Source organism: Oxalicibacterium sp. (assembly GCF_035565035.1).
GTDB lineage: Bacteria > Pseudomonadota > Gammaproteobacteria > Burkholderiales > Burkholderiaceae_D > Oxalicibacterium.
In genome coordinates this window covers 1-57671 of the sequence record NZ_DATMTD010000122.1, presented here as the reverse complement: position 1 = coordinate 57671, position 57671 = coordinate 1, and the positions used below count along the sequence as shown (strand labels likewise).

Annotated in this window: 55 protein-coding genes (1 of these 55 running past the window's edge); 35 read left to right on the top strand and 20 right to left on the bottom strand. The window is 57.7% G+C overall.

Annotation, left to right across the window (positions count from 1 at the left end; genetic code table 11):
- A protein-coding gene (locus VN114_RS13365; protein ID WP_325515661.1) for a sodium:solute symporter family protein crosses the window boundary here: on the top strand, positions 1-1497 show its 3' portion. The gene continues 537 nt to the left of window position 1, outside the view; the window shows 1497 of its 2034 coding nt (coding positions 538-2034); the start codon falls outside the window, past its left edge; its stop codon occupies positions 1495-1497.
- A 94-nt stretch (positions 1498-1591) separates the two neighbouring features.
- On the opposite strand, the gene purM is transcribed toward VN114_RS13365, so the two are convergent.
- Positions 1592-2635, bottom strand: coding sequence for a phosphoribosylformylglycinamidine cyclo-ligase (gene purM / locus VN114_RS13360; RefSeq protein WP_325515660.1), 1044 nt, complete (start codon positions 2633-2635; stop codon positions 1592-1594).
- A gap of 262 nt (positions 2636-2897) precedes the next feature.
- Between purM and hda the strand changes: the two genes are divergently transcribed.
- From hda to panB, 7 genes are read left to right on the top strand one after another with little or no spacing between them, the layout of a single operon-like run.
- Positions 2898-3602 carry a DnaA regulatory inactivator Hda gene (hda, locus tag VN114_RS13355; RefSeq protein WP_325515658.1) on the top strand — a complete coding sequence of 235 codons (705 nt, stop codon included), beginning with the start codon at positions 2898-2900 and terminating at the stop codon, positions 3600-3602.
- Positions 3603-3624: 22 nt separating this feature from the next.
- On the top strand, positions 3625-4308 hold the full coding sequence (locus tag VN114_RS13350; RefSeq protein ID WP_325515656.1) for an HAD family hydrolase: 684 nt from the start codon (positions 3625-3627) through the stop codon (positions 4306-4308).
- A 13-nt stretch (positions 4309-4321) separates the two neighbouring features.
- Positions 4322-5701: a polynucleotide adenylyltransferase PcnB gene (gene pcnB, locus VN114_RS13345; RefSeq protein WP_325515654.1), complete on the top strand. Its 1380-nt coding sequence runs from the start codon at positions 4322-4324 to the stop codon at positions 5699-5701.
- Positions 5698-6201, top strand: a complete 504-nt coding sequence (gene folK, locus VN114_RS13340; protein ID WP_325515653.1) for a 2-amino-4-hydroxy-6-hydroxymethyldihydropteridine diphosphokinase — start codon at positions 5698-5700, stop codon at positions 6199-6201. Before pcnB ends, folK begins: the two co-directional genes overlap by 4 nt.
- 36 nt (positions 6202-6237) lie before the next feature.
- Complete coding sequence (locus VN114_RS13335; RefSeq protein WP_325515651.1) at positions 6238-6585, top strand: DMT family protein; 348 nt, start codon at positions 6238-6240, stop codon at positions 6583-6585.
- Between the two features lie 26 nt (positions 6586-6611).
- Positions 6612-7253, top strand: coding sequence for a deoxynucleoside kinase (locus VN114_RS13330; RefSeq protein ID WP_325515649.1), 642 nt, complete (start codon positions 6612-6614; stop codon positions 7251-7253).
- A 3-nt stretch (positions 7254-7256) separates the two neighbouring features.
- The gene (gene panB / locus VN114_RS13325) at positions 7257-8081 is read left to right on the top strand and encodes a 3-methyl-2-oxobutanoate hydroxymethyltransferase (protein ID WP_325515647.1); all 825 of its coding nucleotides are present in this window, start codon (positions 7257-7259) and stop codon (positions 8079-8081) included.
- Positions 8082-8157: 76 nt separating this feature from the next.
- Here panB and ypfJ read toward each other — a convergent pair whose 3' ends face one another.
- From ypfJ to VN114_RS13285, 8 genes are all read right to left on the bottom strand, one after another.
- Positions 8158-9018 carry a KPN_02809 family neutral zinc metallopeptidase gene (gene ypfJ / locus VN114_RS13320; protein WP_325515645.1) on the bottom strand — a complete coding sequence of 287 codons (861 nt, stop codon included), beginning with the start codon at positions 9016-9018 and terminating at the stop codon, positions 8158-8160.
- A 137-nt stretch (positions 9019-9155) separates the two neighbouring features.
- Positions 9156-9830: a carbonate dehydratase gene (gene can, locus VN114_RS13315; protein WP_325515643.1), complete on the bottom strand. Its 675-nt coding sequence runs from the start codon at positions 9828-9830 to the stop codon at positions 9156-9158.
- 189 nt (positions 9831-10019) lie between these two features.
- A complete protein-coding gene (dnaJ, locus tag VN114_RS13310) occupies positions 10020-11144 on the bottom strand; it encodes a molecular chaperone DnaJ (RefSeq protein ID WP_325515641.1) in 1125 nt (374 codons plus the stop codon).
- A 204-nt stretch (positions 11145-11348) separates the two neighbouring features.
- The gene (gene dnaK / locus VN114_RS13305) at positions 11349-13292 is read right to left on the bottom strand and encodes a molecular chaperone DnaK (RefSeq protein ID WP_325515640.1); all 1944 of its coding nucleotides are present in this window, start codon (positions 13290-13292) and stop codon (positions 11349-11351) included.
- Between the two features lie 132 nt (positions 13293-13424).
- The gene (gene grpE / locus VN114_RS13300; protein WP_325515638.1) at positions 13425-13964 is read right to left on the bottom strand and encodes a nucleotide exchange factor GrpE; all 540 of its coding nucleotides are present in this window, start codon (positions 13962-13964) and stop codon (positions 13425-13427) included.
- A gap of 426 nt (positions 13965-14390) precedes the next feature.
- Positions 14391-15497 carry a ferrochelatase gene (gene hemH / locus VN114_RS13295; protein ID WP_325515636.1) on the bottom strand — a complete coding sequence of 369 codons (1107 nt, stop codon included), beginning with the start codon at positions 15495-15497 and terminating at the stop codon, positions 14391-14393.
- Between the two features lie 42 nt (positions 15498-15539).
- Complete coding sequence (gene recN, locus VN114_RS13290; RefSeq protein WP_325515635.1) at positions 15540-17189, bottom strand: DNA repair protein RecN; 1650 nt, start codon at positions 17187-17189, stop codon at positions 15540-15542.
- 74 nt (positions 17190-17263) lie between these two features.
- Complete coding sequence (locus VN114_RS13285) at positions 17264-18199, bottom strand: NAD kinase (protein WP_325515633.1); 936 nt, start codon at positions 18197-18199, stop codon at positions 17264-17266.
- A 60-nt stretch (positions 18200-18259) separates the two neighbouring features.
- Here VN114_RS13285 and VN114_RS13280 point away from each other — a divergent pair, with 60 nt between their 5' ends.
- Both VN114_RS13280 and hrcA read left to right on the top strand, forming a co-directional pair.
- Positions 18260-19003, top strand: coding sequence for an HAD family hydrolase (locus tag VN114_RS13280; protein WP_325515631.1), 744 nt, complete (start codon positions 18260-18262; stop codon positions 19001-19003).
- A 133-nt stretch (positions 19004-19136) separates the two neighbouring features.
- Positions 19137-20165 (top strand): heat-inducible transcriptional repressor HrcA, encoded by a 1029-nt coding sequence (hrcA, locus tag VN114_RS13275; protein WP_325515629.1) that lies wholly within the window; start codon positions 19137-19139, stop codon positions 20163-20165.
- A 69-nt stretch (positions 20166-20234) separates the two neighbouring features.
- On the opposite strand, the gene fur is transcribed toward hrcA, so the two are convergent.
- Positions 20235-20660, bottom strand: coding sequence for a ferric iron uptake transcriptional regulator (gene fur, locus VN114_RS13270; protein ID WP_325515627.1), 426 nt, complete (start codon positions 20658-20660; stop codon positions 20235-20237).
- Between the two features lie 76 nt (positions 20661-20736).
- On the opposite strand from fur, the gene bamE reads away from it, so the two are divergent.
- The 21 genes from bamE to VN114_RS13165 all read left to right on the top strand — a co-directional run bounded on the left by bamE (position 20737) and on the right by VN114_RS13165 (position 43378).
- Positions 20737-21510: an outer membrane protein assembly factor BamE gene (gene bamE / locus VN114_RS13265; RefSeq protein ID WP_325515625.1), complete on the top strand. Its 774-nt coding sequence runs from the start codon at positions 20737-20739 to the stop codon at positions 21508-21510.
- 16 nt (positions 21511-21526) lie between these two features.
- Entirely contained in the window at positions 21527-22333 is an 807-nt protein-coding gene (gene dapB / locus VN114_RS13260; RefSeq protein ID WP_325515623.1) for a 4-hydroxy-tetrahydrodipicolinate reductase, read from the top strand.
- 79 nt (positions 22334-22412) lie between these two features.
- Entirely contained in the window at positions 22413-23102 is a 690-nt protein-coding gene (locus VN114_RS13255) for a MotA/TolQ/ExbB proton channel family protein (RefSeq protein ID WP_325515622.1), read from the top strand.
- 24 nt (positions 23103-23126) lie between these two features.
- On the top strand, positions 23127-23558 hold the full coding sequence (locus tag VN114_RS13250) for a biopolymer transporter ExbD (protein WP_325515620.1): 432 nt from the start codon (positions 23127-23129) through the stop codon (positions 23556-23558).
- Positions 23558-23884: a barstar family protein gene (locus VN114_RS13245; RefSeq protein WP_325515618.1), complete on the top strand. Its 327-nt coding sequence runs from the start codon at positions 23558-23560 to the stop codon at positions 23882-23884. The genes VN114_RS13250 and VN114_RS13245 overlap by 1 nt, the downstream gene beginning before the upstream one ends.
- A 113-nt stretch (positions 23885-23997) precedes the next feature.
- Positions 23998-26655 (top strand): leucine--tRNA ligase, encoded by a 2658-nt coding sequence (gene leuS / locus VN114_RS13240; RefSeq protein WP_325515616.1) that lies wholly within the window; start codon positions 23998-24000, stop codon positions 26653-26655.
- Between the two features lie 25 nt (positions 26656-26680).
- On the top strand, positions 26681-27244 hold the full coding sequence (gene lptE / locus VN114_RS13235) for an LPS assembly lipoprotein LptE (protein ID WP_325515614.1): 564 nt from the start codon (positions 26681-26683) through the stop codon (positions 27242-27244).
- Between the two features lie 12 nt (positions 27245-27256).
- Entirely contained in the window at positions 27257-28273 is a 1017-nt protein-coding gene (gene holA / locus VN114_RS13230) for a DNA polymerase III subunit delta (protein WP_325515612.1), read from the top strand.
- Positions 28274-28389: 116 nt separating this feature from the next.
- Positions 28390-29655, top strand: coding sequence for a glutamate-5-semialdehyde dehydrogenase (locus VN114_RS13225; RefSeq protein ID WP_325515610.1), 1266 nt, complete (start codon positions 28390-28392; stop codon positions 29653-29655).
- Positions 29656-29833: 178 nt separating this feature from the next.
- Entirely contained in the window at positions 29834-30241 is a 408-nt protein-coding gene (locus tag VN114_RS13220) for a CopD family protein (RefSeq protein WP_325515608.1), read from the top strand.
- A 14-nt stretch (positions 30242-30255) separates the two neighbouring features.
- Entirely contained in the window at positions 30256-30861 is a 606-nt protein-coding gene (locus tag VN114_RS13215; RefSeq protein ID WP_325515606.1) for a 2-hydroxychromene-2-carboxylate isomerase, read from the top strand.
- Positions 30862-30965: 104 nt separating this feature from the next.
- Positions 30966-32186, top strand: coding sequence for a class I SAM-dependent RNA methyltransferase (locus VN114_RS13210; RefSeq protein ID WP_325515604.1), 1221 nt, complete (start codon positions 30966-30968; stop codon positions 32184-32186).
- Positions 32187-32415: 229 nt separating this feature from the next.
- Complete coding sequence (locus VN114_RS13205; RefSeq protein ID WP_325515602.1) at positions 32416-32688, top strand: hypothetical protein; 273 nt, start codon at positions 32416-32418, stop codon at positions 32686-32688.
- 102 nt (positions 32689-32790) lie between these two features.
- Positions 32791-33483 (top strand): YafY family protein, encoded by a 693-nt coding sequence (locus VN114_RS13200; RefSeq protein ID WP_325515600.1) that lies wholly within the window; start codon positions 32791-32793, stop codon positions 33481-33483.
- 164 nt (positions 33484-33647) lie between these two features.
- Positions 33648-34922 (top strand): multidrug effflux MFS transporter, encoded by a 1275-nt coding sequence (locus VN114_RS13195; RefSeq protein WP_325515598.1) that lies wholly within the window; start codon positions 33648-33650, stop codon positions 34920-34922.
- A 103-nt stretch (positions 34923-35025) separates the two neighbouring features.
- Positions 35026-35961 (top strand): sensor domain-containing diguanylate cyclase, encoded by a 936-nt coding sequence (locus VN114_RS13190; protein WP_325515594.1) that lies wholly within the window; start codon positions 35026-35028, stop codon positions 35959-35961.
- 152 nt (positions 35962-36113) lie between these two features.
- Positions 36114-37184, top strand: coding sequence for a flavodoxin family protein (locus tag VN114_RS13185; RefSeq protein WP_325515592.1), 1071 nt, complete (start codon positions 36114-36116; stop codon positions 37182-37184).
- Positions 37185-37371: 187 nt separating this feature from the next.
- Entirely contained in the window at positions 37372-38154 is a 783-nt protein-coding gene (gene imuA / locus VN114_RS13180) for a translesion DNA synthesis-associated protein ImuA (protein WP_325515590.1), read from the top strand.
- Complete coding sequence (locus tag VN114_RS13175; RefSeq protein ID WP_325515588.1) at positions 38090-39592, top strand: DNA polymerase Y family protein; 1503 nt, start codon at positions 38090-38092, stop codon at positions 39590-39592. Before imuA ends, VN114_RS13175 begins: the two co-directional genes overlap by 65 nt.
- A gap of 17 nt (positions 39593-39609) precedes the next feature.
- The gene (locus VN114_RS13170) at positions 39610-42741 is read left to right on the top strand and encodes an error-prone DNA polymerase (protein WP_325515586.1); all 3132 of its coding nucleotides are present in this window, start codon (positions 39610-39612) and stop codon (positions 42739-42741) included.
- 193 nt (positions 42742-42934) lie between these two features.
- Positions 42935-43378 (top strand): DMT family transporter, encoded by a 444-nt coding sequence (locus tag VN114_RS13165; RefSeq protein WP_325515584.1) that lies wholly within the window; start codon positions 42935-42937, stop codon positions 43376-43378.
- Between the two features lie 337 nt (positions 43379-43715).
- On the opposite strand, the gene VN114_RS13160 is transcribed toward VN114_RS13165, so the two are convergent.
- The 9 genes from VN114_RS13160 to VN114_RS13120 form a co-directional block, all read right to left on the bottom strand.
- Entirely contained in the window at positions 43716-44144 is a 429-nt protein-coding gene (locus VN114_RS13160; protein ID WP_325515582.1) for a universal stress protein, read from the bottom strand.
- Between the two features lie 30 nt (positions 44145-44174).
- Positions 44175-44870 (bottom strand): TerC family protein, encoded by a 696-nt coding sequence (locus VN114_RS13155; RefSeq protein WP_325515580.1) that lies wholly within the window; start codon positions 44868-44870, stop codon positions 44175-44177.
- A 181-nt stretch (positions 44871-45051) separates the two neighbouring features.
- Complete coding sequence (gene ggt / locus VN114_RS13150) at positions 45052-46743, bottom strand: gamma-glutamyltransferase (RefSeq protein ID WP_325515578.1); 1692 nt, start codon at positions 46741-46743, stop codon at positions 45052-45054.
- 102 nt (positions 46744-46845) lie between these two features.
- Positions 46846-47379: a DUF1097 domain-containing protein gene (locus VN114_RS13145; RefSeq protein WP_325515576.1), complete on the bottom strand. Its 534-nt coding sequence runs from the start codon at positions 47377-47379 to the stop codon at positions 46846-46848.
- A gap of 34 nt (positions 47380-47413) precedes the next feature.
- Complete coding sequence (locus tag VN114_RS13140) at positions 47414-48724, bottom strand: amidohydrolase family protein (protein ID WP_325515683.1); 1311 nt, start codon at positions 48722-48724, stop codon at positions 47414-47416.
- 220 nt (positions 48725-48944) lie between these two features.
- A complete protein-coding gene (locus VN114_RS13135; RefSeq protein WP_325515575.1) occupies positions 48945-49589 on the bottom strand; it encodes a response regulator transcription factor in 645 nt (214 codons plus the stop codon).
- Positions 49586-50653 carry a PAS domain-containing sensor histidine kinase gene (locus tag VN114_RS13130; RefSeq protein ID WP_325515573.1) on the bottom strand — a complete coding sequence of 356 codons (1068 nt, stop codon included), beginning with the start codon at positions 50651-50653 and terminating at the stop codon, positions 49586-49588. The genes VN114_RS13135 and VN114_RS13130 overlap by 4 nt, the downstream gene beginning before the upstream one ends.
- A 116-nt stretch (positions 50654-50769) precedes the next feature.
- Entirely contained in the window at positions 50770-52185 is a 1416-nt protein-coding gene (locus tag VN114_RS13125; RefSeq protein ID WP_325515571.1) for a sensor histidine kinase, read from the bottom strand.
- The gene (locus tag VN114_RS13120) at positions 52175-52849 is read right to left on the bottom strand and encodes a response regulator transcription factor (protein ID WP_325515569.1); all 675 of its coding nucleotides are present in this window, start codon (positions 52847-52849) and stop codon (positions 52175-52177) included. The genes VN114_RS13125 and VN114_RS13120 overlap by 11 nt, the downstream gene beginning before the upstream one ends.
- Positions 52850-53143: 294 nt before the next feature.
- Between VN114_RS13120 and VN114_RS13115 the strand changes: the two genes are divergently transcribed.
- The 4 genes from VN114_RS13115 (at position 53144) to bluB (ending at position 57260) form a co-directional block, all read left to right on the top strand.
- Entirely contained in the window at positions 53144-53344 is a 201-nt protein-coding gene (locus VN114_RS13115) for a hypothetical protein (RefSeq protein ID WP_325515567.1), read from the top strand.
- A 473-nt stretch (positions 53345-53817) separates the two neighbouring features.
- Positions 53818-55374, top strand: coding sequence for an alpha-glucosidase (locus tag VN114_RS13110; protein WP_325515565.1), 1557 nt, complete (start codon positions 53818-53820; stop codon positions 55372-55374).
- Between the two features lie 158 nt (positions 55375-55532).
- Positions 55533-56474, top strand: coding sequence for a sensor domain-containing diguanylate cyclase (locus VN114_RS13105; RefSeq protein WP_325515563.1), 942 nt, complete (start codon positions 55533-55535; stop codon positions 56472-56474).
- A 126-nt stretch (positions 56475-56600) separates the two neighbouring features.
- Positions 56601-57260: a 5,6-dimethylbenzimidazole synthase gene (gene bluB, locus VN114_RS13100; protein WP_325515561.1), complete on the top strand. Its 660-nt coding sequence runs from the start codon at positions 56601-56603 to the stop codon at positions 57258-57260.
- On the opposite strand, the gene VN114_RS13095 is transcribed toward bluB, so the two are convergent.
- A partial coding sequence (locus VN114_RS13095) for a hypothetical protein (RefSeq protein WP_325515559.1) occupies positions 57261-57671 on the bottom strand: 411 nt, incomplete at its 5' end.

The window sequence follows — 57671 nt, the reverse complement described above, 5'->3', positions numbered from 1 at the left end:
CTGATCACCTCGCGCTTTACCGGCGTCGATTTTTCGGTCGGCATCTTCCTTGGCCTCGCCAGCATTCTGGTCTGCTCCTTCCTCGGCGGCATGCGTGCCGTGACATGGACACAGGTGGCGCAATACATCATCCTGATCATTGCCTACATGATTCCGGTCGTGTGGTTATCGGTAAAGCATACAAACATTCCAGTGCCGCCGATCGCCTACGGTTCTGCCATCGAAAAACTCGGCGAACGCGAAAAAGTGCTGATCGTCGATCCCAAGGAAGAGGAAGTACGCGCCATCTACAAACAACGCGCACTCGATCTGGAAGAACGTCTGGCGACATTGCCGGAGTCATGGGAAAACGGTCGCGCCGAAATCCAGCACAACCTCGAAGCGCTGAAAGCCGGCAATGCCGAGATGCAGGAAATCCGTCAGACCACGCGCGAACTGGCGGCGTATCCGAAGGACGCCGATGAAGCAAAACGTCGCTGGATCGAAGATCGCGCAACGAATCTGGAAATGGCGAAACCGCCAACACGCCACACCGAACCCTTTCCCGGTGATGAAGAAACGTCGAACATCAAGCGCAACAATTTTCTTGCGCTGGTGTTCTGCCTGATGATGGGCACGGCGGCGCTGCCGCATGTGCTGGGACGTTACTACACGACGCCTTCAGTGCAGGAAACGCGCAACTCGGTGTTCTGGACGCTGTTCTTTGTCATGGCCCTGTACATCACGATTCCCGCACTGGCAGTGCTGGTCAAGTACGACATTTATTCGTCGCTGGTCGGCACCGATTTTTCGAGGTTGCCCGAATGGGTGTCTTACTGGGGCGGCATCGACCGGCTGCATCCGCTGGTCAGCATCCACGACGTCAACCGTGACGGCATCGTGCAACTGGCAGAAATCTCGATGGACGTCGATATCGTCGTGCTCGCCACGCCGGAAATCGCCGGCCTGCCCTATGTGATTTCCGGCCTGATCGCAGCCGGTGGCCTGGCTGCGGCGCTGTCCACCGCCGACGGTTTGCTGCTGACGATTTCCAACGCACTGTCGCACGACATCTATTACAAGACCATCGATCCGCAGGCATCGACGCAAAAACGCGTGACGGTTTCCAAACTGCTGCTGCTGATGGTTGCGCTGGTCGCCGCCTATGCCGCGTCGCTGAAACCGGGCGACATTCTGTCGTTGGTAGGTGCCGCCTTTTCGCTGGCGGCATCGGCGCTCTTTCCGGCACTGGCGCTCGGCGTTTTCTGGAAACGCGCCAACCAGCCAGGCGCCATCGCCGGCATGATTGTCGGTTTCGCGGTCTGCGTGTTCTATATGTTGCGCACGCATCCGGCACTGGGCGGCACGGTGGATGGACAATGGTTCCACATCGCGCCGATTTCCGCCGGGATCTTTGGTGTACCGGCCGGATTGTGCGCGATCGTGGTCGTCAGCCTGCTGACGCCTGCGCCGGACGAACGGACAGAGGTCTTGCTGAAGGATTTGCGTTCGCCATGACCGGCGAGCGATGAGTAGAAATAAAAAGGGCTGCAGCACAATCGTGTCTGCAGCCCTTCTTGTCTGTGTCGCTTTACGACATCGCTTTATCTTTTTATACGACGATCGTTTGCGCTTCGCCCTGCTGACGCTCACGGATTTCGCCGATACGCATCACGGTTTCGCCGGCGGCTTTCAGCTGCGCCATCGCCGCATCGGCATTTTCCTTCGCCACGATCACGGTCATGCCGATACCGCAGTTGAAGACGCGATGCATTTCTGCGTCGGCAACGTTGCCGTGCTGTTGCAGCCACTGGAACAACGGCGGCATCGTCCATGCATCCTTTTGCAACACAGCCGTCAGGTTGTCCTGCAACACGCGCGGGATGTTTTCGACCAGACCGCCGCCGGTAATGTGCACCATGCCTTTGACTTCCATCGCCTCCATCAAGGCCAGCAACGGCTTGACGTAAATGCGCGTCGGCTCCATCAGCACATCGGCCAGTTTGCGGCCGTGGAAATCGGCGTTCAAATCAGGTTTGGCGACCGAAATGATCTTGCGCACCAGCGAATAACCGTTCGAATGCGCGCCCGACGAAGCCAGGCCCAGCACGACGTCGCCCGGTTTGATCTTGGTGCCGTCGATGATTTTCGATTTCTCGACCGCGCCGACTGCAAAACCGGCCAGATCGTATTCGCCGTCCGGATACATGCTCGGCATTTCAGCGGTTTCGCCGCCGATCAATGCACAGCCGGCCAGCTCGCAGCCCTTTGCCACGCCTTTTATGACGTCGGTTGCGCTCGGCACGTCCAGCTTGCCGCAGGCGAAGTAATCGAGGAAGAACAGCGGTTCTGCACCCTGTACCAGAATATCGTTGACGCTCATCGCGACCAGATCGATGCCGACCGTGTCGTGACGTTTCAATTCAAATGCCAGCTTCAGCTTGGTGCCGACACCGTCGGTACCGGACACCAGCACCGGTTCCTTGTACTTCTTGCTGATTTCGAACATTGCGCCGAAACCACCGAGGCCGCCCATTACGCCTTCGCGCATCGTGCGTTTGGCAAACGGCTTGATCGCTTCGACCAGTGCATCGCCTGCATCGATGTCAACGCCGGCGTCGCGATAGGAAAGGGAGGTATTGGAAGGGGTGCTCATGTTTTGATAGGCGGCAGTAAAATTGCGGTTTGAAGCCGATTCAGCTTGTTATTGCCGAAAATGAGCGCGACTGGTTCTATAATCCAGTCTTTGCATTCGACCAAGCATCGGAAAGCCGATATTTTAGCAAATCGCTCTCCTCTTCCCCGTATTTCAGGTCACTTTCTTTGTCGCATACCGAAAAACGCACGTCCGCCGGTCGCATCCGCAGCCCGTACAAACAGTCGTTGCCATTTCCAACCATTCCTGTGAAATCCCGCGCATGAGGCAGTTGCTACTCGATTTACCCGCCGAAAAGCCGCAAACGCTGGAATCGTTCGTCGTTGGTGCCAACACCGAACTACTAGACCTGCTGCCGCGTCTGGCCGCCGGCCGGGCAAACGGTCTCGACGAACGTTTTGTCTATATCTGGGGGGACGCCGGTTCCGGCAAAACCCATCTGTTGCGCGCAATGGCTGCTGCACCGAAGTCGCTCTATATTCCCGGCGACATTGCAGAAGACGAAGCGACCGACGTCTTCAACCTGCAACCGGGAATCGACCTGTATCTGATCGACGATTGCGACGTTTTAAAGCCGCAGGTACAAATTGCTGCTTTCGCCCTCTTCAACCAGGTGCGCGAACAAGGCGGCTGCATGATCACCGCAGGCAAGGTGGCGCCGGCCGCGCTGGCCCTGCGCGAAGATTTGCGCACGCGCCTCGGCTGGGGCCTGATCTATCAGTTGCACGGCCTGAGCGACGACGAAAAGATCGAAGCGCTCAACCATGCCGCCAGGGCGAGAGGTCTGGCGCTGTCGTCCGGCGTGTTACCCTACCTCATTACGCATTTCACGCGCGACATGCGCTCGCTTGCGGCGCTGCTCGATGCGCTCGACCGGTATTCGCTGGAAACCAAGAGGCCGGTTACCCTGCCGCTGCTGCGTGAACTGTTGCAGCGCAACGATACGCCGGGCAACGCCCCGGATTGACGATGGACATGCAATTACCCAGATGAATCTCGCTTTATTTGATCTCGACCACACACTTCTGCCGATCGACTCCGACTACGAATGGGGTCAGTTCCTGGCACGCACCGGCGCCGTCGAGCCGGTTGAGTTCGCCAAACGCAATGCCGCTTTCTATAAACAATACGAAAACGGCACACTGGATCCGGTGGAATATCTGGAATTCGCACTCGGCACGCTGGCAAAATTCTCGCGCCAGCAACTCGATGAGTGGCAGGTCGCCTATATGCGCGACGTGATCGAACCGAAAATCCTGCCAGCCGCACGTGCGTTGGTAAAAAAACATCAGGATGCCGGCGATCTGGTCGCCATCGTCACCGCCACCAACCGTTTCGTCACCGCGCCAATCGCGCGTGCGCTCGGGGTCGAACACCTGATCGCCGCCGAACCGGAACTCGACGACGACGGTTGCCCGACCGGCAAACTGGTCGGCTTACCGACCTCCGGTGCAGGTAAAATCACGCACACCAACGCATGGCTGGCAACGCGTGGCCTGTCGCTCAGCGATTTCGAGCGCAGTTATTTCTACAGTGATTCACAGAACGACATTCCGCTGCTGTCCATCGTGTCCGATCCGGTTGCAACCAATCCCAATGCCCTGCTGACCGCACATGCGCAGGCGCATGGCTGGCCGATCATTCACCTGTTCAATGCCGGTTCAAACGTCTAATCAAGATTGATCAATGATTAAAAAGCTCATCCGCCGCATCCTCGGCACAAAACAAGAAACGGGCGATCGCACGCAACCCGTCACGCTGACCGCAAAAGAACACGGCATCGATCCGAAGCTGGTGTCGTCCAACGCGATTCGCGTCACCAGCACGCTGCAGCAGGCCGGCTTCAAGGCCTTTCTCGTCGGCGGCGCAGTGCGCGATCTGCTGCTTGGCGTCAAGCCGAAGGATTTCGACATCGCCACCAACGCCACGCCGGAACAAGTCAAGAAACTGTTCCGCCGCGCCTTCATCATCGGCCGCCGCTTCCAGATCGTGCACGTGATGTTCGGCCAGGATTTGCTGGAAGTCACCACCTTCCGCGGCGCATCGCAGGAAGACGCGCTCAAGGACGAACACGGCCGCGTGCTGCGCGACAACACCTTCGGCGAACAGCACGAAGACGCCATCCGTCGCGACTTCACCATCAATGCGATGTATTACGATCCGGCCACGCAGACCGTGCTCGATTATCACGGCGGCATGGCGGACATCCGCAACAAGACGCTGCGCATCATCGGCCTGCCGGAAGCACGCTTCCGCGAAGACCCGGTGCGTCTGCTGCGCGTCGTGCGCTTCGCCGCAAAACTGAATTTCTCGATCGCGCCGGAAACCCGCGCGCCGATCACCGTCATGGCGCCGCTCATCAATAACGTGCCGGCCGCTCGCGTGTTCGACGAAATGCTGAAGCTGCTGTTGAGCGGCCATGCACTCGCCTGCCTCCAGCAACTGCGCAAGGAAGGTTTACATCACGGCCTGCTGCCGCTGCTCGACGTCGTACTGGAACAACCGCTAGGCGAAAAATTCGTGCGTCTTGCACTGGATGCCACCGACGAACGCGTGCGTCAGGGCAAACCTGTTTCGCCCGGCTTCCTGTTCGCGTCGCTGCTGTGGCATCAGGTCGTGGAAAAATGGAAGGCCTATCAGGCCGCCGGCGAATATCCGATCCCCGCGCTGCATCTCGCCGCCGACGATGTGTTGAACACGCAAACCGACAAGCTTGCGCTGCAGCGCAAGATTGCGTCCGACATGCGTGACATCTGGGCGATGCAACCGCGCTTCGATCGCCGCGTCGGCAAAACGCCATACAAGTTGCTGGAACATCCGCGCCTGCGCGCCGGTTACGACTTCCTGCTGCTGCGTTGCGCTTCGGGTGAAATCGATAGTGAAATCGGCGAATGGTGGACCGACTTCATGGAAGCAGATGGCGGCGGCCGCGAAGAATTGCTGGCGAAAAAGCCGGCTGCGACCAGCACCGTCGCTGCTCCTGCAAAAAAACGCCGTCGTCGCGGCGGCCGCAGTCGTGGCGCAAGCGGTGCTGGAAGCAACGACGCCTCCGGCAAGAGCGAATGACAGTCTCAGGCATGACCGGAAAAACTGTCGTTGCCTATATCGGCATCGGCGCCAATCTCGGCGACGCGGAAGCAAGCGTGCGAAATGCGCTGGACGCGCTGGATACCTTGCCGGAGACCAGCGTGACTGCGCAATCCTCGCTGTTCCGCACTGCACCGATCGATGCCGACGGCGACGATTACATCAATGCCGTGGCCGGCATCAAAACCAAATTGTCCGCCGGTGAATTGCTGCAGTCGCTACTGGCGCTGGAACAGACATTCGGCCGCGAACGCTCGTACGTCAATGCACCGCGCACACTCGATCTCGACCTGCTGCTGTATGGCGATCAACAAATCGACACGCCATCCCTGACGGTGCCGCACCCGCGCATGACAATGCGCGCCTTCGTGCTGATTCCGCTTCTGCAGATCGATCCGTTCATCGACATTCCGGGTCGCGGGCCGGCACACCAGTTCGTGCCCTCGGTCGCCGATCAGGCCATCCGGAAAATCGCCTGACGACTATCGCCTCCATCCACAGCGACCCAATACATCATGCAAATTCCCGTCATCGTTCAAACCATCGGCTTGCTGACGCTGTCGAATATCTTCATGACCGTCGCGTGGTACGGCCATCTGAAAGGCCTCGCATCGAAACCATGGTGGATTGCCGCGCTGATCAGCTGGGGCATCGCGCTGTTCGAATATCTGCTGCAAGTCCCCGCCAATCGCATCGGCTACACGCAGTACAGTCTCGCCCAACTGAAAATCCTGCAGGAAGCGATTACACTCACCGTATTCGTGCCGTTCGCGCTGTTCTTCATGGGGCAGCCGTTCAAGCTCGATTACATCTGGGCCGCATTGTGCTTGATCGGCGCCGTCTATTTCATCTTCCGTTCATAAGCGACGGCAGGCAGTAAAGAAACTACATGGATTTCGATAAATACAAATACATCGTCGTCGAAGGCGTGATCGGTGCGGGGAAAACCTCGCTGACGCGCAAGCTGGCAACGCACCTGAATGCGCAAATGCTGCTGGAACTGCCGCAGGAAAATCCCTTCCTCGAAAAGTTCTATCGCGATGCCGCACGCTATGCACTGCCGACGCAGATGTTCTTCCTGTTCCAGCGCCTGAACCAGCTGCGCGATCTGGCACAGCCCGATCTGTTCGATGCGCGCATTGTGTCCGACTTCCTGCTCGACAAGGATCCGATCTTTGCGAGACTGACGCTGGGAGACGATGAACTGGCGCTGTACCAGCAGTTGTACGATCACTTGCGCCCGCAGGCGCCGTTGCCGGATCTCGTCATCTATCTGCAGGCCAAGCCGGAAACGCTGATCGAACGCATCAAGAAACGCGGCGTCCCGATGGAAGCGGGTATTTCGGAAACCTATATCGAACGCCTGTGCGAAAGCTATAGCCGGATCTTCTACGATTACGAAGCGGCGCCTTTGCTGATCGTCAACACCGAGCATCTGAATCCGATCGACAACGAAGAAGATTTTGCGCTGCTGCTCACGCGCATCGCCAACATGCGCGGCAAGCGCGAATTTTTCAGCCGTGGAGAATAAAGCATGACCAGCTATTTGCAGGAAAGCGAACAACGCACCAAGGCCGTGACCGTTCCCTCGCTGTTCGCCATGCGCGAACGCGGCGAGAAAATCACGATGCTGACCGCCTACGATGCCAGCTTTGCCTCATTGATGGACATGTGCGGCGTCGAAACACTGCTGATCGGCGATTCACTCGGCATGGTTTGCCAGGGCAACAATTCGACACTGACGGTCACCATCGACGAAGTCGCCTATCACACTGCCAGCGTCGCGCGCGGCAACAAGACGGCGCTGGTGCTGGCGGACATGCCGTTCGGCACCTATGCGACGAAAGAAGACGCCTTCCGCAATGCAGTCAAGCTGGTACAGGCCGGCGCTCAAATGGTGAAGATCGAAGGCGGCACATGGGTGGTCGACACCGTGCGCTTTCTCGTCGAGCGAGAAATTCCGGTCTGCGCGCATCTCGGATTGACGCCGCAATCAGTCAACCGTTTCGGCGGCTACAAGGTGCAGGGGAAATCGACTGCCGCCGCCGAACAGATGAAATCCGATGCCATCGCCCTGCAGGAAGCCGGCGCATCGCTGCTGGTGCTGGAAGCGATCCCGGCACAACTCGGCAAGGAAATCACCGATGCGCTGACAATGCCGACCATCGGCATCGGTGCCGGTCCGGATTGCTCGGGCCAGGTGCTCGTGATGCATGATTTCATCGGCGTCTTCCCGGGTCGCAAGGCGCGCTTCGTGAAAAATTTCATGGAAGGCCAGACCAGCATCGAAGGCGCGGTGCGTGCCTATATTAAGGAAGTAAAGGAAGGTACGTTTCCCGCAGCGGAACATTGCTTCTGATAGTTGCAACGCAGTCATTCCAATAAAAAAGCGCCGTCAGGCGCTTTTTTATCGAGAGAATCGAACGGTCAGGCAATCAGATCTGCTTTGCCGCAAACGTGTTGCAACTGTTCAGATCGCCACTGTCGATTCCACGCTTGAACCAGCGCACACGCTGCTCCGACGTCCCGTGCGTGAAGGAGTCCGGCACCACCTGTCCCTGTACCTGACGCTGCAACGTATCATCGCCGATCGCGCTCGCCGCTTTCAATGCGCTGTCGATATCGCCCGACTCCAGGATGTGACGCGCCTTGTCCGCATGATTGACCCACACGCCGGCAAAGCAATCCGCCTGCAACTCCACGCGCACCGACAAGGCATTTGCCTTGCGCTCCGACGCACCGCGCTGCATGTCCGCGACCTTCTCGCTGATGCCTGTCAGGTTCTGCACATGATGGCCGACCTCGTGGGCGATCACATAGGCTTCGGCAAACTCACTGCTGACTTGAAAACGCTCGCGCATCGTCTGGAAGAATTGCAGATCGAGATATACCTTCTGATCACCCGGACAGTAGAACGGGCCGACAGCCGTATCGCCCGTACCGCAAGCGGTCGGCGTTCTGCCGGAAAACAGAACAAGGGTGGGTTGCACGTACTGTCCGCCGTTCTCGCGGAAGATTTTTCCCCACACATCTTCGGTATCGGCCAGCACGACGGAAACGAATTTTGCGACAGGATCGTCGGCCGGCGGTTTATGTGCTTCCGGTTGCGACATCTGCACCGGCCCACCGCTGAGCAGGCTGAGGATGGTCGAGGGACTGACGCCGAAAAAGTACGACCCCAGCAATGCAATCACGATCGTGCCGATGCCGATCGAACGACCGCCGAAGCCGCCAATGCCGCCGCCACCGCGCCGGTCTTCCACATTCTCGCTTTCGCGATTGCCTTCCCATTTCATGGTTTTTTCTCCCGGTCGCCGTCGATTACAGATCGCTGCAGAAAAGGATGAATCAGAGGTGCAGAAGACAATGTACTTGAGCAGATCGAATCTGCGCAACATCCGTATGCAGTGCAGTCAGGCCGCAACAGCAGCACTTATTCCGACTGTTCGTAGCGCGCGAAGCTGTGCTTCAGTTTTTCATCCGCGCTATCGAGACAATCGATGGTGACGTTCAGATCGCTGAGCAATCCATCCTTCAAGCCGTAAATCCAGCCGTGGATCGTCACGTCCTGACCACGCTCCCATGCATCCTGCACGATCGTCGTGCGGCACACGTTGGCGACCTGCTCGATGACGTTCAGTTCACACAGACGATCGTGTTGCGCCTGCGTCGGCAACGTCTCGCGCATGTAGCGTCCGTGCTTCTGGTGCACGTCCTGCACATGCCGCAACCAGTTGTCGGCAAGACCGACCCGCCTGCCGGTCATCGCCGCGTGGACGCCGGAACAACCGTAATGGCCGCACACGATCACATGTTTGACCTTTAAGACGTCGATCGCAAACTGCAATACCGACAGACAGTTCAGATCAGAATGCGCGACCACGTTGGCGATATTGCGATGCACGAACAATTCACCCGGCAGCAAGTCGACAATTTCATTGGCGGGAACGCGACTGTCGGAACAGCCTATCCACAGATATTCAGGAGATTGTTGGGCGGCAAGTTTTGCAAAAAAATTCTTGTCTTCCGCCAGCATTGACTCAGCCCAGCGGCGGTTGTTCTGGAACAGCTGTTCCAGTTCCAGTGCTTCTTTGTTTTTGTTCGTCATGTCAGTTAACCAAGGTAGAGCTTGTGCGCATGCATGCGCACGAAAAGCTTCGCCATTCTATCCGATCGCTCTCAAGATTCCGTTAGGCCCCTTCTCACCAAGGACTCTGGAGAGATCGCAAAGAGCATCGTTTTCAGCGCAAATAAAAAAGCCGCTGATGGCGATCAGCGGCTTGTACGGAATCTTTCGTTACTCGAAGAAATCCTTGACCTTGTCTTTCCAGGTCTTGGTCTGCGGACTGTGCTTGGAACCACCTTCCGTTGTCAGTTGATCGAATTCGCGCAGCAATTCCTTCTGGCGATCGGTCAACGTGACAGGCGTTTCAATCACAACGTGGCAGAACAGGTCGCCGGCGTAACCGGAACGCACGCCCTTGATGCCCTTGCTGCGCAAACGGAAAGTCTTGCCGGTCTGCGTACCTTCCGGCAGCGTGAAGGACGCCTTGCCGTTCAATGTCGGCACTTCGATTTCACCGCCAAGCGCAGCCTTGGCAAACGAGATCGGAATCTCGCAATGCAGATCGTCGCCATCGCGCTGGAACATCGAATGCTGCTTGATGCGGATCTCGACATACAAGTCTCCCGGCGGGCCGCCATTCATGCCCGGTTCGCCGTTGCCGGACGAACGGATACGCATGCCGTCGTCGATACCGGCCGGAATCTTGACTTCCAGTGTCTTGTTGCGCTTGATCTTGCCGGCGCCGCTGCAGGTGCCGCATGGTGTCGGATTGATCTTGCCGGTGCCGTGGCACTTCGGACAAGTCTGCAACACACTGAAGAAACCCTGCTGCATGCGTACTTGGCCGTGACCGCCGCAAGTCGTACAGGTGACCGGCGACGTGCCCGGCTTGGCGCCACTGCCGTGGCAGGTTTCGCAATTGTCCCATGACGGTACGCGAATCGTCGTGTCGTAACCGTGCGCGGCCTGCTCCAGCGTGATTTCAAGGTTGTAACGCAGGTCGGCACCGCGATAAACCTGCGGGCCGCCACGGCCGCGACCGCCGCCGGTCTGACCGAAGATGTCGCCGAAGATATCGCCGAATGCATCGGCGAAACCGCCGCCGCCACCGCCGCCCATTCCCATATTGGGATCAACGCCGGCATGACCATAGCGATCATAAGCGTCACGCTTCTGCGAGTCGGACAGCATCTCGTAGGCTTCCTTCGCCTCCTTGAACTTGTCTTCCGCTCCCTTGCTGTCCGGATTGCGATCCGGATGATATTTCATTGCAAGCTTGCGATATGCCTTCTTGATTTCGTCGTCGGACGCGTCCTTGCCGACACCAAGAACTTCGTAAAAATCACGTTTTGCCATGTGCAGGCACCCTTTGCTTCCTTGCTGCTATCTACGCTAAAACGCCGAGCCGAGGTTTGCGGCCTCTGACCCGGCGAGTCTTGCGACATCATGTTGCGGGAATGGAGTGATTCGAAATCGAATGCTCAACAACGCATTCCCATCACCCTTATCGAGAACGCATCGCGCGGCCGTTCGCTGTGCGAGCGACCACGCTGCCGACAATTACTTGTCTTTGACTTCCTTGAAGTCGGCATCGACCACATCGTCTTCCTGCGGTTTGGCTTCCGCGTGCGGTGCGTCGCCGGCAGCTTCCGCGCCACCTGCTGCGGCCGCCTGCTGTGCCTGCATATCGGCATACATCTTTTCGCCGAGCTTTTGCGCTGCGGTTGTCAGGGCAGCCGATTTTTCATCGATTGCGGCCTTGTCGCCGTCTTTCAATGCATCTTCAAGGTCCTTGATGGCCGCCTCGATTTTTTCCTTCTCGCCGGCTTCCAGCTTGTCGCCGTATTCAGTCAGCGACTTGCGGGTCGAGTGCACCAACGCGTCGCCCTGGTTGCGCGCTTCAGCCACTTCCTTGGCGCGTTTGTCTTCCTCGGCATTCGCTTCGGCGTCCTGCACCATCTTCTGGATTTCTTCTTCGGTCAAACCGGAGTTGGCCTTGATGGTGATCTTGTTTTCCTTGCCGGTTGCCTTGTCTTTCGCGCCGACGTGCAGGATGCCGTTGGCGTCGATGTCGAAAGTGACTTCGATCTGCGGCGTGCCGCGTGCTGCCGGCGGAATGCCTTCCAGATTGAATTCGCCCAGTGCCTTGTTGCCAACCGCCATTTCGCGCTCACCCTGAAAGACCTTGATGGTCACGGCAGGCTGGTTGTCGTCTGCAGTCGAGAATACTTGCGAGAACTTGGTCGGGATCGTCGTGTTCTTCTGGATCATCTTCGTCATCACGCCGCCCAGCGTTTCGATACCGAGCGACAGCGGGGTCACGTCGAGCAACAGCAAATCTTTACGATCGCCGGACAATACCGAACCCTGAATCGCTGCACCGACGGCAACGGCTTCATCAGGATTGACGTCCTTGCGTGGCTCCTTGCCGAAGAAGTCCTTGACCGCTTCCTGCACTTTAGGCATGCGCGTCTGACCGCCGACCAGGATGATGTCGTCGATGTCCGATACCTTGACGCCGGCATCCTTGATCGCGATGCGGCAAGGCTCGATCGACTTGGCGATCAGGTCTTCGACCAGCGATTCCAGCTTCGCGCGGGTGACCTTGATGTTCAGGTGGACCGGTGCGCCGTTCGCCATCGCGATGTACGGCTCGTTGATTTCGGTCTGTTGCGACGACGACAGTTCGATCTTTGCACGTTCTGCCGATGCCTTGATACGTTGCAACGCGATAGCGTCTTTCGACAGGTCGAGGCCGTTGATCTTCTTGAATTCTTCGATGATGTAGTCGATCAGGCGTTGATCGAAATCTTCACCGCCGAGGAAGGTGTCGCCGTTAGTCGACAACACTTCGAATTGCATTTCACCATCGACGTCCGCGATCTCGATGATCGACACGTCGAACGTGCCGCCGCCCAGATCGTACACGGCGATCTTGCGGTCGCCCTTGCCGGTTTTATCCAGGCCGAATGCGAGTGCCGCTGCGGTCGGTTCGTTGATGATGCGCTTGACGTCCAGACCGGCGATACGGCCTGCGTCCTTGGTCGCCTGACGTTGTGCGTCGTTGAAGTATGCAGGAACGGTGATGACCGCTTCGGTCACTTCTTCGCCGAGATAGTCTTCAGCGGTTTTCTTCATCTTGCGCAGCACTTCTGCGGAGATTTGCGGTGGCGCCAGTTTTTTGTCGCGCACGGAAACCCATGCATCGCCGTTATCGGCCTTGCTGATCTGGTACGGCATCAGGCCGATGTCCTTCTGCACTTCCTTCTCTTCGAACTTGCGTCCGATCAGGCGCTTGACGGCGTACAGCGTGTTCTTCGGATTGGTGACTGCCTGACGCTTGGCCGGCGCACCGATCAGGATTTCTCCGTCTTCCTGATAGGCGATCACGGATGGCGTGGTGCGTGCACCCTCGGAGTTTTCGATGACTTTCGGCTTGCCGCCCTCCATCACTGCGACGCAGGAGTTGGTCGTGCCCAAGTCAATACCGATGATTTTGCCCATGATGATTTCCCTTAAATAGTTCTTTGATGCAAATTAGTTGAATATGAATGCAGCGTGACTCACTTGCTTAGAATCGCTGGCTTATTTACCCGCCGTTACCGCCAATATGTGGCGTTCGGCGATGCTTTCAAGCTATTTTTCCTGCGCGACCGTTACCAGTGCGGGACGCAACAGACGATCGGCAATCAAGTACCCTTTTTGCAGGGTGCTGACGACGGTATTCGGTTCCTGGTCGGCCGGCACCACGGATATCGCCTGGTGCTTCATCGGATCCAGTTTGTCACCCGCCTGCGGCTTGATTTCCAGCAGACGATTCTTCTCGAAGGCGGCGCTCAACTGCTTGAGCGTCATTTCCACACCTTCTTTCAGAGATTCCACTGAAGGCGTTTCCACCTGCAGCGCCATTTCCAGACTGTCCTTCACCGGCACCATCGCTTCGGCAAAGCCTTCTATCGCAAATTTGTGCGCACGCGTGATGTCTTCCTGTGCACGACGGCGAGAGTTCTCGGCCTCGGCCTTGGCACGCAGGAATGCATCCTGCAGTTCCTGCACCAGTTGTTGCGATGCGGCGAGCTGTTCTTCCAGCGTCTGCGCAGCCGGTGCCGCAGCATCCGCTGGGGTCTGCTCCTCCATCGACGCGGCCTGCTCAGCGTATTTATCCTGGTCTTGCATCAAAAAATCTCCAACAATCAATGAGTTATGACAAAAAATGCCAATGCGACCAACCACATGGGGTTATCCCACACTATTTCAAGGGATATTGAGGCGGATTTATTCGCGAACCCGCGATGATAATCGCTGCGGGATAGGGTTGTTACAATTTTTTCGGGTCGGCGACTGGCAATTTTTGCCTTCCGCGCTACGCTGTAAGCGGGTGACAACGGGTATTTCGACGGTTTTCCCGTCGTTTCCGTTGTTTTTTCCGCGCTGTCAGCTGGAAGGAGCCTGTCGTGAAATTGCCGCTTATTTCCGCATCAGTGGTCGCTTATACGGTAATGGCAGCGACCGTGATTTGCTATGCGGCGCTGTAACGCGCCGTCATCTGGCAGATCCAAGGCCGATCAGCATGATCGGCCGATGGTTGCCCGCCGCCGGACGCTATTCCTTCGCACCGAGCAGCAAGGCCTGTTCCCTTGAAACCCGTGCCTGCTCGTCCAGCTCCTCGCGCATCGACGGCGACACAATGGTCGGCCAGCCGATCATGTGCAGTTCCGCGATTTCGCTCAATGCCCTGATCCATGCATCGTCCTCGTTGAGACAAGGGATGTAATTGAAGTCGGTGCCACCTGCCTGCAAAAAGTCGTGACGCACTTCCATCGCGATTTCTTCCAGCGTTTCGAGGCAATCGCTGGTAAAGCCGGGGCAGATCACATCGACACGTCGCACGCCTTCCTTCGCCAGCTTTTTCATGGTTGGAGCAGTGTACGGCTGCAGCCATTCCGCCTTGCCGAACCGCGACTGGAAAGTGACCAGATACTGGTCCGACGACAGTCCCAGCGCCTGCGCCAGCAACCGCGCAGTCTTGTGGCATTCGCAGTGGTACGGATCGCCGAGCGTCAAGGTACGCTTTGGCACGCCGTGAAAACTCATGACGAGTTTTTCCGGACGCCCTGACATTTCCCAGTGAGCAAGCACTGACTTTTGCAACGCGCGGATATAGCCGTCATGGTCGTGGTAATGCTTGACGAAGCGCAGTTCCGGTACGTTGCGCTCCTTCGCGTAATGCGCAAACACGGCATCGAAGATCGACGCCGTCGTGGTGCCGGAATATTGCGGATAGGCCGGTAAAACCAGCACACGGTCGCAGCCCTCTTCCTTCAGCTTGCGCAAGACGTCCGGCAGCGATGGATTCCCGTAGCGCATCCCGTACACCACGCGCAGCTTGTGACCGCGTTCGCCCAGATAGCCGGCCAGCAGCTTCGCCTGTTTTTCGGTATGCACTTTCAGCGGCGAACCGTCATTGCTCCAGATCGACGCATATTTCTTCGCTGATTGACCGGAGCGGAAAGGCAGGATGATCAGATGCAGAATAAACCACCAGATCGCGCGCGGAATTTCCACGACGCGCGGATCGGACAGAAACTGCTTCAGGTAACGCCGCACCGCCGATGTGGTCGGCGCATCAGGCGTACCGAGATTGACCAGCACGACGGCTGTTTTCGGCAAGCTGCCATGTTGATACGGAGGTTCGTTTCGGAAGGACATGGGCTTTTCTGTTTATGGTTGATTGCCGACGGCAACGTGCTGTCAGGTAGCCAGCAACTCGCGCGCATGCGAACGTGTCGTTGCCGTGATTTCCAGACCGCCGAGCATGCGCGCAATTTCCTCGACGCGCGCATTGCTGTCGAGCACATCGATCGACGACAGCGTCTTGCCATCGCTGTTGCGCTTGCTGACCTGAAAATGCTGGTTTGCCTGGCTGGCGACCTGCGGCAAATGCGTGACGCACAAGACCTGACGATCCTGCCCCAGCTTGCGCAGCAACCGCCCCACCACTTCGGCGACGCCGCCGCCGATGCCGCTGTCGACTTCATCGAAGATCAATGTCGGCGTCGCTGTCGCACTGGAGGTAATCACAGAAATCGCCAGCGAAATACGCGCCAGTTCACCGCCCGAGGCTACTTTCGCCAATGGTCGCGGCGTAGTGCCTGCATGCCCGGCAACCAGAAATTCGACTTGCTCGATGCCGAATGCTGCCGGCTCGCATGCTTGCAGCGCGATCTCGAACTTGCCACCTGCCATGCTCAATTCCTGCATCGCTGTCGTGACGGCCGCGCCCAATGCCTTGGCCGCTTTTGCACGTGCCTTCGACAACTTCTGCGCTGCCGTCATGTAGGCGGCTTTCAGTTTTTCTTCCTGCGCACGCAATGCGTCCAGATCGCTGGCATCGGCGAGTTGTTTCAACTGCTCGGACAGTTTTTCGAATTCCTGCGGCAAGTCGTCGGGGGCCACATGGAATTTGCGCGAGGCAGAATGCAGATCTTCCATGCGCTGCTCGACCACACGCAAGCGTGCCGGATCGAGTTCGACACGACTTAAATAATCGTTCAGCGCATAGACCGCTTCCTGCAACTGGATGCGCGCCGGTTCCAGCACATCGAGAACCGGTTGCAAACCGGCGTCCAGATCGACCAGCTTGCCAAGACGCGTATTGATGGCGGACAGTTGCGACAGCATCGGCGATGGTTCGGATTCGGAAATGGCGTCCAGTGCCTGCTGCGCCCCTTCGATCAGACTTGCTGCATGCGACAAGCGACTGTGTTCATTGCTGACTTCGGTCCATTCACCTGGCCTGGCGGCGAGCTTTTCCAGTTCGCCGACCTGCCATTCGAGACGTTCGCGTTCCAGCAAAACGTTCTTCGCGTTGGTTTCGAATTCTTCGCGTTGTTTCGCCAGTGCGCGCCATGCCTTGTATGCGACAGCGACTGCTTTTGCGTCGTCCTGCAAACCCGCCTGATTGTCCAGCAGTGTGCGTTGCGCATCGGATTTCAGCAGAGACTGATGCGCATGCTGGCCGTGGATATCGACCAGCTTTTCGCCCAGTTCGCGCAATTGCGTGGCGGTTGCAGCAATACCGTTGATGAAGGCTTTCGAACGACCGGCGTTGTCGATCACGCGGCGCAGCAGTGCGCCACCGTCTTCATTGGAAAATTCATTGTCCGCCAGCCATTCGTCCAGTTCTGCGTCAGCCGAAAATTCCGCCGTGATATCGGCCTTGGCAGCGCCTTCGCGCACCACGCTGGCATCGCCGCGCCCGCCCAGCGCCAATGCGAGCGCATCGATCAGGATCGACTTGCCGGCGCCGGTTTCGCCGGTAAAGACCGAGAAGCCGGACGAGAACTCAAGTTCGATGGAATCGACGATGACGAAATCGCGAATGGAAAGCGTACGCAACATGGGGAAAGGATTCCGGCTCGCTCATTCCAGCCAAACGGATGGAATGATTCTGTTAGTGATTGAACGGATCGCGCTTATTTTAACCGCCCCTGCACAGACGGATATTCGTTCCAGTGCAGCTTCTCGCGCAGCGTGTCGTAATAATTCCAGCCCTCCGGATGAAGGAAGGTGATTGTGTATTCGGAACGCTTGACGACAATGCGATCGCCATGCTGCAGGCTCGCCACCGATTGCATGTCGAAATTGACGTTGCTCTCCCGGCCACCGACCACTTCGATGTCGATAACACTGGTATCGGGCACCGCGATCGGACGATTCGACAACGCATGCGGCGCAATCGGCACCAGGATCAAACCGTTCAGGCTCGGATGCAGCAATGCACCGCCGGCGGACAACGCATATGCCGTGGAACCGGTCGGCGTGGCGACGATCAAGCCGTCGGAACGCTGGTTGTACATGAACTGGCCATCGACATGCACACACAGTTCGATCATGCCGGAACCCGAACCGCGCGACAGCACAATATCGTTGAACGCCAGCGTGTGATGCGTCAGTTCGCCATTGCGATAGATCGATCCCTGCAGCAGGCTGCGCGTTTCGCAAGCGACCTTGCCGTCCAGCATGTCGCGCAACAGCGGCATCATGTCGTCGAAAGCGATATCGGTCATGAAACCGAGACGGCCCTGGTTGATCCCGATCAGCGGCACATCGTAAGGCGCCAGCTGGCGCGCAATGCCGAGCATCGTGCCGTCGCCGCCGACGACGATGGCAACATCGGCCAGCTCGCCGATATCCGGCAGCGTCATGATTTCACCGCTCAGTTGAAAACGGTCGGCAGTCTGCGCACCAAAGATGACGCGATGGCCGGTCGCCTTCAGGAAATCGGCGATCTGCGTCAGCGCATACGCTATATCGTCAGGGGAATGCGACGTATCGCCGGCCTTCTGCTTGGCAAAAATCGCAACGGTCTTGAAGGAATCGGCGGTGTAGGAATGTGGGGTAGACGGCATGATGCTGCAGATTAGACCATAATTCGCACTTCGATTGCACTGCCTCTTTGAAGAATTCCCATGACCGTGAAGTCCGCATCCATGCATGCCCCCATCAAGGCCGTCCTGTTCGATCTGGACGATACGCTGTGGCCGCTGGAAGCGGTCATCAAACGTGCCGAGGTCATGCTGTACGATTGGCTGGCGCTGCACACGCCGGGCGTGACGCGTCAGTTCAGCAATGAAAAACTGCAGGCGCTGCGCGCCGAACTGTCGACCACCGACCCGCGTTATCGTTTCGACCTGTGGTCGTTGCGTCATGCCACCCTGGTACACGCCTGCAAACAATGCGGCGAAAACGACGCGTTGATGGAACAGGCGATGGCCGTGTTTTCCGAAGCGCGCAATGCCGTCACGCCATTCGATGATGTGGTGCCGGCACTGACAAGGCTGGGCGAACGTTATGCGCTCGGCTCCATATCCAATGGCTTTGCCGATCTGCAGTCGATCGGCCTTGCAGACCACTTCCGTATTTCGCTTGCAGCCCATCAATTCGGAAGTGCGAAGCCGGATCCGGAAATCTTTCTCGCTGCCTGCGATGCGTTATCCGTTGCGCCGCACGAAACATTGTATGTCGGCGACGACCCGCTTCTTGATATCCAGGCAGCGCAGAATGCGGGCCTGCATGCGGTCTGGATGAATCGCTTTGCACGCACGCTGCCCGGCCATATTGTTCCGGCAGCAAGTTGCTCGACGCTGCACGAAGTGGACAACTGGCTGTCTTCGCGAGTCAACGCCATCGCCGGCAACGCGGCAAGGAACTAGCGAAAAGCCGGCCGGAAGCGCACAATCGATTTGCCATTCGGGCAAGTCGCCGCTGCTGCTTTTTGGCATTCCTTTCAGTTGCACCGCTGGCCGCTTGCCGTATGGCATCACCACTTATTACAATAGCCTCATCATGCAACTCGATAATCGCGCACAAACACTGCTGAAAGCCCTAGTCGAACGCTACATTGCGGACGGACAGCCGGTCGGCTCGCGCGAACTGTCGCGCATTTCCGGGCTCGATCTGTCGCCGGCGACGATTCGCAACGTGATGGCCGATCTGGAAGAAATGGGCTTCGTTGCCAGTCCGCACACCTCCGCCGGCCGCGTGCCGACGCCGCGCGGTTATCGTGTCTTCGTCGATACGCTTATGACTGTGCAGGCAATCGATGAAAGCGCACTCGAGTCCAAACTGAAGACGCCGATGCAAACCGGCTCGTCGCAAAAAATCATTTCCAACGCTGCGCAAATCCTGTCGTCACTGTCCGAATTTGCCGGCATCGTGATGACACCGCGCCGCGAATCGGTGTTCCAGCAAATCGACTTCCTGCGCCTGTCCGAAAAACGCATCCTGCTCGTCATCGTCGGCCCGACCGGCGACGTGCAGAATCGACTGCTTCTGACGGATGTCGATTATTCGCCGTCGCAACTGATCCAGGCAGCCAATTACATCAACCAGAATTACGGCGGCCTCAGCTTCGACGACGTCAGGATTCGCTTGCAAAACGAATTGCAGCAACTGCGCGACGACATGACGCGGCTGATGCAAGCCGCAGTGGAAGCCGGCAGCGATGCGATGAACGACAACGGTGACGATGTCGTCATCTCCGGCGAACGCAATCTGCTGAGTGTCAGCGACCTGTCGTCGAACATGGTGTCGTTGCGCAAACTGTTTGACATGTTCGAGCAGAAAACCAGCCTGATGCAATTGCTCGACGTCTCCAACAAGGCGACCGGTGTGCAGATCTTCATCGGCGGCGAATCGAATCTGGTGCCGATGGACCAGATGAGCGTCGTCACCTCGCCCTATACCGTCAACGGCAAGGTCGTCGGCACGCTCGGCGTGATCGGCCCGACGCGCATGGCCTACGAGCGCGTGATTCCGATTGTCGATATCACTGCCAAGCTGCTGTCGAATGCCCTGAGTCATTCCCCTGGTTGAGATTTCCGTCGCCCAATAACAAAAAAGCCGCTCATCCTTTCGGAGAGCGGCTTTTTTAATGACGGAAAATTATTTCTTGGTTTTTCGGCAGTTCTTGCAATGACCGTACAGTGCCAGAGCATGGTCGGCGATTTCAAAACCGTGTTCCTGTGCGATTCGCAACTGGCGCTTTTCGATCTCTTCATCGAAAAATTCCTCGACCTTGCCGCAATCGAGGCATACCAGATGGTCATGGTGCGAACCCTCATTCAGTTCGAACACGGCCTTGCCGGTTTCAAAGTGATTGCGCTGCAGCAGGCCGGCCTGCTCGAATTGCGTCAGGACGCGATAAACGGTGGCGAGGCCGACGTCGAGATTGTCGGCAAGCAGCATCTTGTAGACGTCTTCGGCGCTCAGGTGGCGCACGGCGGCATTCTGGAAAATATCGAGAATCTTCAGACGTGGCAGCGTAGCCTTGAGGCCGCTGGCCTTCAGCTCGGATGGATTGTTGGGCATGTTCTTGTTCATGTTGGGGATATCTGCCTTATCATATAGTGTTTTCACACAATTGCTCAACCGCTTGAGATCCCCTATGCAAATCCTGCCCTTCCATTTCAGCCGGTCCCCGGTTGTCGCTGGCGCATTCTGTCTGGCGCTGGCAACCGTCATCGCCGGCTGTGCGTCGAAAAATCCGCTGATGGAAGAGCCAACGCCGATTGCGTCAAAAAAGAAGGCCGAACCGCCAAAGCCGGTTGAACCGAAGCAGGCTGAACCGGTGCAAGCTGCAGCAGAAGAAAAAACGGTCGCGCCTGCAGCGGCACAACTAGTGCCGGAACCGACCGCAGCCGCGAAGGCTGAAGCGGAAGTCGTTCCAGCGCCAGTCTCTGGCGCAGCCGAAACCGCACCGACAGAAGCCAGGCAATCCGAGCCTGCTGCGGTCGCAACAGAAACGCCAGCAGCAACAGCGGCGGCTACGGCTCCTGCCACAGCGATAGCAGCGGACAAACCGACAACCGGCGTGCAAACGGTCAAGGAAAAACGTTTCCTCGGCTTTTTCCGCCCTTACCGCCCGGATATTCAGCAAGGCAATTTCGTTTCCCGCGAAATGGTTGCCCAGCTGAAACCGGGCATGACGCAGGATCAGGTGATCTTCTTGCTCGGTACGCCACTGTTGAGCGACATTTTCCACGCCGAACGCTGGGATTACGCCTTCCGCCTGCAAAAGGGCAATGGCGAAATCACGACCAGCCGTGTGACGGTGTTCTTCAAGGACAATCTGGTTTCGAGCTTTGAGGGTGGCGGCGATTTGCCGACCGAAGCCGACTATCTGGCCCGCATCGCCAACAAGGCGAAAGAGAAAAAATAAGCAACCCGCAACCACGATGAACAACATGAAAATTGCAGTCGCCGGCGCTTCCGGCCGCATGGGCCAGATGCTGGTCGAAGCCATTCTCGCTGCCGACGACGCTACGCTGTCCGGCGCACTGGACATTCCATCGTCGCCAGCCATCGGCAATGATGCCGGCGCCTTTCTCGGCAAGCCGACCGGTGTGAAGATCGAATCCGATCTGGCAAAAGGGTTGGCCGGCGCGGAATTCCTGATCGACTTCACCCGCCCGGAAGGCACGCTCAAGCATCTCGAATACTGCGCCGCAAACAATATCAAGATGATCATCGGCACAACCGGTTTCGATGCCGCGGGCAAAACCGCCATCGCCGAAGCGGCGAAATACACCTCCATCATGTTCGCGCCGAACATGAGCGTCGGCGTCAACGTGACCATGAAGTTGCTGGAAATGGCGGCGAAGAATTTCTCGGAAGGCTACGACATCGAGATCATCGAAGCGCATCATCGCAACAAGGTCGACGCACCATCCGGCACCGCAATCAAGATGGGCGAAGTGATTGCAGGCGCACTGGGCAAGGAATTGAATGATGTTGCCGTCTGGGCGCGTGAAGGTGTGACCGGTGCACGCGATCCGTCGTCGATCGGCTTTGCGACGGTGCGCGGTGGTGACATCATCGGCGACCACACGGTGCTGTTTGCCGGCGACGGTGAACGTATCGAGATTTCGCACAAATCGTCGAGCCGCGTCTCTTATGCACATGGCAGCCTGCGCGCTGCACGCTTCCTGGTCGGCAAGAAAACCGGCTTGTACGACATGCAGGACGTACTGGGCCTGCGCTGAACCGGTTTCAGCCTGCTGCCGGAACGACGCACGGATTCGCTTCACGGGTATCAATATCAGGATTGACAAGGACTGACGCATGAACAGCTCTGCCACACAAGGATTGGGTCTGGCGCACTATTGGGCGCAGGGCGATGCGATTTCCCACGCGGTTGCCTATCTGCTGCTGGCCATGTCCATCGTCAGCTGGTTCTACATTCTCTCCAAGGCCTGGAGTTCGTGGCGCATCCGCCGCAGCGCGGGATCGCTGGAAAAATTCTGGCTGGCGCCGACGCTGACCGATGCCATTGCCACCATCAAGCAAACCGACAGCGAATACGTCTTCACGCCACTGGCCGCGCAAAGCGTGGAAGCCGCCAACATCAAGCCGCAAGCCAATTCGCTGAATGCCAACACCGATCCGGGCGAGCTGATCACCCGCACGCTGCGCCAGGAAATCAACCGCGTTTCGTCGCGACTGGAAAGCGGCCTGACGCTGCTGGCGTCGGTCGGTTCGACCGCGCCGTTCGTCGGACTGTTCGGCACGGTCTGGGGCATCTATCACGCGCTGATCGCCGTTTCCGCGTCCGGCACCGTGCAGATCGACAAGGTCGCCGGTCCGGTCGGCGAGGCCTTGATCATGACGGCGCTTGGCCTTGCCGTCGCGATCCCGGCCGTGCTCGCCTACAACGCATTCACGCGTGTCAATCGCATCACGCTGGCGGAACTCGACGCATTTGCGCATGACCTGCATGCGTATCTGACCACCGGCGCACGCGTCGGCAAATAACCAGTCAGGCAGCGAGGAGCGACCATGAGCTTCGGCGGATTCAACGACAACAAACAGCCCGCGCCAATGGCGGAAATCAACGTCACGCCGATGGTCGACGTGATGCTGGTTCTGCTGGTGATCTTCATTCTCGCTGCGCCGCTATTCACGCAATCGATCAAACTTGATCTGCCGGCTGCACAAGCCACGCCGGCACAAACGGAACCTGCGACCGTTTCGCTGTCGATCGACCCTGCCGGCAAGATTTTCTGGGACAACACGCCCGTTACGCAAAGCGAACTGAATCAGCGCTTCGTCATCGCCGCTAAACAGCAACCGCAGCCGCAATTGCAACTGCGCGCGGACAAGAACACGCGCTATGAAATCATCGCGCAGGTCATGGGCGCCGCACAGGCCAACGGCCTGACCAAGCTCGGCTTCATCACCGAAGTGCCGAACGCTTCCGGTGCGAAATAATGGCTGACGTACAACTGAACGGCGAGCAGATTACCGACTGGGAAAGCTTCCATACTGTCTGCGCCGAAGCGTTCGGCTTTCCGGCGTTTTACGGCCGCACGATCGATGCGTGGATAGATTGTCTGAGTTACCTGCGCGACGATGAAAACATGACCAGATTCCATCTGAAGGCGGATGAAGTACTGCAGATTGTCGTCACGCACTCTGCAGCACTGCAAAAAAATGCGCCGGATCTTCTGGAAGAAGTCGCCTTTTGCGTCGAGGGCATCAACGACCGTTATAACGATTACGGCGAAAAACCGGCACTCTCGCTCAAACTCGCCTGATTTTCCACAAAAGCGGCGTTTTCGCGCCGAAGCATCCTCTCTCCCGCGCGCCATAGCCGTATGCGAGCCGGTATAATCATCGGCTTCCCATACAATTTCCGGCTCCATTCGTCATGCAAGATAAATACAGTCCCGCCGACGTCGAAAATGCGGCGCGCGCCCACTGGCAATCCATCGATGCCTACAAGACAGTAGAAAACGCTGTCGACAAGAACGGCCAGCCGAAGAAGAAGTTCTACGCCTGCTCGATGCTGCCGTACCCATCCGGCAAGCTGCACATGGGCCACGTGCGCAACTACACGATCAACGACGTGATGTATCGCTACCTGCGCATGAACGGCTACAACGTGTTGATGCCGATGGGCTGGGACGCGTTCGGTATGCCGGCGGAAAACGCCGCGATGCAGAACAATGTGCCGCCGGCGCAATGGACGTATTCCAACATCGAATACATGAAGTCGCAGATGCAATCGATGGGTCTGGCGATCGACTGGTCGCGTGAAATGACCGCGTGCAAGCCTGAATACTACAAATGGAACCAGTGGATGTTCCTGAAGATGCTCGAGAAAGGCATCATCTACAAAAAGACCGGCACCGTGAACTGGGACCCGATCGATCAAACGGTTCTGGCCAATGAGCAAGTCATCGACGGCCGCGGCTGGCGTTCCGGCGCGCTGATCGAAAAGCGCGAAATCCCGATGTACTACGCGCGCATCACCGACTACGCCGAAGAATTGCTCGACCACGTCGACAACAAGCTGCCGGGCTGGCCGGAGCGCGTGCGCATCATGCAATCCAACTGGATCGGCAAATCGACCGGTGTGCGCTTTGCGTTCTCGCACGAGATCGAAGACGACGGCAAACTGATCAACGACGGCAAGCTGTGGGTCTTCACCACGCGCGCCGACACGATCAAGGGCGTGACCTTCTGCGCCGTCGCCGCCGAACATCCGCTGGCGACCTTCGCCGCAAAATCGAATCCGGAACTGGCCGACTTCATCGCCGAATGCAAACTCGGCAGCGTCATCGAAGCCGACATGGCGACGATGGAAAAGAAAGGCATGCCGACCGGCTTGTTCGTCAAACATCCATTGACCGGCTCGCTGGTCGAAGTCTGGGTCGGCAACTACGTGCTGATCACGTACGGCGATGGCGCCGTGATGGGCGTGCCGGCACATGACGAACGCGACTTTGCGTTTGCGAAAAAATACGTGCTGCCGATTCATCAAGTGGTCGACGTCGAAGGCAAAACCTTCTCCGAAGAGAAATGGCAGGACTGGTACGCCGACAAGGAAAACGGTCGCTGCATCAACTCCGGCAAATACGACGGACTGAACTATCAGCAAGCGGTCGATGCGATCGCAGCAGATCTCGAAGCAGCAGGCGTCGGCGAGAAGAAAATCACCTATCGCCTGCGCGACTGGGGCATTTCGCGCCAGCGTTATTGGGGCACGCCGATCCCGATGATCAACTGTGCCGATTGCGGCTCGGTGCCGGTGCCGGAAAAAGATTTGCCGGTCGTGTTGCCGGAAGACTGCGTGCCGGACGGCAGCGGCAATCCGCTGAACAAGCACGAAGCTTTCCTGAAATGCGACTGCCCGCAATGCGGCAAGCCTGCGCGACGCGAAACCGACACGATGGATACCTTCGTCGATTCGTCGTTGTATTTCATGCGCTATTGCTCGCCGGGCTCGAACGATGCAATGGTCGACAGCCGCAACGATTACTGGATGCCGATGGACCAGTACATCGGCGGCATCGAACACGCGGTGCTGCACTTGTTGTACGCGCGTTTCTGGACCAAGGTCATGCGCGACTTCGGCCTGGTCAAATTCGATGAGCCGTTCACCAACCTGCTGACGCAAGGCATGGTGCTGAACGAAACCTACTATCGTGAAGACAAGAGCGGGAAAAAAACCTGGTACAACCCGGCCGACGTCGAATTGACGTTCGACGACAAGGGGCGCCCGGTATCCGCAATTCTGATCGGCGACAAGCAACCGGTCGAACTCGGCGGCACCGAGAAGATGTCGAAGTCGAAGAACAACGGCATCGATCCGCAAGCACAGATCGATCAGTTTGGTGCAGATACTGCACGCCTGTTCACGATGTTTGCCGCGCCGCCGGAACAGACACTGGAATGGTCAGGCTCTGGCGTCGAAGGTGCGAACCGCTTCCTGCGTCGCGTCTGGGCCTATGCGTACAATCAGTCGTCACGCATCGCGACCGCACTGGCCGATCCGATCGTGCCCGGCGCACGCGATTACGCGGAAGCGCACAAGACCCTGCGCCGTGAACTGCACAAGATCCTGCAGCAGGCTGACAGCGATTTCAAACGTATCCAGTACAACACCGTCGTGTCGGCTGCGATGAAAATGCTGAACACGCTGGAAGCCGCCAAGCTGGACGATTCCGCCGCATCGAATGCGGTCATCACCGAAGGCCTGTCGATCTTCCTGCGTGTGCTGAATCCGGTTGCGCCGCACGTCACGCACGTGCTGTGGCAGGAACTCGGTTACGCCAAAGTGTTCGGCGATATCCTCGATGCTGCGTGGCCGCAAGTCGACACCTCCGCGCTGGAGCAGGCCGAAATCGAAATGATGATTCAGGTCAACGGCAAGCTGCGCGGCAGCGTCGTCGTCGCGAAAGATGCCGACAAGGCCACGATCGAAGCTGCTGCACTGGCCAATGAAACCGTGCAGAAATTCATTGAAGGGACCCCGAAGAAAATCATCGTGGTACCCGGCAAGCTGGTTAATATCGTTGCATAGCATCATCCAACCGACAGGATCACTCATGCTGCAAAATCGCCGCCGTCTCTGCATAGCTCTGGCTTCCACCATGGCGCTGTCTGCCTGCGGCTTCAAGCTGCGTGGTTCGATTCTCGGCGAGAATCTGCCGTTCAAGTCCCTTTACATTTCGATACCGGAGTCTTCCTCGCTGGGGGCAGAACTGCGCCGCAATATTCGCGGCAGCGGTGAAGTCACGCTGACCGACACACCCGAAGAAGCCGACGCCACGCTGAACATCACGGGCGAATCCCGCAGCAGACAAATTCTTTCGCTGAACAGCCAGGGGCGCGTACGGGAATACGTGCTGAACTATCGCGCCACGATCAGCGTGCGTGACAACAGGAAAGTGGAACTGCTGCCGCCGACGCAACTCGCATTGAAACGCGACATCAGTTACAACGAAGAATTCGTGCTGGCAAAAGAAGCGGAAGAAGCGCTGCTGTACCGCGACATGCAATCCGATCTGGTGCAGCAGATTTTGCGTCGACTGGCCGCAATCAAGCCGGGCACTACTGCCGATGTGCCTGCGTCGACGACACCATCCGCCACGCCTGACGCGACGAAATAAACGCACGCAACCATGCAATTGCGACCGGATGCACTCGAAGCTCACCTGAACAAGCCGCTGGCCGGCTTGTATGTGATCACGAGCGACGAGCATTTGCTGGCACTGGAAGCGGCCGACAAGATACGCAAGGCGGCGCGCGCACAGGGATTTTCGGAACGTGACGTGCTGGTCGTCGATCGCAGCTTCAAATGGGGCGAACTGCTGGCTGCCAATCAGTCGCAATCGCTGTTCGGCGACAAGAAGCTGATCGAACTGCGCATTCCGACCGGCAAGCCGGGACGCGATGGCGGACAGGCATTGCAGGAGTACGCAGCATCGCTGAGCCCGGACAACGTCACACTGATCACGCTGCCGAAACTCGACTGGGCGACGCAGAAAGCGGCATGGGTCGCCGCGCTGCAACAGGCCGCCGTTTATATCGACATTCCGCTGGTCGAACGTGCGCAGCTACCAAACTGGCTGGGCACACGACTGGCGGCACAGAAGCAAAGCGCGAATCGTGAATGCCTGGACTTCATCGCCGATCGCGTCGAAGGCAACCTTCTCGCCGCCCATCAGGAAATCCAGAAACTGGCCCTGCTCTATCCGGAAGGCCAGCTCAGTTTTGAACAGATTCACGATGCCGTGCTGAATGTCGCACGCTACGACGTCTTCAAACTGAACGAAGCGATGCTGACCGGCGATGCCGCACGGCTGGTGCGCATGCTGGAAGGTTTGAAGGGCGAAGGCGAAGCATTGCCGCTGGTGTTGTGGGCGGTGGCGGAGGAAATTCGCACCTTGCTGAAATTGAAAGCCGGTGTCGCGCAAGGCCGTCCGCTGAGCCAGTTGACGAAAGAACATCGTATCTGGGGGCCACGCGAGCGGCTGATTGAACCGGCGTTGAGGCGGCTGCGGTTGTCCGTCCTGGAAGACGCGCTGCAGGAAGCGGCGCAAATCGATAAGATGGTCAAAGGTTTGCGCGCAAAGGCATTTTCCGGCGATGCATGGGACGCCATGCTGCAACTGGGATTGAAGATCGCACGCGGCTGAAGGCATGGCAATTCCTGCAATCGGGCATGCCTCGGCATATGCAGAACGAGCTGCAGTGCGACCGAGCCAATAACGTCATTTTTTTATTTACCGATCACCAACCATCCGTCATTCACATGGATATCAAGCAATACATGACCGAAGTCGGCCAGCGTGCCCGCAATGCATCGCATGCCATGGCCAAAGCCGACACTGCTGCCAAGAATCGTGCACTGACGCTGATCGCTGCCGCGATTCGTCGCGATGCTGACGCGCTGCGCGCCGCCAACAAGAAGGATCTGGACGCTGCACGTGCCAATGGTCTGGAAGCGGCAATGCTGGATCGCCTGACACTGTCGGACAAAGCGATCGCAACGATGGCCGAAGGTCTGGAACAGATCGTTTCGCTGCCCGATCCGATCGGTGAAATCTCGAACATGAAGTATCGTCCCACCGGCATCCAGGTCGGCCAGATGCGCGTGCCGCTCGGCGTGATCGGCATCATCTATGAAGCTCGTCCCAACGTGACCGTCGATGCCGCCGGCCTGTGCATCAAGAGCGGCAATGCGACCATCCTGCGCGGCGGCTCGGAAGCACTGCACTGCAATCAGGCATTGGCAAAACTGGTCAGCGAAGGTCTCGCCGGTGCAGGCTTGCCGGCCGATGCGGTGCAGATCGTCGAAACCACCGATCGCGCCGCGGTCGGCGAGATGATCACGATGCCGCAATACATCGACGTCATTGTGCCGCGCGGCGGCAAGGGGTTGATCGAACGCCTGATGAAGGAATCCAAAGTCCCGATGATCAAGCATCTCGACGGCATCTGCCACGTCTATATCGATGATAAGGCCGATCTGAAGAAAGCGCTGGACATCGGCTTCAACGCAAAATGTCATCGCTACGGCACCTGCAACACGATGGAAACCTTGCTGGTCGCACGCAGCATTGCATCAACCGTGCTGCCCGAACTGGCGAAGCTGTATGCGACTGAGAAAGTCGAATTGCGCGGTGACGACGAAGCGCGTGCGATTCTCAAAGGTTACGCGCACCTCGCAAGTGCAACCGAGGAAGACTGGAGCACCGAATATCTTGCACCTGTTCTCGCCGTCAAAATCGTGGCCGATGTGGACGAGGCAATCGCGCATATCAACAAGTATTCATCCCAGCACACCGACAGCATCATTACCGAGGACTACACACGCTCGATGCGTTTCATCCGCGAAGTGGATTCGGCATCGGTGATGGTCAATGCGTCGACACGGTTCGCTGATGGTTTCGAATACGGACTTGGTGCGGAAATCGGCATCTCCAACGACAAGCTGCATGCCCGCGGCCCGGTCGGACTGGAAGGACTGACATCGTTGAAATACGTGGTGTTCGGGCATGGGGAAATTCGTGAATAGTGTCATTGCAACGGAGTGTTGCCTTGCAGGGCAACACCGTTACGCAGGCGCGCGGCAATGCCCCGCGAAACCCCTGCTTCACCATGGGGAAATTCGCAGCTGATCGCGAATTTGCATTTTGATTTCGTCCAGAATACCGCACTGAATTTCACATAAACGCGCACAGCCGGGAACCGTCATGCTCTGGATCAAATCGCTGCACATCGTGTTCGTCATGTCCTGGTTCGCCGGCCTGTTTTACCTGCCGCGCATCTTCGTCAATCTGGCGATGGAAACCGACGCCACGTCGACCACGCGTCTGCTCGGCATGGCACGCAGACTGTATCGATTCACGACCATCCTCGCGATTCCTGCGCTGCTTTTCGGTGGCTGGCTGATGAGCTACGGTTTCAACGGTGGCTGGCTGCATGCGAAGCTGGTGCTGGTCGTGCTGGTCATCGGTTATCACCATGCGTGCGGTTCACTGCTGAAAAAATTCGAGAATGGCCTGAATCGTCGTTCGCACAAATGGTATCGCTGGTTCAATGAAGTGCCGGTCGTGCTGCTGCTGGCGATTGTCATTCTTGTCGTTGTCAAACCGTTCTGAACGCAGGGAGCGTCATGTCCAGGATTTGTGAATATTATTTTGCGCCGCAATCGCCGTGGTCCTATCTGGGACACACGCGCCTGATCGCGCTGGCAAAACAGTACGACGTGCAGATCGACATGAAGCCGATCGATCTGGCAAAGATCTTCGGCGTTTCCGGCGGTCTGCCGCTGGCAAAACGCCCGCCGCAACGACAGGCGTACCGTCTGGTGGAAATGAAACGCTGGAGCGAAGTGCTCGGCATGCCGATGAATCTGCATCCGAAGTTTTTCCCGGTTTCCGGCGATCCGTCGGCCAAGCTGATCATCGCCGCCAAATTCGCGCACGGTACCGATGCTGCGATGGATCTGGCGAGCGCCGTCATGCAGTCGTTGTGGGTCGATGAAAAAAACATCGGTGACGCAGATACGTTGATCGCACTGGCCAACGCCGCCGGTCACGACGGTGCCGCCTTGTTCAAATCATCGGAAACGGCAGCCGTGCAGAACGAATACGATCAGTTCACCAACGATGCCATCGCTGCCAGCATGTTCGGTGCGCCGTGGTATGTCGTCGACGGCGAAGCGTTCTGGGGACAGGACCGGCTGGATTTCGTCGAACGCGCGTTTCAGAAAAAGTAACAGCAACTGCCGCACAATGCGGCAAATGCATTTGGAAAATCGTGTCACGCATCATGACGATGCACGACACGATGGATTGTTTCACTACGGATAAAGGGTTCCCCATGTCAGCATCGCATTCCTATTTCTGTCCCTGCCCCCGCGGCATGGAAGTTGCACTCGCCGAAGAGATCGGCGAAATCGCGCAAGCCGGCAGCAGCACGCTGAAGGTTCACAATCAGGTTCCTGGCGGTGTGCATTGTTCCGGCAGTCTGCGCGGCGCGTATCTGCTCAATCTGCATTCACGCATCGCATCGCGCGTGTTGATGCGCATGGCGCATGCCGGCTATGCGAATGAAAACGACATCTACGATCTGACGCTCGCGCAACCGTGGGAAGACTGGTTCGCAGTGCATCACACGATCCGTATCGACATCACCGCCATCAAGTCGCCGCTGAAGAGTCTGGAATTCACCACGCTGAAAATCAAGGATGCGATCTGCGACCGCTTTCGCGACATCTACAACGAACGGCCGTCTGTCGATACCAAAATGCCCGACATGCGCATCGTCGGCTTCCTCGATGCCAGCAACTTCACGCTGTATCTCGATACTTCCGGCGAAGCATTGTTCAAGCGCGGCTGGCGGCTTGAAACCGGCGACGCACCATTGCGCGAAAATCTCGCCGCCGGGCTGCTGCGCGTTTCCGGATGGAAGCCGGGCATTCCGCTGTTCGATCCGATGTGCGGTTCCGGCACCATTCTCGCCGAAGCGGCACAAATGGTGGCCGGCATTCCGCCCGGCATGACGCGCGATTTCGCGTTCGAGAAATTCGCCGGCTTCGACAAGGATGAATGGGCGGCGATCAAGCACAGCGTCAAACTGAATCCGTTGCCGACCGAACCGATCATCTTTGGCAGCGATATTTCCGGTGACATGATCGTCATCGCGCGCAACAACCTGAACAAGGCCGGCATCCGCTTCGACGTCCCGTTGAAACAGATCGAGGCGCAGGAAATCAAGGCGCCCGGCGACACCCCCGGCATCATCCTGACCAATCCACCGTATGGCGAACGTATCGGCGTGCGCGGCGACAGCACGATTGCGGAGGACGATCTGGCGAAGGAATTCTTCAGCGCATTCAGCGCAACATTGAAGCAGCGTTTTGCCGGCTGGAGCGTGTTCCTGTTCACCGCCGATCTCGGCGTGCCGAAAATGCTGCGACTGAAAGAAGCACGCAAGACGCCGTTCTTCAACGGCTCCCTCGAATGCCGCCTGTTCCGCTTCGACATGGTGGCCGGCTTCAACCGACGCGAACAGGCCAAACCGAAAACCGATCAGGCCTGATCCATTCTGCAGACTGCCGCCATTTTCCGCTGTCGGCAGATTCAAACCTCGAAGTCGCTTTGTTTTCCATTCACGCACGGCCTCGAACCTGCGGAACATCAAGAAACAACGGTCCTCATGACAAGCTCCTGACACCATGCTGTCAGGAGCATTGTTGCAAGATGTCTGTCGCCCTTTGAGATCTACCCGGCACTTGCTGGCACTCATCTGGCGTTTTCAGGGGACATTCATGGATGCACAAATAAACTGGCTGGAAATTCCGACGACGGACCCACGTCTTGCCATTCGCATCTATGAAACGATCTTTCATACCAGGCTCCGTATCGAACATAGTGCGCCCGGTCCGCGAACGGCATTGTGTTCCGACGCCATCCTCGCGCATGTCGAATCGGCGTGGGAAAACGCCGGCGGGAACAATCCCGAGCTGCCAAACAGCACCGGCTTCATTACCCGATTCACCGATACCGAGGGCAATCTGGTCGCACTGCATGCACACGACTGATGCATCGGTGGCTGGACTGCATGACAGGCATTTGTCAGAATGCGTCCGGTATCGTCATTCGATCATCGCCATTCAACCCCGACCTTCTCTCCGGAGCCAATCATGCGCCGCGCTGAACGCCTGTTCCAGATCGCCCAGTATTTGCGCGGCCGCCGGTTGACGACTGCGCGCCAACTCTCCGACTGGCTCGCTGTTTCGGAGCGCACGATCTACCGTGACATCCGCGACCTGTCGATATCGGGCATCCCGATTGAAGGCGAAGCCGGTGTCGGTTACCGTGTCAGAACCGGTTTCGATCTGCAGCCACTGATGTTTTCTTCCGACGAGATCGAGGCGATGGTAGCCGGCATGCGCATGGTACAGGCGTGGGGCGGACCGCAACTGGCTGCTTCAGGTGCGGCTGCCCTGGCGAAAATCACCTTGGCACTGCCGCGCGAGAAACGCGACTTCGTTGAAGCAACACCGCTGTTCGCGCCAACCTTCCACATCGATCGCAAACATGGCGAACGGCTGGAAGTCATCCGGCAAGCCATCGGCCGCCAGCACAAGCTGCTGCTCGACTATGTCGATGCCAAACTGCAGGCAACGCAACGCACGATCTGGCCGCTTGCGCTGTATTTCTGGGGCGATAGCTGGTCCATCGCGGCATGGTGCGAGACGCGTTCCGCCTTTCGTTCCTTCCGGCTGGACCGTATTCACGCCATGACGGCAGATGCCATCTGCTACGAAAGCATCAGCGGCCGCCGTCTTTCGGATTTTGTGCGCGCGACCAAACGGGACAACGACTGCGCCTGAACGCTTGTCCATGCGTTGTCGTGTCGGCGCATCTACTTGCCTGTCTTGTTTTTCTCCCTTTCCTGGCTGCATCTGCCTGTTTCGCAGGACATCGCTGCAGTGATTGGGCTATGCTTGCCTGACATCTTGTGCACCTTCGGGGTGCATGCAACACTTTCCACACAATGAATCCAGAAAAACCGCCGCAAGAAAAATCCGTTGCACCTGCCGCTGTCGTCATTGGCAGCAGTGCGCTCGCCATCATGCTGGCAGCGCTGTCCATGCTTGGCCCCTTTTCTGTCGATACTTATCTGCCCGCCTTTCCCGATATCCAGGCATCGCTGGGCGCAACGCCGCTCGAAGTGCAGCAGACGCTGACGGCTTACATGTTCTCGTTTGCGGTGATGATCCTGTTGCACGGTGCGCTGTCGGATGCGTTCGGGCGACGCAACATCATCCTGGTCTCTCTAGCCGTATTTGCAGTGGCAACGCTGGGGTGCGCCGGTGCGCACAGCATCGAATACCTGTGGACTTTCCGCATGCTGCAAGGTCTGGCTGCCGGTGCCGGCGTCGTGATCGGGCGCGCCATCATTCGCGATCTGTATGCGGGTGCGGCGGCGGAAAAACTGCTGTCGATGGTAACGATGATTTTTTCGATTGCACCGGCCATCGCTCCCATCATCGGCGGATGGATCGTCAAGCACATGAACTGGCGCGCAATCTTTCTATGCCTGTTCATCTATGCTGTGCTGCTGCTGATCTACTGTTACCGTCGATTGCCGGAATCGCTGCCGCACGCGCAACGGCATTCGTTCAATCCGTCGTTTCTCTTCCATAGCTATCACCGCGTATTCCGTTCGCCATTGTTTCATCTGAAGGCCGGCACGATCGCCTTCAACTTTGCCGGCATGTTCCTTTACGTTGCTGCCGCGCCGGTTTTTCTGGTCGAACATCTGAAACTGGGGCCGGACCAGTTCGGCTGGCAATTCATCCCGACCGTCGGCGGGATTTTCTGCGGTGCGCTGACTGCCAATCGCATGGCAGGACGCCTGCCGGTTTCTCGCCAGGTCGGAATCGGCTTCTGCCTGCTGCTCGGCGCCGCCGTTTTCAACGTGAGTTATCACGTCTTCTTTCCTCCCGCGTTGCCGTGGTCGGTCGGTTCGCTGTTCTTCTATACGTTCGGCATGTCGATGGTCGCGCCGGGCGCGACGTTGCTGGTACTCGATCTGTTCCCCAACATTCGCGGTACCGTGGCGGCCTGCCAGTCGTTCCTGCAAACAATGCTGGCGGCGCTGGTGGCAGGCATCATCGCACCGGCGCTGTCGCACTCGCCGGTATCGCTGGCGGTCGGCCAGCTCACCTGCACGTTGATTGCGCTGAGCCTCTGGCAGGGAGGACGCGCCTACCGGCAATTTCTGGAGGCACGCAAGAACCCGAACGCGTGGGAAACGATCGAGTGATCTTTGCGACTGTTTTTGATAACGTTCAGACTTCACCTGCCAGCAAGAACGCATCGCACATGGCGGGTGCCATTTTCCTGATAGTGCGGGAGGCCAGAACGTCATGATTCACGATTTCGCTTCGGCCAGCCAGGCCACCATTCATTTTTTGCGCCAGCAATTCGGTCTTGATATGTGGATGGTGACCAGGACCGAAGGAAACGACTGGATTGTACTGGCGGTCGAGGAATCGCACTATGGCACCAGGCCCGGCGCAGTTTTCCGATGGTCCGATTCGTTCTGTTCACGCATGGTCAGCGGAATGGGACCACGCATTGCGCCTGACGCCCGTCAAGTGGAAGCCTACGCAACTGCACCGATCGCAGCCCAGCTTCGGATCGGTGCCTATGTCGGCGTGCCGATCCGGCGTCAGGACGGCTCGCTGTTTGGCACCCTGTGCGCCATCGATCCCGAACCGCAATCGGAACACATCAAGGAAGGCCAGCCCGTCATTGAACTGCTGGCCGATCTGTTGAGCAGCCTGCTGCATGCAGAACTGATGAACGCCGATAGTCAGCGCCGTGCAGAACACGCCGAAGCGGAAGCCACACGCGATGGCCTGACGTCGTTGTACAACCGGCGCGGTTGGGACGAATTGATCAAACGCGAAGAAGAACGTTGCCAGCGTTACGGTAATCCCGCATGCGTCGTTTCGATCGATCTCGATGATTTGAAAGTAACCAACGATACGCAAGGCCACGCTGCCGGCGACAAGCTGCTGGTCGCCGCTGCGCAAGCAATCCGTGCCGCTGTGCGCGGCAACGATGTCGTTGCACGCATCGGCGGCGACGAGTTCAGCGTGCTCGGCATCGAATGCGATCGCGACGATACCGACGTACTGGTTCGCCGATTGCGCGAACGGTTTCAGACTGCCGGAGTCCGCGCTTCCATCGGTTACGCGAATCGACATCCGGAACGCGGTCTGCAGGCTGCCAGCGAAGAAGCCGATGCCAACATGTATGCAGAGAAAAAACGCCGCCGCCTGACGATGGTGAAATAACACGCACGTTTTGGTGTCGTTGCGCACGACCGCCCTTTTCGCCTTATCGTCGTTCGCTCCTCATGCCCCGGTGCAACACCATTGAAAAATAAACTTTTCCCGTGCAGATGATGTCTGCTCTCTACTGCATCCGTTTTTTATCGGGAGAAGGCATGACCAAACCACGTACCGGCCAGGCACCACCAAAAATCGATCGTGAAACATTTCATTCTCGCTTTGTCGATTCCTTCATCGACCCCGCTTTCGATCCCGTACGTGAACAGATTGCACACATCGAACAGATCGCGTGGGATAACTATCAACAATCACACAAATCTCCGATAACCGAAAAAGCCGGTCCCGGATTTGCCGATCCCGATTACGACCTGTCCGTCGAATGGCGCGCCACGCGCGATCGCCTGCTGGTCGCGGAAGCCAGGCAGAAGAATCCTGAGACACGATCACGCGTGCTGTTGATTTGTGCCTCTCCGCGCAACGATGGCACCTGCCCCGGCGAGATCTCCAAGACACACCGACTGGTGCAGATCGCACAACGCGAATTGCAGGCTGCCGACATCGAAACCGACCTGCTGGATCTGAGCCTGCTGACGTCCGATTACGATCGCCACATTCATCCCTGCAAAGGTTGCGTATCGACCGCCATGCCGTTGTGCCACTGGCCGTGCAGCTGTTATCCGAATCACAGCCTGCATCAGTCGGGCGACTGGATGGCGGACATCTATGAACAATGGACCTCCGCGCATGCAGTGATCATCGTCACGCCCGTTCACTGGTATCAGGCGACCAGCGTGTTGAAGCTGATGATGGACAGGCTGGTGTGTGCGGATGGCGGCAATCCCGATCCCACACTGACTGCAGGCAAGGATGCCGAAATGGCGAAGGCCGTGGAACTCGCAGGCTGGTCGTATCCCAAGCATCTGGCCGGCCGCGCTTATGGCGTCGTCGTGCATGGCGACGTGGCCGGCATCGAAGGTGTGCGGCGCGCGCTGACGGACTGGCTGGACTGGATGGGCCTGATCGACGCCGGCAACATGGCGCGACTGGATCGTTTCATCGGCTATTACGAGTCGTATGCGAAAAGCCACGAAGTACTCGATCGCGACCATGCCGTGCAAGAGGAAGTCAAAAATGTCGCACGTGCCGTGGCTGAAGCCGTACGGGCAGTGCGCGCCAACCGGCTTTGCAATCCGGATGCGGGATTGCCCAATCCACGTCCGAAATAACAAGCGCAATTCCTCGGCAAATGTGACTGGTCGCGCATGAAAGTTGGCGCAATGTAAATTCGTCCCGCCAAATATTGCCATCCAGGAAAGACGAAAAAATAAAACCGCGGGTATCTTCCGGAAACGCTTTTATACTGTGTTTATATACAGTATATTGATGAGCCATATTACGTTTCCTGGAGGTTTTATGGCTGCAGTAGCGCCAGCCCCCTTTGTCTCCATCCTGGCTCCCACCACGTTGTCTTTGCCGGACGCAGTCTGGCGTGGCGACCAGTTGGGATCGCACCGCTCCACACCTGTTGCAACCGGCCATTCCGATCTGGACAAGGAATTACCCGGCGGTGGCTGGCCGCCATCGGTATTGATCGAGCTCCTGCTTGCGCAGCACGGCATTGGCGAGTTGCGCCTGCTGGCACCGACGCTTGGACCGCTGACACAGAATGGCAAGACCGTGATCCTGCTGGCGCCTCCGCACATTCCATTTGCACCGGCATTGAAGCAACTGGGCATCGACTTGAAGCATGTCGTTCTGGTCAATGTCGACAAACCCGCAGACCGCGTATGGGCCGTGGAACAGGCATTGAAAAGCACCAGTTTTGGTGCCGTGCTGTGCTGGCTGCCGCTGGTAAAAACGGAACACTTGCGTCGTTTGCAACTGGCGGCTGCCGGTGGAGAAGGACTGGTCTTTGCCTTTCGTCCCTTGTCCGCACGCGATCAGTCGTCACCGTCGCCCCTGCGTCTGACTTGCCAGGCGGCAGCAGACGGAAAAATTTCTGTCGAAGTCTTCAAACGTCGCGGTCCCGCGCATGCCGAACCGATCGTCTTGCCGTTGCCGGTTCCGTTGAACCTGATCAAGCCTTTCGCTGCACGCGCAGCCGCTGTTCCCACTTTCAATTTTTCTTCTCATGCTGTGGATCGCCATTCACTTGCCGCAACTGCCGCTCGACGTCGTACTGCGCTCACGATTTAGATCGGCATCCGGCGAACCGGATCCGTTCGTCGAGATGCCGATTGCGATCTGCGAGAACAGGCACATCGGCTGGTGCAATCACCATGCCGAAGAGGCAGGCATTCAGCCAGGCATGTCGGAAGCCAATGCACACGCGCTGGCCGGCAACCTGCAATCGTTTCCGAGAGATGAGCGGCAGGAATCGCAAGCTCTGCAGGAAGCGGCGCTATGGGCATTGCGATTCACGCCGCATGTCGTGTTGCGCCCCGCCGGACTGCTGATGGAAGTCGCCGCCAGCTTGCGCTTGTTCCATGGCGCGCAATCGATTGCATCGCAGTTGCTGTCCGGCCTGACGGAACTGGGACTGCATGCGCGACTGGCCGGCACATCGACGGCCACCGGCGCATGGTGGCGTGCGCAATGCGACGATGTGAGCGCGATCTTTGAAAACGATTTCCGACAAGCACTCGATCCTTTGCCGTTGCATGTACTGCATGCCGTACAACCGCATCTGGATACGCTGCAGGGAATCGGTTGCCAAACGGTCGGCCAGTTGCGGCGATTGCCGAGGACAGGCCTGACGCGTCGTTTCGGCAAGGAGTTGTTGCGCGAACTCGATCGTGCCTATGGTGAGGAAGCAGAAGCGCATCAATGGTTCGAAGCACCAGCAAACTTCGATGCGAAGCTCGAACTGCCATCACGCGTGGAAGGTACGGAAGCCTTGCTGTTCGCTGCGCGTCGGCTGTTGTTGCAACTGACCGGCTGGCTCACTGCGCGTCATGCGGCAGTCATCAGCATTACCCTGTTGCTGCATCACGAATCGACGCGGCATCACGATCATCGCAGTTCGCCAATGACGATTGTGCTTGGCATGCCCAGTCGCGATATCGATCACCTGACCTTGCTGCTGCGCGAACGACTGACGCAACTCGAACTCGTTGCGCCGGTGATCGAACTCACGCTGAAAGCAGACCAGATCGTCATGCAGGCTGCACCGAATACGGAATTGTTTCCGACGCCGGCATCCGATGCCGAAAGCACCGGCCGCCTGGTCGAACGCCTGCAAAGCCGCTTGGGACCCGATGCAGTGCGTCAGTTGTCGATGGTCGCCGATCACCGGCCGGAAAGAAGCGTGGCGATGCCTGCCTTGACCAATCGGCATGACAAGCGCCGCAACAAGGAAGAAGCTGTGCCGCACAGCGCATCGACACGTCCGGCATGGCTGCTGCAACAGCCGCTGGCGCTGATCACACGGCAGCACAAACCGTTCTATCAAGGACCGCTCACCTTGTTGACCGGAGCCGAGCGTATCGAATCCGGCTGGTGGGACGATGCGTTGGCAGCGCGCGATTATTTCATCGCCCAGAACGACCAGCATCAGTTGCTCTGGGTATTCCGTCTGCGAACGGTGGACGAAGCAGCCGGCTCCGGCTGGTTCCTGCATGGTTTCTTCGGTTGAATCGGAAGCGATGCCTTATGTCTTCCTTCCTTCCCGCTTATGCCGAGCTGCATTGCCGCTCCAATTTCACTTTCCTGCACGGTGCCTCGCATCCGGAAGAGCTGATTCAACGCGCCTCTGATCTGGGCTATGAAAGCCTGGCCATCACCGATGAATGTTCGCTGGCAGGTGTCGTACGCGCGCACGTCGAGGCAAAGGAGTGCGGCTTGCGCCTGATCATCGGCAGCGAGATGACGCTGGAATGCGGCATGAAGCTGGTCTTCCTCGCAACGAATCTCAATGGTTACGGCAACCTGTCCGAACTGATCACCTTGGGTCGACGGCGCGCCGACAAAGGCTTTTATGCGCTGCATCGTGACGACCTCGATATGCAGGCAGCTACGAGCCAACGTCATCTGATCGGTTTGCCGGATTGTCTGGCCCTGCTGATTCCACAGCGTTGGCATTCGCGTGAAGAGATCGCCGAACAAGCTGCGTGGCTGGCCCGCCTCTTCCCGCAACGCGCATGGATCGCCGTGGAATTGCTGCACTGGTGCGACGACGAATACTGGTTGACGCAATTGACCGACATTGCACGCGAGATCAAGTTGCCATTGGTCGCATCCGGCGATGTGCTGATGCATGTGCGTTCGCGCAAACCCTTGCAGGACACGCTGACATCCGTGCGTATCGGCAAACCGATCGCAGAATGCGGCATGGCGCTGCAGCCGAATGCCGAACAGCATCTGCGTTCGCGCCTGCGGCTTGCCCAACTCTATGCGCCGGCACTGCTTCAGGAAACGATCCGTATTGCGGAGGCCTGCACATTTTCACTCGACGAATTGTCGTATCAGTATCCGGAAGAAATCGTTCCTCCCGGCGAAACGCTGTCCGGCTATTTGCGCAGGCTGACGTATGAAGGGGCAATACAACATCGTTTCAAGAAAGGTCTGAAAGAACATATTCGGCAACAGATCGAACATGAACTGACGCTGATCGCCGAGTTGAAGTACGAACCGTTCTTCCTGACCGTCTATGACATTGTGAAGTTCGCACGCAGCAAAGGCATCCTGTGTCAGGGTCGCGGCTCGGCTGCCAATTCCGCCGTCTGTTACTGCCTCGGCATCACCGAAGTCGATCCGGAACGCGGCAGCACATTATTCGAACGTTTCATTTCGCGTGAACGCAACGAACCACCGGACATCGACGTCGACTTTGAACATCAACGACGCGAAGAAGTCGTGCAGTACATCTATGAAAAATATGGTCGTGACCGTGCAGCGATCGCCGCCTCGCTGATCACCTATCGTCCGCGCTCGGCAATGAAGGATGTCGGCAAGGCGCTCGGACTCGATTTCGATCAGGTCAACCGGTTGTCGCAATCCCACAAATGGTGGGACGGCAAGAGCATCAGCGAAGAACGTCTGCGCGAAACCGGCTTCGATCCGCAAGCTTCCATCGTGCGCAAGCTGGTGGAACTGTCGATGACGCTGATCGGCTTTCCGCGCCATCTTTCGCAACATGTTGGCGGCTTCGTCATCTCGCGTGACAAGCTGTCGCGTCTGGTACCGATTGAAAACGCGTCGATGAAGGATCGCAGCGTCATCGAATGGGACAAGGACGATCTGGACGCACTCAAATTACTGAAAGTCGACGTGCTGGCGCTGGGCATGCTGTCGGCAATTCGTCGCGCGCTGGAAATGATTTCCACACGATTGGGACGCCCTTTCGAAATGCAGGAAATTCCTTCTAAAGACACCGATACCTACGACATGATCTGCGCTGCCGACACCATCGGCGTATTCCAGATCGAATCACGCGCGCAGATGACGATGCTGCCACGACTGCGGCCGCGCGAATACTACGATCTCGTCGTACAGGTCGCGATCGTTCGCCCCGGCCCGATTCAGGGTGGCATGGTACATCCATATCTGAAACAACGGCACATGCCAAAAGATCAGATTGTCTATCCCGGCGAGGAAATCAAGGCGGCGCTGGAACGTACCTTCGGTGTGCCAATCTTTCAGGAGCAGGTGATGCAGATCGCCGTCCTCGCTGCAGGTTTCACGCCGGGCGAAGCCGATCAGTTGCGGCGCTCGATGGCCGCGTGGCGACGCAAAGGAAATCTGGAAGGTTATGGCGATAAACTTAAAGCGGGCATGGCGAAAAACGGGTATGACCCTGCCTTCGCCGACCGCCTTTTCGAACAGATCAAGGGCTTCGGCGAATACGGTTTTCCGGAATCGCACGCCGCTGGTTTTGCGCTGCTTGCCTACAACTCCGCCTGGATCAAGTGCCACCATCCGGCAGCCTTTCTCGCTGCACTACTCAACTCGCAACCGATGGGATTCTATTCGGCCTCGCAACTGGTGCAGGACGCAAAACGCAAAGGCGTATTTGTGCGCCCCATCGACGTCACCATCAGTGATGTGGAATCGACGATGGAAGATATCCACGCACTCTATCCCGCCGTGCGTCTCGGTTTGCAGATGGTCAAGGGACTGTCAGTGGATGATGCCGAACGCATTGTCGACGCACGCCAGCGCCGATGTTTTGCAGACGTCGACGATCTCGCACGACGCGCCTCTCTCGATCAGCACGCACTGGGTGCACTGGCGCGTGCCAACGCTTTGCTGCCATTGACTGGACATCGACGGCAGGCAAAGTGGGAAGTGGCTGCCATGATGCCTGCGCCAATCCTGTTGCAGGATGCGCCAATCAGGGAAGCGCCGCTGTCATTGCCGAGGGCCAGTGAAGGACAGGAGATTGTTGCCGACTACGCCAGCACCGGACTGACCCTGAATCGCCATCCGCTTGCCTTGCTGCGCCCGCGTCTGAAGAAAATGAATCTCTCTACCGCATTGGAAATGAAAGGCTTTGCCGATCGAAAGATTGCGCGAACGACCGGCATCGTCACGATGCGACAACGTCCCCCTACCGCAAAGGGAACGATGTTCGTCACGCTGGAAGACGAGACCGGCATCACCAACGTCATTATCTGGCCGGATCTGATCGAAAAACAGCGCAAGGAAATACTGAATGCGCAACTGATGACGGTGTATGGCATCTGGCAATGCAAGGATGAAGTCCGGCATCTGGTTGCCAAGCGGATTGTGGATCATTCGGAGTTTCTCGGTGACCTGTCGATCAGCAGTCGAGATTTTCAATAATCCTGAAAGCAGGGGCGAGACCAGAACTCCCAGCGAAAGTGCAATAAGATGCTGTCGTCATTTGCGCAACGACGCAACGGTTTCCGGATCCTGGTTGTTAAGGCACCATGATCCGTTTTCGTGTCATTTACACCTCGAATCCTGTCCGCTATCCTCGACCAGCCAGCGAGGCATCTTCATCCAAGGAACCTGCATGAGCTCATATCTTTTTTACCTGTTGGTCGTAGCGGCCGGCGCCAGTGTGGCATTGCAGCAGGTTCTCAACGCCAATCTGCGCATACAAATCGGTTCACCATGGTGGGCGGCATTCGTCAGCTATCTCGTCGGACTGCTGTTTACGTTTGCGATCGCACTGGTCGCGCCTGGCCCGAAACTCACTGAGGCCTTCCCGAAAGACGGGAACTGGTTGCCATGGATGGGAGGAATATTTGGCGCAACATTCATCGCCATCACGATTCTGATGGTGCCGAAGCTGGGCGCAGCGACCACCATTTCACTCATCGTTGTCGGCCAGATGATTCTGTCGTTGACGCTGGATCACTTCGGCTTGCTCGGCTTGCCTGAGCAACCGATTACCTTGCTTAAACTGGCTGGCGCCGGATTCCTGATTCTTGGCGTCGCAATGATTCGCGCCTGATACGTATCTGATGAGAACCGGCGAACTGCGGCACGTCATTCACGGCGATTGCCGTGAGAAAACGCATGTCGCATGGCTGATAATCGCCGGCTCCGGTCATCATGCGGTCATATAACCGACTTATGCTGATTTGCAGTCTGCCACTCTCCACTATAGGTTTGGGCGGAATGGGAAGCCTGTTCCCCCTTCATGGATACGGGCTTTTTTCTTTTTTACACATCGATTCCGGGCGAAAAAATGGCCCGGGATCAGCCGGGCCAAAAAACAAACAATTCAGCTTGAGGACTGAATCATTGGTACATCGTTCGCACCCGCGGGTGCATGTTCAAACAAAGTGTCAATACACTTCACTCACTTCGCAGCGTCCTTCGGCACCGATCAGCTGGCGCAACTGGCTGCCGATCGAACCGAGGCCCAGGCTTTCCAGCACGCCCTGGTGCTTCGGCACCATGATCAGGTCGCAGTAATGTTCACGCGCGAACTGGGCAATGGTTTCCGCCTTGTGACCGACCAGAATCCGCTCCTGATGTGAAATACCGGCTTCGTCGAGCTTGTCGATCAGCGGCTGCAGAACCTGCATGCCGCTTTCGCGATGAAACTCGTCAAGCTGGTGACGGCTGACGAAACGCGTGACAAAGCGCGAAATCGGCAGCTGCACATTCACAAGGAAGAGTACGACTCGCTGATCGCGATAACGTTCAATCACATGTTTCGCGGCGCATTCGACATCGCTGATGTCGTGAATCGGAACAAGAACGTGCATCATGAGAATCTCCCTGTCAGGAAACGGTTCGAATCAACCTTCGGTCGGTACCGCTGCGGCAGCATGTCGTGCCGCCAACATCTTGCCGACGATGACGACGATGGCTGCGCCGAGGATAGGCAGGGCGATTTCCAGATAGTGCGCATTGGCGAGGTGGCCCTTGAGTGCAGGATCTTCGACAGCCATTTCACCGGCGACATAACCCAGCAGACCGGCACCGATGGTGACGATGATCGGGAAGCGTTCCATCAGTTTCATCAGCATGGCGCTACCGAACAGGATCAGCGGAATGGTGATGACCATGCCGACGAACAGCAGGCCCATGTGGCCTTTTGCTGCGCCTGCCATGCCGAGGACGTTGTCCAGGCTCATGACGATGTCGGCGATGATGATGGTCTTGACCGCAGCCCAGAAGTTGTCGCTGCTGTTGACGTCGCCGTTTTCTTCTTCAGGCAGCAACAGCTTGATGCCGATCCACAGCAGCAGGACGGCGCCGACCATTTCAACGTAAGGAATGGTCAACAGGATGGAAGCGACGGAAGTCAGTGCCGTCATCAGGACGACGATGGCGACGGTACCGATCAGGAACGCATTGCGTTGCTGTTTCGGCGGCAGCGAACGGCAGGCCAGCGCGATGATGACCGCGTTGTCGCCGGACAGCAGCACATTGATGATGATGATCTGGAACAGCGCAACCCACAGGGTCGGATCGCTGAGAGTAGCAAACATGACGGTCTCCTAAGATGATTTAGTTGGTACGGTCATCTTAGGGATCGGCGCTTACGAAACTCTTTCGCGAACATTACAGTCCGCTTTCATGAACATTACAAAATGCTTACAGCCGCAGGGAGCGGCCGCAAGTATCGAAAACAATGATCAAAATAAAACGAAAATCTTGCCAGGTTCGACGCTAGACGCCGAGCGCCCGCCCGTCGCTGCGCGGATCGTGTGCACCGCGATAGACGCCGTCATCGATGCGGATCGCACCCGGCTGGCCCGACAGCGGACTTTGTGCAGGAATCGCACTCATCTCGTGGCCGCGACGCGCCAGTTCGCTGAACACCTGTTCGCCGGCATCCTGTTCCAGCTTCAATGAATCGCGCGTGTCGGAAAAGGTTTTACCGAGCAGGAAGCGCGGTTTCGACAAAGCCGTCAGCGGATCCATGCCGTAATCGATCATGCGCGTCAGGATCGCCGTCAACGTTTGCGGCTGGCCGTCTGCGCCCTGCGTGCCGTACAACAGCGCCGGCTTGCCGTTCTTCAGGTACATACCGGGATTCAATGTATGGAACGGCCGCTTTCCCGGCTGCAGGACATTGCGATGCGCCGGATTCAGGCTGAACGATGCGCCGCGGTTGTGCCACAGGATGCCGGTGTCGCCCGTCATCATGCCGCTGCCCCAGTCGAAGTACACAGTCTGCAGCATCGACACGGCATTGCCTTCCGCATCGACGGCACCGATGTACACCGTGTCGCCGTTCTTAAAGACATGCGGCCACGGCAATGCACGCTGCATGTCGATCTGGCCCGCGAGTTTGTCCAGATGTGCGGCAGACAACAATTCAGCCGAAGGCACGTCGACGAATTCCGGATCGGCCACATAGCGATTGCGATCGATGAAGGCACGCTTGATCGCTTCCACCAGCAAGTGATAGTAGTCGGCACTGCCTTCGGCAATCTTCTTCATGTCGAAGCGATCGAGGATGCCCATGATCTCCAGCGTCGTGATGCCTTGCGTCGGCGGCTGGTTCGCCAACAATTCGCCGCCGCGATAGGCAACGCGCAACGGCGGCTCGACGCGCGCCTGCGTTTTTGCCAGATCGCTTGCCGTCAATGGCGAGCCGGCTTCCTTCAATCCTTTTGCAATACGCTCTGCCAGTTTGCCTTCATAGAAGTCACGATAGCCGCGCATTGCCAGCGTCTCCAGCGTGTCTGCCAGTCGCGGCTGACGGAAGATTTCGCCGATGTCCGGCACGCGGCCGTCCAGCATGAAGTTCTGCGCGACGCCCGGCATGGACGCCATATCCTTCAGGCGGTATTCCATCCAGAAGCGCTCCGACTCGGATACCGGAAAACCGTCGCGCGCAAAACCGATCGCCGGCTTCAGCAGCTCGGCCCAGCTCTTCTTGCCGCCGAGTTCGTTGCGACTGATGTCGAATGCCTTGCCCAGCGTATCGACGTTGGCGGCCGTGGTCAGCATCGATTGCGCTCCGCGCGTCGGAATCGTGCCACCGCTGTATTGCGGCAGCACCTGCGGCGCCTGACCGATGCCCGACAACGTACGCACCTTGCCGTTGCGGTCGCTGATGATCATGAAGGCATCGCCGCCGAATCCGGTGAAATGCGGATAGGTGACATTCAGGCTGGCGGCGATCGCAATCGCGGCTTCAATCGCGTTGCCGCCGGACTTCAGCACATCCAGTCCGGCACCTGTCGCCAGTTCGTGCGGGCTGGTGACCATGCCCTTGGACGACGTCGCCAACTTGTTGTCCGGCTTCGCTTCCAGCGGCATCGATAGCGAGGCCATCGTGCCAAGCACCATCGCGCTTGAGGTGGAAATGAAATCTCTTCTGGTCATGTCAGGCAGCATTTTCTTTTTCATCAGTCGTTGTCGGGAAGTACGGGGGGAACATTCCTTGCCGCGCATTCCGTTCCTGCGAACGCCTGTCCTGTTACGACCGACATTCGCACGGAGGAATACACCTCACTCGCCATGCACCCTGTTCGGAAAGGTTTTCTCCAGCGGCGCGTGACGGTGCGAAAAGTTGGCGGTGATCCATGCATACACAGGGCCCAGCGCATTGAATACGATGACGATACCCAGCGCGACAAGCGGTGCTTTCGGTTCCGGGCCGAAGCCGCCGAACAATGTCGCGAAGAACGAAGCGAAGCCGAAGAACATGCCGGGAATGAAATTGAATCCTGGCAGGCGTGCGACCAGCATCATGCCGGCGTTGAGGCAGAACAGAATGACCATCTCTGCGATCAGCAGGCCGGTGCCGGACAGATTCTGCGCGGCGATACCGAAGCCGGTAACGACAAGGAAGCCGGCGATCGATCCGACCGGCAGCGTCGGCCAGATGCGCTTCAGGTTTTCCGCGGTCGGTCCACCCATTGCGAACGTGCCGGCCCAGCTGATGAAGATCGCCCAGACCGGCAGATGCCAGGGCAGTTGCGCCATCAGGACAGTGGTGACGGCGAGCAGCGATGCAACAACTTCGTGTGGTGGCTTTTTCATGTGAGTCTCCTGGTTTCTCTGTTTTATTTATCTGTTATGCGTTGTTATGTTTTTCCGGTTGCGAACCGTGATCGTGTGCATGATCGTGGCCGCAGCAACCGTTGCGATGGATCGTGCATTTGTGTTCGGTCACGACGGTGATCCTGCCGCGCTTGATGACCCATGAACGTGCCGGCATGTCGAGCAGCGCATCGGCCACCTGATAGGTATCGAGAATGACCAGATCCGCCTGCCTGCCGACCGCGATGCCGTAGTTGTCGCCGATGCCGATCGAGCGTGCCGCATTGATCGTGCCCATGTCGAGAATCGCCGCCTGATGCACCGGTGTACCGAACGAGATCGCGTGCGCCAGCATGTTGCCGATAACCAGCATGTCGGCCTTGCCGAACGGCGTGAAGGCATTGCGGATGTTGTTCGATGAATAGGCGACGTTGACACCGGCTTCGTACAGCGATCGCACCGGTGTCAATCCGCGCCGACGGTTCTTCGTGTCGTTGCGGCCACCGAGATACAGATCGGTCGCCGGCAGCGTCACCATGCTGATGTCGGCTTCCTTCAGCAGCGCGATGATCGGGTCCAGTTGTTCCGGCTCCAGCGAACCGAGGCTCGTCACATGACCGAGGGAGACACGACCGTGATAACCGGTTTCGATCGTCTTCTTCGCGATGTAGGTGGTTGCAGCAAAACGCTGGTCCTTCGCCTCGTCGGAAAAATCCGCATGCATGTCGATCGGCGCATCGTGTTTCTGCGCCGTTTCGAACACCATGTCGACGTGGCGCATCGTGTCTTCCCACGACAGCTCGTTGTACGGACAACCGCCGACCACGTCTGCGCCCATCTTCATCGACTGTTCCATCAGCTCCAGCGTGCCGGGCGATTTCAGCAAGCCTTCCTGCGGAAACGCGACGATCTGGATGTCGAGCAGATCCTTGTATTCGCCCTGCAGTTCCAGCAGCGTCTCGACTCCGATCAAACCCTGAATCAGGTCCACATCCGGATGCGCACGCAACGCGGTCGTACCGTTGGCTACCGCCATGTCCAGCACCTGCCGGGAACGTGCCAGCACATCGTTGCGCTCCTGTTTTCCCTTCAAGATACCGGTCACGCGGATCGCTTCATCCAGCGTGCCGAGTACGGGCGGCATGCGGCGATGCAGGAAGGCTTTTTCCAGATGCATGTGCGGCTCGACCAGGCCGGGAATGACGGCGCGACCTTCCGCATCGATCGCCTCCGTCGCCGCAGCATCGATGCCTTCTTCGATGGCGGCGATTCTGCCATCCTTGATGGCGATGTCCATCAAGGGCTTGTCATCCCATACACGGACGTTGCGTAGCACCAGATCCATTTTCACGGCGTCTCCTCCAGGAATGTCATTGCTTCAAAAGCATTGCTGCAAAACCGGGCGCCTCCTTGTTGTCATGGGGCGTCCTTGATGAAGATGAGCATAGGGCGCAATCGTTCCACCGAGAATCGGGATTGCCTGATTCGGCCCTAGGGATTTTCCTAGATGCGCTGCAGCATGGGCGACTGTCCCGGCAACGATGCTTGCCGCAGGAAAACAATGGTCAGTCGTAGCCTTCGTTGATCAGGCCGTGCTTCATCGCGTAATAGACGAGGCTCGCGGTGGTCGAGGCTTCCATCTTTTGCAGGATGGCCGCCTTGTGCGTGCTGATGGTTTTGTTGCTGAGCGACAGGATGCGGGCGATGTCATTGACCGAGTGTCCTTCGACCAGCATGTTGAAGATCTGGAATTCGCGCGGCGTCAGTTGCGTATGCGGCAGGTCGGTATCCGGCTTGTGCAACTGCTTGATCAGCTTTTCGGAAATACCGGGCGACACGAAGTTTCCGCCTTCCGCCACCTTGCGTATGCCTTCGATCAACTGGCTGGATGCCGTGTTCTTCGTGATGTAACCGGATGCGCCGGCACGCATCGCCTGCACCGCGTACTGGCTTTCCTGATGCATGCTCAGCACGAGGATCGGCAGCTCCGGCTTGATCGCATTGATCTGCTGGATCAGCGCGATACCGCTCTTGCCCGGCATCGACATGTCCAGCACCAGCACATCGAATTGCAGCGCGCGGACTTTTTGCAGCACTTCTTCGCCGTCGGCCGCCTCGCCTGCCACTTCCATGTTGGAAACGAAGGAAATGATCTGTTTCAGGCCGTCGCGAATGATCGTGTGATCGTCGGCAATCAGGATGCGGATCATGCACGGTCTCCTGCCGGAGATTTCGGAATCCGCACGTCGATGCTGGTTCCCGAACCTTTCCTGCTCTGTATCTTCAATGTTCCTCCCAGCATGAAGGCGCGTTCGCGCATGCCGATCAATCCCAGACTGTTTTCGCGCGAATCGTTGGCATCGATGCCGCAACCGTTGTCGGTGATCTTCAACAATACATCGCGCTCGTCTTCCCGCAATTCCACCACGACCGACGTCGCGCGGCTGTGACGGCTGACGTTTGTCAGCGATTCCTGCAGGATGCGGAAAATCGCGGTGCTGATGTCGCGACTGAACACCGGCAGCGTCGGCGGCAGGATCAGTTCGACTGCAATCCTGCTGCGTTCGCCAAATGATTCCAGCAACCAGTCGAGCGCGGAAGCCAGTCCCAGTTCATCCAGAATCAACGGTCGCAGATCGGCGGCGATGCGCTGCACCGATTCGACGGTGGAATCGGCAATGTGCTTCAACTGCTGCAGATTCCTTGAGCAATCGGAATCGGCGCTGCAGCCATCCTGCTGCAACTGTGTCTCCATCACACCGAGCCCGATGCGAATTGCCGTCAGCGACTGGCCGAGTTCGTCGTGCAGTTCGCGTGAAATGCGGGTGCGCTCTTCTTCGCGCACCGATTGCAGATAGGCCGACAATTCACGCAGCTGGCTGCGCGACTCCAGCAATTCCTGTTCGGCCAGTTTGCGGTCGGTGATGTCGCGCGAGATGCCGGTGCTGCCGATCACGTCCCCGTGTTCGTTGCGAACCGGCGTCTTGATCGTGTCGTACCAGCGCAGTGTGCCGTCCTCGGCGTGACGACGCTCTTCGTAACGCAGGCGCACGCCCTGCTCCATCACGCGACGATCGGTGTCGATGTATTCGCGGCCCCATTCCTGCGGCCAGACATCGACCGGCGTACGGTTCAGTATCTGCTGTTCCGGCAGACGACAGGCGGCAACGAATGCCTCGTTGACGAGGATGTAGCGCGAGTCCGCATCCTTCAGCCATGCCTGATCCGGAATGTTGTTGAGAATCGCCTTTTGCTGTTCGTCGGTCTTGCTCACACGTCACCTTCGCTGTTCATGTGCACGATGAAAGCATAACGCGTTATGCGCCGTGCATACAGCAATGCTGCGTAACAACGATGCACAACGACGTACAACGATGCAACAACGATAGCTCAGGACTGATCGTCGGCGTGCGAGATCGGGAACGAAACCGTAAAGGTATTGCCAACGCCGTCGACGTCGTCTTCCAGCACGATGGTGGCGTTATGCAGTGTGGCAATTTCATGCACGATCGCCAGGCCCAGACCGCTGCCTTCTTCGTGCGTGCCGAGCAGGCGATGGAAACGTTCGAAGATGCGCTTGCGTTCCTCGACCGGAATGCGCGGACCGTCGTCGTTGACGATCAGGTGGGCCGCATCGTTCTGCATGATCCTGACGGTTACGCGACCGCCGGACGGCGTGTAACGGATTGCGTTGTCGACCAGGTTGTTGATCATCTCGGTCACGCGCACCGCTTCGCCGTTCAACAGGACCGGCTTGTCCGCCCCTTCGAAACCCAGGTCGATATCCTTCTTGTACGCATGCGGCACCCAATCCTGCGTCGCACGCAAGGCAACCTGGTTCAGGTCGAACGGCTGAAAATTCGCGACGACATTGTGCGGCTCGTTACGCGCCAGCGACAGCAGTTGCGATACCAGCCGCGACAGCCGTTCTGCACTGGTATACAGATGACCGAGCGCACGTTGAACCTGAGAAAAATCATTCTCGCGCAATGCCAGTTCGATATGTGCCTTCAACCCGGCAACCGGCGTGCGCAGTTGATGCGCGGTGTCGGCAATGAATCGTTCCTGGAGACCCAGCACTGCATCGACACGCGTCATCAGATCGTTGACGGCTCCGACCAGCGGTTCGACTTCACCCGGTACATCCTTGGTGTGAATCGGGCTCAGGTCCAGATGCGAACGCATGCCGACCTCATGCTGCAGACGACGCAACGGTGCCAGCCCCTGCGCCACGCCGCGCCAGATCAGGAAACCCGCGATCAGGATCAGCAACACCTGAGGCAGGATCACCTGACTCAGCAGCGTACGCATGTAGCGCCCGCGCTTGACCTGTGTTTCCGCCACTTGAATGTAGACCGGTTCCACCGCCGGGTGGATCAGCGGCTGACCGCGCAGCACGGCGACACGCACCGGCTTGCCTTCGAATACGTCGTCGTAATACGCGGTTTCCTTGCCCGGTCGCAACTGCTTCGGCACCGGCAAGGTCGGATCGCCGGCGAGCAGATTACCGGTCTGCGTGCGTATCACGTAATAGACATCGTCTTCCTCGTCGAGGAATAAGGTCCTTTCCGCTTCTGCAGAAAGATTGAAACCGAAATCGTTGCCTTCGCGCGTCACGTGCAGCAGCAGTTCGCGCGCGATCTCGTTCAGTTCGACGTCATACACACCGTTGGCCACATGACGCACGACGAAATAACTGCCCGCGATATCGATCAGCAGAATGACCGACAACGGAATCAGCACCAGCCGCATCAACCGGCTGCGTAGTGTCTGGTTGCCTTTTGCTTTCACGGCATCAGGCTTCACCGGCCTTCTCCAGCAGATACCCCATGCCGCGTACTGTGCGGATACTGATATTGAACGGTTCCAGCTTCTTGCGCACGCGGTGTACATACACCTCGATCGCATTGCTGCCACCGTCGTCGCCCCAGCCGAACAGGCGATCCACCATCTGTTCCTTCGTTACCACCTGCCCCTGACGCGACAGCAGCAATTCCAGCACTGCCAGTTCGCGCACCGACAATTCAACTGGTTGATCGTTGTAGAACAGGCGATGCGCTTCCAGATCGAAACGCAGGCCGCCGTGCGTCAGGCTCTTGCCCGCGTCGAACTGGCCGCGGCGAATCAGCGCACGCACGCGCGCCTCGAATTCCGGCAGGTCGAACGGCTTGGTCATGTAATCGTCGGCCCCCAGATCCAGACCGAGCACACGATCGTCCAGCGTATCGCGCGCTGTCAGCATCAGTACCGGAATGCGCGACTTGCGTTCGCGCAGACGACGCAACACGGTCAACCCATCGAGCTTGGGCAAGGCGATGTCGAGCAATACCAGCGCGTAGGTATCGGTATTCAACGCGCGCAATGCGTCTTCGCCGTTATCCACGCAATCGACGGAATACGATGCCTGGCTGAGCGCACGCGTCAGCGCGGCGGAAAGCACCGAATCGTCTTCAACTATAAGTATGCGCATGCACGCTGTCCCGGGTGATCTGTCTCGTTATCGGCATCGCGCTCGATGCCTGTTATTTAACACGATGTTGACGCGAGGACAGGCCAACCGTGTTTGCCTGCCGTTATCGGCAGACGACACAGGATAAGGACAGAAAAGCCGACTGTCTACTGCCCGCCCCATGCCATCACCCGATAAAACCCTTCAAAAAGTTTTTTGAAAAAGACGTCAACCGGCTGTTCTGCCCGGCGTTAAAGCCAGTACGGACTGAAATAGTCCGCATCATTTACATCACATTTGAGAGAGAGCATTCACATGAACAAATTAATCGCTGCCCTGGTTGCCGGTCTGTTTGCCTCCGTCGCTTTTGCGCAAGAGCCTGCTGCTGCGCCAGCTGCTCCAGCTGCAAAAACCGAAGCAAAAGCACCAAAAGCACACGCTAAAAAGCACAAAGCATCGAAGAAAAAGGCAAAAGCAAAAGCTGAAGCACCAGCAGCCGCTCCAGAAGCCAAGTAATCGACGACAGTAAAAAGGACAGGTACGCCTGTCCTTTTTATTGATGCGCCTGAAGCGAACGCCGTTTCTGCTTCAGGCATTTTGCATGTGCCGCACCAGTGTGCAGATCGTGCATGCAAAAACCTTGTTCGAAGTCGCTCGTGCATTGTCATGCATGACTGCGCGCAGTTCCTGCATGCTTTTCCTGCATCCCGTTCCCGCGTGCGTCGCCCCATAGGCTGCGCCCACCTCTCTACCTTTTCCCCACCCAGTCTTCGCATCGATGCACACTATGCGATCGATTCATTATGAGCGCCGCCTGCTCGTCATCGTTCCGTAATGCAACGACATTGCCGCGCCTGCACACAAACCGTTGTTGATGCACAATCGCGGTTGTCACTTCCGCATGTGATTTCCTGTCGGAACCATCTGCGGCGCATGCATGTCACATCCCCGTCAATAACAAACCCATAAATATTCACGAGGCTCGGTACATGATTATTTATCAGGTCTATCCACGCAGCTTTGGCGACTCCAACAATGACGGCATCGGCGACCTTGCCGGTATCGAACAAAAACTGTCGTACATCAAGAGCCTGGGCGTGGATGCGATCTGGATCAGCCCGTTCTTCAAATCGCCGATGGTCGATTTCGGTTACGACGTTGCCGACTATCGCGCGGTCGATCCGCTGTTCGGCACCATGGAGGACTTCCAGAGCCTGCTGGCAAAATCGAAGGCGGCCGGCATCGGTATCATCGTCGACATGGTGATCTCGCACACATCGGAACAGCACCAGTGGTTCAAGGACAGCCGCGCCGGACTCAACGGCCGGGCCAACTGGTATCTGTGGGCATCGCCGCAGCCGGACGGCAGCGCGCCGAACAACTGGGTCTCCGTTTTCGGCGGCCCGGCATGGCGCTGGGATGCGGAACGGCGGCAGTACTATTACCACTCGTTCTTCTCCAGCCAGCCCGATCTCAACATGCACAATCTGGAAGTGCAGGCGCAGATCATTTCCGAAATGCGCTTCTGGCTCGACATGGGCGTGGCCGGCTTTCGCTTCGACGCGTGCAATCACATTTTTCAGGATCGGCAGTTGCGCAGCAATCCGCCGCGCGACGACGTCAGCGCCGCGTTGCACCCTTACGGATTCCAGGTGCACATGTACGATCAGGGCCAGCCGGAAATGCTGCCCTTCCTCGAACGCATCCGCAAACTGCTCGACGAATACGGCGCATACAGCCTGGCCGAAGTCGGCGGCTACGATCCGATCAAGCTGATGGGGCAATACACGCAAAACCGACGCCTGCATTCCGCCTACAGTTTCGCGATGATGCAGCCGGACAGCAGCGCACAGCGTGTGCGTGACGTCATCACCGAACTGGAAAACAATATCGTCGCCCCCGGCCGTGCCTGCTACGCACTCAGCAATCACGACAAGCCGCGTGTCGCAACGCGCTGGGCCAACGGTCGCGATCGCGCGCAGACGGCGAAGGAAATGCTCGCGCTGCTGTTAACGATGCGTGGCGACATCTGCCTGTATCAAGGGGAGGAACTCGGACTACCGCAGGCCGATGTGCCATTCGAACGACTGCAGGACCCGTTCGGCAAATCGTTCTGGCCGAAATTCAAGGGCCGCGACGGCTGCCGCACGCCGATGCCGTGGAACGGCAAGCTGAACGGCGGCTTCAGTCGCGTCGAACCCTGGCTGCCGGTCGGCGACGAACATCGCGCCATCAATGTCGAGAAGCAGGAAGCCGATCCGAACTCCGTACTGCATTTCTATCGCAAGGCCATCGCCTTCCGTCGCGCACATCCCGCACTGATGCAAGGCGACATCGAACTGCTGCCATCACCGCATGGCGTGCTCGCCTTCCGTCGCAGTTGCGATGAAGAGAGCCTGCTGTGCCTGTTCAACATGGACGTCATCGAGCATACGTTCGCCTGCGAACCGGCTCCGACCGAAATCCTGCTCGGTCAGAACGCCATCGCCGATCTGCTCGGCGTGAATCTGGGTGTCAGCGGTTTCTGCATCCTGTCCGACGCATAGCAGCGGAACAGAACGCAGAGCGACGCGGCACCGCGACCGCATATTCGCGTGCATGTACGAGGCCGTGATAAAGTCCGAACCGTATTTGGACAAAACTCGCACAGCAACAGGTACATGCCGCAGCAAGACGGCCCGCCGCATCCAACACGATTCAGAACATGGCCGATATCGCATCACAGATGGCAACCGACACCGCCGTCTACAAAACCCTGCTCGAATCCACCAAGGCCATTCCCTGGAAGATCGACTGGAAGAGCATGACCTTCGCCTACATCGGGCCGCAGATCGAGGCATTGCTCGGCTGGACGCCGGAGAGCTGGGTCAGCGCCAACGACTGGGCCGAACGCATGCACCCGGAAGATCGCGAATGGGTCGTCAACTTCTGCGTGGCGCAATCCAGGTCCGGTACCGACCACGAAGCCGACTACCGCGCACTGACCAAGGACGGCAACTATGTCTGGATACGCGACGTCGTGCACGTCATGCGCAATGCAGATGGCGAAGTCGATGCGCTGATCGGATTCATGTTCGACATCAGCGACCGCAAGAAGACCGAAGCCAAGCTGATCGACATGCAGAAGGAACTCGAAGCGCTGTCCTTCAAGGACGGCCTGACCGGCGTTGCCAACCGCCGCATGTTCGACTCCGTGATGGATGTCGAATGGAGCAACGCGCGACGTAATCACCAGCCGCTGTCGCTGGTCATGCTCGATATCGACTACTTCAAGCAGTACAACGATCACTACGGCCACCTTCAGGGCGACGAATGCCTGAAGACCGTCGCCAATATCCTCGGCTCCGCCACCAGAAGGACGCGCGACTTCTTCGCCCGCTTCGGCGGCGAGGAATTCATGCTGGTCCTGCCGGAAACCGATCAGGCCGCCGCACTCAAGATTGCCGAACGCTGCCGCGCACTGATCTGCGACGAAGCGCTCGCACATGAAAAATCCGGCATCTGCTCCAACGTCACCATTAGCCTCGGCGTCGGCACCATCATCCCGACCGACACCGACAAACTGACCGACTTCATCGAATCCGTAGACAAGCAACTCTATCTGGCCAAACAGAACGGCAGAAACCGCGTCGCCGCCGCATCGTAAGAATCGCGCCGCAAGATCACACTGTAAAAGTGCGCCATAGAGTCACGCCATAAAATCACGCCATAAAATCACGCCGATTCCGCCACCGACGTTGCCCGTACGTTGGCGGATAATGGCGACATGACTATGCCCAAGAATCCGCACACCAGCCCGCACGCCTTCCCCGCATCCGACATCGATGCTGTCTATCGCGCCATCCGCGAACGGCGCGACATGCGCCACTTCCGCCCCGATCCGCTCGAAGACGGCCAGCTCGAACGCCTTATCCACGCCGCCCACATGGCACCCAGCGTCGGCTACATGCAGCCGTGGCGCTTCCTGCGCATCACCGATCCGGCATTGCGCAAGGCGATCCACGCGCACGTCGATGAAGAACGCATCGCCACCGCCGACGCATTAGGCGAACGCTCGGACGAATTCATGAAGCTGAAGGTGGAAGGCATTCTGGCGTGCGCCGAGGTGCTGGTCGTCGGCCTCACCGATAAAAGAGAAAAATATATTTTCGGCCGCCGCACCATGCCGGAGATGGATCTGGCGTCAGCTTCCTGCGCGATCCAGAACATTTGGCTGGCCGCACGTGCGGAAGGCATCGGCATGGGCTGGGTATCGCTGTTCGATCCTGCGCGGATCAGGGAGTTATGCGGAATGCCGGAGGGAAGCCAGCCGATTGCCGTGCTGTGTATCGGGCATGTGGAGGAGTTTTATCCGGCGCCGATGTTGGAGATTGAAGAGTGGGATAAAAGAAAAGCCATCAATAAGGTGCTTTACGAGAATGCATGGAAATAATTACCTCATCAAAATTTCTTTCACAGATATTTGAGCAAAATAAATACTTCCCGCAACCCAAAGCATCCCTACAACACCGCCAATAAATATCAACAGACTTTTCACTTCAGTCAGGCCAGATACCGACAACCAAGGTAACAATGAAATCAAGACAAAAATAAATCCAAATAAAAAGGACACATAAATGTGAATTTTTAGCTTCCAATATTCTGGCCAATGGACAAGTTGCTCCGCATGGTTCTTCTCGGAAAAAATCAATTCTTTAGCTTCTTTAACAATCCAATACGCTAATCCAAACGGCAAGAGCATCAAATATTTCGTTAATTCTTCATTTAGCAATAAAGCTTTGGCAGAAATTATTTCGCTTACCCATGAATTCGTTACTGCCCATAGAGTTATGGACAAGATGAG

Bases quoted from the DNA above. Each gene is read 5' to 3' on its own strand.
- VN114_RS13145 (WP_325515576.1), bottom strand. From the start codon at position 47,379: ATGAAAAAGCCACCACACGAAGTTGTTGCATCGCTGCTCGCCGTCACC.
- VN114_RS13330 (WP_325515649.1), top strand. From the start codon at position 6,612: ATGGATTTCGATAAATACAAATACATCGTCGTCGAAGGCGTGATCGGT.
- imuA (WP_325515590.1), top strand. From the start codon at position 37,372: ATGGCTGCAGTAGCGCCAGCCCCCTTTGTCTCCATCCTGGCTCCCACC.
- lptE (WP_325515614.1), top strand. From the start codon at position 26,681: ATGCTGCAAAATCGCCGCCGTCTCTGCATAGCTCTGGCTTCCACCATG.
- VN114_RS13205 (WP_325515602.1), top strand. From the start codon at position 32,416: ATGGATGCACAAATAAACTGGCTGGAAATTCCGACGACGGACCCACGT.
- VN114_RS13140 (WP_325515683.1), bottom strand. From the start codon at position 48,724: ATGGATCTGGTGCTACGCAACGTCCGTGTATGGGATGACAAGCCCTTG.
- VN114_RS13155 (WP_325515580.1), bottom strand. From the start codon at position 44,870: ATGTTTGCTACTCTCAGCGATCCGACCCTGTGGGTTGCGCTGTTCCAG.
- panB (WP_325515647.1), top strand. From the start codon at position 7,257: ATGACCAGCTATTTGCAGGAAAGCGAACAACGCACCAAGGCCGTGACC.
- bluB (WP_325515561.1), top strand. From the start codon at position 56,601: ATGCCCAAGAATCCGCACACCAGCCCGCACGCCTTCCCCGCATCCGAC.
- VN114_RS13115 (WP_325515567.1), top strand. From the start codon at position 53,144: ATGAACAAATTAATCGCTGCCCTGGTTGCCGGTCTGTTTGCCTCCGTC.
- ypfJ (WP_325515645.1), bottom strand. From the start codon at position 9,018: ATGAAATGGGAAGGCAATCGCGAAAGCGAGAATGTGGAAGACCGGCGC.
- dapB (WP_325515623.1), top strand. From the start codon at position 21,527: ATGAACAACATGAAAATTGCAGTCGCCGGCGCTTCCGGCCGCATGGGC.
- VN114_RS13160 (WP_325515582.1), bottom strand. From the start codon at position 44,144: ATGATGCACGTTCTTGTTCCGATTCACGACATCAGCGATGTCGAATGC.
- VN114_RS13120 (WP_325515569.1), bottom strand. From the start codon at position 52,849: ATGCGCATACTTATAGTTGAAGACGATTCGGTGCTTTCCGCCGCGCTG.
- bamE (WP_325515625.1), top strand. From the start codon at position 20,737: ATGCAAATCCTGCCCTTCCATTTCAGCCGGTCCCCGGTTGTCGCTGGC.
- can (WP_325515643.1), bottom strand. From the start codon at position 9,830: ATGACGAACAAAAACAAAGAAGCACTGGAACTGGAACAGCTGTTCCAG.
- hemH (WP_325515636.1), bottom strand. From the start codon at position 15,497: ATGTCCTTCCGAAACGAACCTCCGTATCAACATGGCAGCTTGCCGAAA.
- VN114_RS13220 (WP_325515608.1), top strand. From the start codon at position 29,834: ATGCTCTGGATCAAATCGCTGCACATCGTGTTCGTCATGTCCTGGTTC.
- dnaJ (WP_325515641.1), bottom strand. From the start codon at position 11,144: ATGGCAAAACGTGATTTTTACGAAGTTCTTGGTGTCGGCAAGGACGCG.
- VN114_RS13190 (WP_325515594.1), top strand. From the start codon at position 35,026: ATGATTCACGATTTCGCTTCGGCCAGCCAGGCCACCATTCATTTTTTG.
- ggt (WP_325515578.1), bottom strand. From the start codon at position 46,743: ATGAAAAAGAAAATGCTGCCTGACATGACCAGAAGAGATTTCATTTCC.
- VN114_RS13105 (WP_325515563.1), top strand. From the start codon at position 55,533: ATGGCCGATATCGCATCACAGATGGCAACCGACACCGCCGTCTACAAA.
- leuS (WP_325515616.1), top strand. From the start codon at position 23,998: ATGCAAGATAAATACAGTCCCGCCGACGTCGAAAATGCGGCGCGCGCC.
- VN114_RS13185 (WP_325515592.1), top strand. From the start codon at position 36,114: ATGACCAAACCACGTACCGGCCAGGCACCACCAAAAATCGATCGTGAA.
- VN114_RS13170 (WP_325515586.1), top strand. From the start codon at position 39,610: ATGTCTTCCTTCCTTCCCGCTTATGCCGAGCTGCATTGCCGCTCCAAT.
- pcnB (WP_325515654.1), top strand. From the start codon at position 4,322: ATGATTAAAAAGCTCATCCGCCGCATCCTCGGCACAAAACAAGAAACG.
- VN114_RS13175 (WP_325515588.1), top strand. From the start codon at position 38,090: ATGCTGTGGATCGCCATTCACTTGCCGCAACTGCCGCTCGACGTCGTA.
- grpE (WP_325515638.1), bottom strand. From the start codon at position 13,964: ATGCAAGACCAGGATAAATACGCTGAGCAGGCCGCGTCGATGGAGGAG.
- VN114_RS13285 (WP_325515633.1), bottom strand. From the start codon at position 18,199: ATGCCGTCTACCCCACATTCCTACACCGCCGATTCCTTCAAGACCGTT.
- VN114_RS13195 (WP_325515598.1), top strand. From the start codon at position 33,648: ATGAATCCAGAAAAACCGCCGCAAGAAAAATCCGTTGCACCTGCCGCT.
- VN114_RS13280 (WP_325515631.1), top strand. From the start codon at position 18,260: ATGACCGTGAAGTCCGCATCCATGCATGCCCCCATCAAGGCCGTCCTG.
- VN114_RS13215 (WP_325515606.1), top strand. From the start codon at position 30,256: ATGTCCAGGATTTGTGAATATTATTTTGCGCCGCAATCGCCGTGGTCC.
- dnaK (WP_325515640.1), bottom strand. From the start codon at position 13,292: ATGGGCAAAATCATCGGTATTGACTTGGGCACGACCAACTCCTGCGTC.
- VN114_RS13110 (WP_325515565.1), top strand. From the start codon at position 53,818: ATGATTATTTATCAGGTCTATCCACGCAGCTTTGGCGACTCCAACAAT.
- holA (WP_325515612.1), top strand. From the start codon at position 27,257: ATGCAATTGCGACCGGATGCACTCGAAGCTCACCTGAACAAGCCGCTG.
- VN114_RS13225 (WP_325515610.1), top strand. From the start codon at position 28,390: ATGGATATCAAGCAATACATGACCGAAGTCGGCCAGCGTGCCCGCAAT.
- VN114_RS13165 (WP_325515584.1), top strand. From the start codon at position 42,935: ATGAGCTCATATCTTTTTTACCTGTTGGTCGTAGCGGCCGGCGCCAGT.
- fur (WP_325515627.1), bottom strand. From the start codon at position 20,660: ATGCCCAACAATCCATCCGAGCTGAAGGCCAGCGGCCTCAAGGCTACG.
- recN (WP_325515635.1), bottom strand. From the start codon at position 17,189: ATGTTGCGTACGCTTTCCATTCGCGATTTCGTCATCGTCGATTCCATC.
- VN114_RS13135 (WP_325515575.1), bottom strand. From the start codon at position 49,589: ATGATCCGCATCCTGATTGCCGACGATCACACGATCATTCGCGACGGC.
- folK (WP_325515653.1), top strand. From the start codon at position 5,698: ATGACAGTCTCAGGCATGACCGGAAAAACTGTCGTTGCCTATATCGGC.
- purM (WP_325515660.1), bottom strand. From the start codon at position 2,635: ATGAGCACCCCTTCCAATACCTCCCTTTCCTATCGCGACGCCGGCGTT.
- hda (WP_325515658.1), top strand. From the start codon at position 2,898: ATGAGGCAGTTGCTACTCGATTTACCCGCCGAAAAGCCGCAAACGCTG.
- VN114_RS13255 (WP_325515622.1), top strand. From the start codon at position 22,413: ATGAACAGCTCTGCCACACAAGGATTGGGTCTGGCGCACTATTGGGCG.
- VN114_RS13245 (WP_325515618.1), top strand. From the start codon at position 23,558: ATGGCTGACGTACAACTGAACGGCGAGCAGATTACCGACTGGGAAAGC.
- VN114_RS13250 (WP_325515620.1), top strand. From the start codon at position 23,127: ATGAGCTTCGGCGGATTCAACGACAACAAACAGCCCGCGCCAATGGCG.
- VN114_RS13210 (WP_325515604.1), top strand. From the start codon at position 30,966: ATGTCAGCATCGCATTCCTATTTCTGTCCCTGCCCCCGCGGCATGGAA.
- VN114_RS13200 (WP_325515600.1), top strand. From the start codon at position 32,791: ATGCGCCGCGCTGAACGCCTGTTCCAGATCGCCCAGTATTTGCGCGGC.
- hrcA (WP_325515629.1), top strand. From the start codon at position 19,137: ATGCAACTCGATAATCGCGCACAAACACTGCTGAAAGCCCTAGTCGAA.
- VN114_RS13335 (WP_325515651.1), top strand. From the start codon at position 6,238: ATGCAAATTCCCGTCATCGTTCAAACCATCGGCTTGCTGACGCTGTCG.
- VN114_RS13350 (WP_325515656.1), top strand. From the start codon at position 3,625: ATGAATCTCGCTTTATTTGATCTCGACCACACACTTCTGCCGATCGAC.